Here is a 40739-nt window from a genome sequence, read left to right as displayed (position 1 = left end):
ACAGCGCCCACTCAACCACCCGGCACTGCTTCGTTCTGCGTCGCTGCATCAGCAGCAGAGAAGCGAGATTATGAAGAACTTCCGCCGCGCCGTCAACAGGTTTTTGCTACTGCCTGAACCTGCCGCCACCGCTGGAAGCCTTGCCGCTATTGGCTCTCCCGCTTCCCGTGCCCCGGCGTCCGGAGCACGAAAGAGCGAGATTCTAGCGAGCCGGCTGGCGCCTTGCAAGCGTTATTTTGACAAGCCTATTAACGGTGCTTGAAAACCGGTTTGCGCTTTTCCACAAACGCCGCCATGCCCTCTTTCTGATCCTCCGTTGCGAACAGCGAATGAAAGAGACGGCGCTCGAAATGCACGCCCTCCGCGAGCGTCGTTTCGTACGCCCGGTTGACGGACTCCTTCACCATCATGACTGCCGGCAACGGGAACTCAGCTATCGTCGCGGCGGCGGCAATCGCCTCGTCTATCAGGGAGCCCGCCGGAATCACACGCGACACCAACCCGGCCCGCTCCGCTTCCGCTGCATCCATGAAGCGGGCGGTAAGGCACAAGTCCATCGCTTTGGCCTTCGACACAGCGCGCGGGAGGCGCTGTGTGCCGCCAGCGCCCGGCATGATGCCGAGCTTGATTTCCGGTTGGCCGAACTTCGCCGTGTCCGCAGCGAAGATCATGTCGCACATCATCGCCAGTTCGCAGCCGCCGCCGAGCGCGAAGCCCGCCACCGCCGCGATGATCGGCTTGCGAATGGAACGCACCGTCTCCCAGTTACGCGTGATGTAGTCGCCCTTGTAGACGTCCATATAGGAATAGGTCGCCATCATGCCGATGTCGGCACCGGCCGCAAACGCTTTTTCGCTACCCGTCACCACGATTGCGCCGATGCCGTCGTCGGCGTCGAACTCGCGCAGCGCCGCGCCTAGCTCGTCCATCAAGGCATCGTTCAGCGCGTTCAGCGCCTTCGGACGATTCAAAGTGACCAGTCCGACCCGTCCCCGCGTTTCAACCAGAATGTTCTCGTAAACCATGCCGCCTCCTTGTGATTGACCGAGCGCGAAAAACGCTTCGCGCGCCCATCCTAATAATGCTAACATTCACCAACCAACCGGTCGGTCAATTATTAGACGGGCTTCCCCCAACGTACAGCCAAGCCTCTGCCATGACACATCCGTTATTCACCAAGCACGAAGACACGCTGCAAAAGGCGCTCGCCGCGGCCGAGACGCGCGGTTACTGGAGCCCGTTCGTCGAAATGCCCAGTCCGAAAGTGTACGGGGAAACCGCCAACGCGGACGGCGAAGCCGCCTTCAAAGCGCATCTGGACGCCGCCTTCGAACTCGACCAGCCCTCTACTGGAGAAACCGTTGGCGCGGAAGTGTCGCCATTTGGCTTCCCGCTCGCTATCCGTTATCCCAAATCCGATCCCGACGCACTGATCGCCGCCGCCGCGATCGCACAACCGGGCTGGCGCGCCGCGGGTCGCGAGGCCTGGGTTGGCGTATCGCTCGAAGTCCTGGCACGGCTTAATCGCGCGAGCTTCGAGATCGGTTACAGCGTAATGCACACGACCGGCCAGGCCTTCATGATGGCCTTCCAGGCAGGCGGGCCGCACGCGCAAGACCGGGCACTGGAAGCCGTCGTGTATGCGTGGGACCAGTTGCGCCGCATTCCCGCCGACGCTCACTGGGAAAAGCCGCAAGGCAAGAACCCGCCGCTCGCCATGCACAAGCGCTACACCATCGTGCCCCGCGGCACCGGCCTGGTACTCGGCTGCTGCACGTTTCCGACATGGAACGGCTATCCGGGCCTTTTCGCCGACCTCGCGACGGGCAACGCCGTGATCGTCAAGCCGCATCCGGGCGCGATCCTGCCGCTCGCCATAACCGTGCGAATTGCGCGCGACGTTCTACGCGAGGCCGGCTTCGACCCGAACGTCGTCACGCTGCTCGCCACTGAGCCGAACGACGGCGCGATTGTCCAAAGCCTCGCCGTGCGCCCTGAGATCAAGCTGATCGACTTCACAGGCAGCACGCAAAACGGCACCTGGCTCGAGCGCAACGCGCATCAGGCGCAGGTCTACACCGAAAAAGCCGGCGTGAACCAGATCGTGATCGATTCGGTTGACGACATGAAAGCCGCCGCCCGCAACATCGCGTTCTCGCTCGCGCTTTACTCGGGCCAGATGTGCACAGCGCCACAAAACATCTACGTGCCGCGCGGCGGCATCCGTACTGCAGAAGGTGCGCTCACGTTTGACGAAGTCGCCCAGGCAATCGCCGGCGCCGTGCAAAAACTCGTCGCGGACCCCGCTCGCGCAGTCGAACTCCTCGGCGCCATTCAAAACGAAGGCGTCACCCAACGCATCGACGAAGCGACGAAACTCGGCCGTGTTCTGGTCGAAAGCCAGGCGCTCGAGCATCCGGCCTTTCCGGTTGCCCGCGTGCGCACGCCGCTGGTCGTCCAACTCGACGCCGCAACCGACCGCGCGCAGTTCACGAGGGAATGGTTCGGTCCGATCTCGTTCGTGATCGCTACCGACTCGACTGCGCAGTCTCTTGAACTTGCTGGCGCCATCGCCGCCGAGCACGGTGCACTAACGCTGTCCGTCTACAGCACCGACGACGCCGTGCTCGACGACGCGCACGAGGCGTCGCTCCGCGGCGGCGTCGCTTTGTCGATCAACCTGACGGGCGGTGTGTTCGTGAATCAGTCGGCAGCGTTCTCCGACTTCCACGGCACGGGCGCTAACCCCGCAGCCAACGCGGCGCTCACCGACGCGGCCTTCGTCGCCAATCGCTTCCGCGTAGTCCAAAGCCGCGTTCATGTTGAACCGAAAGCGGCCCCAGCGGTAGCTGGCTGAAAGTCATAAGACGAAAGCACGTCGATTGTCCTATGCCTTTTGGCCGAATGGACCGCGCCGTGCGCGCCAACTAACATGACATCGGATCGGCATTGAACGCCGGTCCGCCTCAGCAGGAACGGATATGAACGACGCCTTTATCTGCGACGCGATTCGCACCCCCATCGGCCGTTACGGCGGCGCCCTGAAAGACGTGCGGGCCGACGACCTCGGCGCCGTGCCGATCAAGGCTTTAATCGAGCGTAATGCCGGCGTGGACTGGCGCGCCGTGGACGACGTGATCTACGGCTGCGCGAACCAGGCCGGCGAAGACAATCGCAACGTAGCGCGCATGTCGGCATTGCTCGCGGGACTGCCTACCGACGTCCCCGGTTCCACGATCAACCGTCTGTGCGGCTCGGGCATGGACGCCGTCGGAACAGCAGCGCGCGCCATCAAGGCAGGCGAAGCCCGGCTGATGATCGCTGGCGGCGTCGAAAGCATGACTCGCGCGCCGTTCGTGATGGGCAAGGCGGCGAGCGCGTTTGCTCGGCAAGCGGATATCTACGACACGACGATTGGCTGGCGCTTCGTCAATCCGCTAATGAAGCGACAGTACGGCGTCGATTCGATGCCGGAAACCGCGGAGAACGTGGCCGTCGAGTTCGGAATCAGCCGCGCCGATCAGGACGCGTTCGCGTTGGCGAGCCAGCAGAAGGCCGCGCGCGCGCAGCAGGACGGCACGCTGGCGCAGGAAATTGTCTGTGTGGAAATCGCGCAGAAAAAAGGCGATCCGATTCGCGTGACGCTTGACGAGCATCCGCGCGAGACGTCGCTCGAAAGCCTGGCGAGGCTCAAGGGTGTCGTTCGTCCGGACGGCAGTGTGACTGCCGGCAATGCATCGGGCGTGAACGACGGCGCCTGCGCCCTACTGCTCGCGAACCAGCAGGCGGCCGACCAGTACGGTCTGCGTCGCCGCGCGCGCGTGGTGGGCATGGCGACGGCGGGCGTCGAGCCGCGCATCATGGGTATCGGTCCCGCGCCCGCTACGCAAAAGCTGCTCAGGCAACTCGGCATGAAGCTCGAGCAGTTCGACGTGATCGAGCTGAACGAGGCGTTCGCGTCGCAAGGACTCGCGGTTTTGCGCACGCTCGGCCTGCGCGACGACGATCCGCGCGTCAATCCCAACGGCGGAGCGATCGCACTCGGACATCCGCTCGGCGCATCCGGTGCGCGCCTTATCACGACTGCGCTGTACCAACTGGAACGCTGCAACGGGCGCTTCGCGCTTTGCACGATGTGCATCGGCGTGGGCCAAGGCATCGCACTCGTCATCGAAAGGCTGTGAAATAAGCACTGCAGTTCCGCGAACGAGACTTTGAGGAGACACCCAATGTCGTATGAAGCGATCCGCCTCGACATCGACACATCGAGCCGCGTAGCCACCATTACGCTGAACCGTCCCGACAAGCTGAACAGCTTCACCCGCGCGATGCATGAGGAACTGGCGGCGGCGCTCGGCGAAGTAGAAAAGTCCGGCGCGCGCGCGCTTATTCTGACCGGCTCGGGCCGCGGCTTCTGTGCCGGACAGGACCTCGCCGATCTGGATTTCACGCCCGGCGCCATGACGGATCTCGGCGACCTGATCGACGCGCATTTCAATCCGCTGATTCGCCGCCTGCAAGCATTGCCGTTGCCGGTGATTGCGGCTGTCAACGGCACGGCTGCGGGCGCCGGCGCGAATCTCGCGCTCGCGTGCGACATCGTGCTCGCGGCGCGTTCCGCCAGCTTTATTCAGGCTTTCGTGAAGATCGGCCTCGTGCCGGATTCGGGCGGCACGTGGTTCTTGCCGCAGCGCGTCGGCATGGCGCGCGCGTTGGGACTTGCCATCACCGGCGACAAACTCAGCGCGGAGAAAGCCGAAAGCTGGGGCCTCATCTGGCAAGCGGTCGACGATCAGGAACTCGCGGCAGCCGCGGCCACCCTGGCGGCACAACTCGCGCAGCAACCCACGCGCGCGATCGCCGGGATCAAGCGCGCCATGCGTGCCGGCGCCACACAAACGCTCGATCAGCAACTCGACCTTGAACGCGACCTGCAACGCGAGCTGGGTGCGTCACACGACTATGCGGAAGGCGTTCGCGCCTTCGTCGAAAAGCGCGCGCCGCGCTTCGAGGGCCGCTGATATGTCGACGCAACCTCTCTACCCCGCGGAAATGACGCCCGACGAACTCGCCCGCGCAACCGCCGCCGCAATGTATGAAAACGATGCGTGCAGCCGCGCGCTCGGCCTCGAGATCGTGGAAGTGCGCGCCGGGTATGCGCGTCTGCGAATGGCTGTGCGCGAAGACTTTCTGAACGGCCATCAGATTTGTCACGGCGGCCTGATATTCACGCTCGCTGATTCGAGCTTTGCGTTTGCGTGTAACTCGCGCAACGTCAATACGGTGGCATCCGGCTGCTCGATCGAGTTCCTGCGTCCTGTGCATGGCGGCGATGTGCTCACCGCAGAAGCGGTCGAACAGACATTGAACGGCCGCACCGGCATCTACGATATTCGCGTGACCAATCGCGCCGGCGATACGGTGGCAATGTTTCGCGGCAAATCGGCGCAAATCAAGGGCAGCGTGATTCCGCAGGCACCATCGCACATGGGACCGGAGTAACGCGAAGCGCTACAGCATCCGCAGCGCAGAGCGAAAAGACCAGCCAAAACAAAAGGCACACGGCAAGCGCTCCACACGAGAGTCGCCAGTCCGTGACAGTCGTGAGCGGTGAGACCGGCCAGCAATTCACCGCAATGGCGGCCGTCCGCAGTTTCAGCGCCGTCGTCCGAAGTTTTACGCGCGAGCGCAATCTATAACAGACCCAGCATTGAGGCAGTAAGGAGACATTCGATGAGCCCCGCCCTTCCGCTCGATCCTATCGAGACCGCCAGCCGCGACGAACTTGCGGCGCTCCAGCTTGAACGGCTCAAGTGGTCGCTGAACCACGCTTACGAAAACTCGCCGGTCTATCGTCGCAAGTTCGACGAAGCGGGCATTCATCCGAACGACCTGACGACGCTTGCAGACCTTGCACGCTTCCCGTTCACGACCAAGAAGGACTTGCGCGACAACTACCCGTTCGGGATGTTCGCCGTGCCGCAGGAACGAATCTCGCGGATTCACGCTTCGTCGGGTACGACGGGCAAGCCGACTGTGGTGGGCTACACCGCTCGCGATATCGACACGTGGGCGAATCTCGTCGCGCGCTCGATCCGCGCGGCCGGCGCCAAGCCTGGCGACAAGGTGCATGTGAGCTATGGTTACGGCCTCTTCACTGGCGGTCTCGGCGCGCACTACGGCGCGGAGCGTGCGGGCCTCACCGTTATTCCGTTCGGCGGCGGCCAGACAGAAAAGCAGGTGCAATTGATCCAGGACTTCCGGCCCGACATCATCATGGTGACGCCGAGCTACATGCTGTCGATCGCCGACGAGTTGGAGCGCCAGGGCATCGACCCGGCCGGTTGCTCGCTGCGCATCGGCATCTTCGGCGCGGAGCCGTGGACCAACGACATGCGTCAGGCGATCGAAAAGCGCATGGGCATCGACGCGGTCGACATTTACGGTCTGTCGGAAGTGATGGGACCAGGCGTGGCGTCGGAATGCGTTGAAACGAAAGACGGTCCGACGATCTGGGAAGACCATTTCTACCCCGAGATCATCGACCCCGAAACGGGCGAAGTTCTTCCGGACGGAGAACTCGGCGAACTGGTCTTCACGTCGCTCACCAAGGAAGCGTTGCCGATCATTCGTTACCGCACGCGCGACCTCACGCGCCTGCTGCCAGGCAGCGCCCGCACGATGCGCCGCATGGAAAAAATCACCGGCCGCTCGGACGACATGATGATCGTGCGCGGCGTTAACGTGTTCCCGACGCAGATTGAGGAACTGCTGCTCAAGCAGCACACTCTCGCGCCTCACTATCAGATCGTGCTGACCAGGGAAGGTCCGCTCGACGTGTTGACGCTAAACGTCGAACCGTGTCCCGAAACCGCGCCCGACACTGCCGCGCTCAATCTCGCGAAGCAGGCGCTGGCCTATGACATCAAGGCGCTGATCGGCGTCAGCGCGGTGGTGAATGTGCTGGCGGTGAATGGAATCGAACGTTCGGTGGGCAAGGCGAGGCGCGTAGTCGACAAGCGCAAGTCGGGGTTGTAAGGCCGGAAGAAGTTGCAGGCGCCCTGCAAATGGGCGCGCGAAAATTTGGCGCTAACGCCGCTAACGCCGCTGGTGGCCTTAGTCGCTCCAGTGGCTCTCATGCCACTAATACCGCGCCGCCCAAGACGAACAGCCCCACAAACGCCGGCAGCGGTTTCAGCACCGGCGCTTGTGCGTGCGTCTGCGGTAGACCGGCCACAAGCGACACGCCACACCCAATGCCCCGCAGCGACACTCACGGCCGCCAGAAGCCCCAGACGCGCCCGCGACCACCCTCAAGAATTCGGCAACAGCACCCACATCCGACCGCCCTGCTTCATCTTGCCAGCGAGATCGCCCGCGTCATCGCCGAGACCCCAGAAGTAGTCGGCGCGCACACCGCCCTTGATCGCCGAGCCCGTGTCCTGCGCAAACACCAGACGGTTCATCGGCGAATTCGTCAGCGGCCTCGTGGTCTGCAAAAACACCGGCGTGCCGAGCGGAATCGAGGTGGGATCGACGGCGATCGAGCGCTCCGGCGTCAACGGCACGCCGAGCGCGCCGATCGGACCATCGGCGGTGCCCTTTGCCATGCTTTCCACCGACGGCATTTCGCGGAAAAACACGAAGCGCGGATTGGTGTCGAGCAGTGCATCCACACGATTCGGGTTCGCGCGCGCCCAGGCCTTGATGCCTTGCATGGTGGCTTGCGCAGGCGTGAGCTCGCCGCGATCCAGCAGCCACCGCCCAATGGATTTGTACGGCTGGTTGTTCGTGCCGCCGAAGCCGACGCGCATCACGCTGCCGTCTTCCATCACGATCCGGCCGGAGCCTTGCACTTGCAGGAAAAATGCTTCGATGGGGTCGTCGACCCAGACAAGCTCGTTGCCGTTCAGCACACCCGTCCGTTCGAGTTGCGCGCGCGGCGGCAACGCGACGCCAGGGCGATAACTCGACGGCCAACGATACAGCGCCGTCTGATAAACACCATGCCGCGTGCGCGAGCCGCGCAATAACGGCTCGTAGTAGCCGGTGACGAGACCGTCGAGCGTGCCGTCGTTGTTCGCGAGCTGGAAGGGCGTGAAATAGGCTTCAAAAAAAGCCCGGGCGCCGGTCACGTCGAGATCGTCAAGCTGCGCCGCTGCCGCACAGGCGCGTGCCCAGTTCGCCTGACGCGCGAGCCTCAGACAATTTTGCCGCAACGCGGCCGTCGCGCCGATCAGCGAATCGTCCTGCCAGCCCGGAACCTGCTGCCACGCTACCGCCGTAAGCCGCGTCGCGGCGATCTGGCCGGGGATGATCGCGGCCCCCGTGGGTGGCGAAGCGACTGGCCGCACCGCGCCGCCGCCACCGCAGGCGGCGAGTATGGCCGCCATCGAAAGCGCGCCGAGCCAGGCTCCGGCCGCGCCGACAAAACGCATACAATGTTCGTTCTTGATGGAAACCGCCATGTCTGATCTATTCGACGAATACCCAATGCTTGTCTTCGCGCTGGAATCGCTTCTCGCGCTGTTCCTGCTCGTGTTCATCGTCGTGTGGACGTCGTCCGGTAAAAAGAAAGCAGCGCGCGCCGACAGCCGGGAAACGAAGACGCCACAAAAACCGCACTGACGCGGCGCCGATTCACGCATTGCACCGCGCGCATCGATCGTTATCGAACCGCTTATCGCACCTGCTATATCGAACCGTTAAAGACCGCGCCAGACGCCCACGGTTCAATGCAACGTACGCGGCATGCGCAGAATGAACTCCGGCACGGGCGCGTCGAAACGCTCGCCGTCCTCGGCCACGCAGAAGTACTCGCCCCGCATCGTGCCGACCGGTGTGGCGATAACCGCCCAACTCGTATATTCGAACTGCTCGCCGGGTTTGAGCAGCGGCTGGTGTCCCACCACGCCGAGACCCTTCACTTCCTGCACGGTCTTTTCGCTGTCCGTGATCACCCAATGCCGCGCGATCAATTGCGCGGGCACCTGACCGGTGTTGCGGATGGTCAGCGTATAAGCGAACGCGTACTGGCGGCGCTCCGGGTCCGATTCTTCGGGCAGGAACTGCACCTGCGCCGACACGCTGAATTCATACTGGCTCATCCTGATTCCAATCTGCTGAAACGGGGGCGACAAGATCGCTGGAAGGCCCGAGCGCCAACGGCTTCACGGCCCATTGGCGACGCAGCGCCATGGTTTGGCATTCTGCGTCATGCGCGAGGCGCCCGCAACCGGACATATCTTCTGGACAAGCACGCTTAGGGCGCGAAGGGCGCAGGCACCGCACCCGTTTCGCGACTGGACGCCGAAAAAGCCCGACGACTGCCTGTTCCAAGGACCATGACGCGCACCGGCACACCAGAGCACCGGCGCAACGCCACGCCGCCGCCCAGCCGCTGGCCACGCGCACAAAACGGTAAAATGGCGCTTTCCCGCTTGCATCCGCCCGCCGCCATGACGCAATTCCGCATCGCTCCCAGCATTCTCTCCGCCGACTTCGCCCGCCTCGGCGAAGAAGTCCGCAATGTCGTCGCCGCCGGCGCCGACTGGATCCATTTCGACGTAATGGACAACCACTACGTGCCGAACCTGACCATCGGTCCGCTCGTGTGCGAAGCCATTCGTCCGCATGTCGGCGTGCCCATCGACGTGCATCTGATGGTGCGTCCGGTCGACCGCATCGTGCCGGACTTCGCGAAGGCGGGCGCGAATCTGATCAGCTTTCACCCGGAAGGCTCGGACCACATCGACCGCACGCTGTCGCTGATCCGCGATCACGGCTGCAAGGCCGGCCTCGTGTTCAACCCGGCCACCTCGCTGAATTATCTCGATCACGTGATGGACAAGCTCGATCTCGTGCTGATCATGTCGGTGAACCCGGGCTTCGGCGGCCAGTCGTTCATTCCCGAAGCGCTGAACAAGCTGCGCGAGGCGCGCAAGCGCATCGACGCGTACAAGGAGCGCACCGGCCGCGAGATTCATCTGGAAGTGGACGGCGGCGTGAAGGTCGACAACATCGCGGAAATCGCCGCGGCCGGCGCCGATACATTCGTCGCGGGCTCGGCGATCTTCGGCCAGCCGGACCACAAGGTCGTGATCGACAAGATGCGCGCCGCGCTCGCCAACATCCAGCACTGAAACCGCGCCCGATGACCGCCACGTTCCCCGCCCCGACCTTCACCGGCTCCCGCCTGCAAGCCGCGATCATCGACCTCGACGGCACGATGATCGACACCGCCGACGACTTCACCGCGGGCCTGAACGGCATGCTCGCGCAACTCGACGCGGAGGAGACCTCGCGCGAGGAAGTGGTCGGCTATGTCGGCAAGGGCTCCGAGCATCTGATCCGCAGCGTGCTCGCGCCGCGCTTCGAAGCGGAGCACGCGCAAGACCGTTTCGACGAAGCGCTCGCCATCTATCAGGCGGAGTACGCAAAAATCAACGGCTTGCACACGCGTCTTTATCCCGACGTCGAAGCCGGCCTCGCGGCCCTGCGCGACGCGGGCCTCAAGCTCGCCTGCGTCACCAACAAGCCGCATCGCTTCGCGGTCGAACTGCTGCAGCAATACGGGCTCGCGCAATATTTCAGCGTCGTGCTAGGCGGCGACAGCCTGCCGAAAAAGAAGCCGGACCCCCTGCCGATGCTCACGGCCGCCGCGCAGTTGGGCGTCGAACCGCGCGCCACGGTGGCCATCGGCGATTCGGAAAACGACGCGCTGGCGGGCCGCGCGGCGGGCATGTCGACGCTCACGGTGCCCTACGGCTACAACCACGGCCAAGCTATACAAACAATAAAATCCGATGGTATAGTTGCCTCGCTGCTGGACGCCGCCAAGGCGATCGCAGCGCACCATTCCACGACTTGAAAAGTCCTTCATCCTCATGTTTCTGAATAAAAAACGGAGTCTGATTAGCATCGACCGGGGAGCCTGGCCCTGGCGTCGCTGGTCGCGCTAACCTCGCCTGAGGTACGCTGAAGCTCGTCTTCGGCAACCGTTTTTTACTTCGCTGCGCTCACGCGTTTTTCCATCGTCTCGTTTCGCTGCATCGCCTGATTCGGCCCGCGTGTACTTGCAAGTACAACTGCGCGCCGGAACTCCGTGCTTGCGTCGATGGGAAAATCGCGCCGGTCGGTTCATCATCGTCAATGTCGAATGAACGGCTGACCGGCTGCGCATGCCCCGCTTTGTCCGACGCACGCTGCCGCCGGACCTACGAACAGGATCGGAACATGACCGAACTCGAATTTCAGTCCCTCGCCAACGAGGGCTTCAACCGCATTCCGCTGATCGCCGAGGCGCTCGCCGATCTCGAAACGCCGCTCTCGCTGTATCTGAAACTGGCGCAGACCGAGCGCAACGGCGCTAACTCGTTCCTGCTGGAATCCGTGGTGGGCGGCGAGCGCTTCGGACGCTATTCGTTCATCGGCCTGCCGGCGCGCACGTTGTTGCGCACTCGCAATGGCGTGTCGGAAGTCGTGCGCGACGGCAAGGTCGTCGAAACGCACGAAGGCGATCCGCTCGAGTTCATCCAGCAATTCCAGGGCCGTTTCAAGGTCGCGCAGCGTCCGGGTTTGCCGCGTTTTGCCGGTGGACTCGCCGGTTATTTCGGCTACGACGCGGTGCGTTACATCGAGAAAAAGCTCGCGCACACCGCACCGAAAGACGATCTGAATCTGCCGGACATTCAGTTGCTTCTGACAGAAGAAGTCGCTGTGATCGACAACCTCGCGGGCAAGCTGTACCTCGTAATCTATGCCGATCCGACGCAACCCGAGGCATACACGAAAGCAAAGCAACGGCTGCGCGAATTGCGCCAGCGCTTGCGCTCGACGGTCGAGCCGCCGGTCACGTCGGCGAGCGTGCGCACCGAGACGTATCGCGAGTTCGCTAAAGACGACTACCTCGCAGCCGTACGCAAGGCGAAGGAATACATTGCCGCAGGCGAACTGATGCAGGTGCAGGTCGGCCAGCGTCTGACGAAGCCGTATCGCGACAATCCGCTGTCGCTGTATCGCGCGCTGCGGTCGCTGAATCCGTCGCCGTACATGTACTACTACAACTTCGGCGAGTTTCATGTGGTCGGTGCATCGCCGGAAATTCTGGTGCGCCAGGAAAAGCGCGGCGAAGATCGTATCGTGACGATTCGGCCGCTCGCCGGCACGCGTCCGCGCGGCAACACGCCCGAACGCGACGCCGAACTCGCCACCGAACTGCTGAACGATCCGAAGGAAATTGCCGAACACGTGATGCTGATCGACCTCGCGCGCAACGACGTGGGCCGCATCGCGCAGATCGGCTCGGTGATCGTGACCGACAAGATGGTGATCGAAAAGTACTCGCATGTGCAGCACATCGTGAGTTCGGTGGAAGGCAAGCTCAAGCCCGGCACGACCAATTTCGACGTGCTGCGCGCGACGTTCCCGGCCGGCACGCTGTCGGGCGCGCCGAAAGTCCGCGCGATGGAACTGATCGACGAACTCGAACCCGTGAAGCGCGGCCTGTACGGCGGCGCCGTGGGCTACCTGTCGTTCACCGGCGAAATGGATCTCGCCATCACGATCCGCACCGGCGTGATCGCGAACGGCAATCTATATGTGCAGGCGGCAGCGGGTGTCGTCGCGGATTCGGTGCCCGAATCCGAATGGCAAGAGACCGAGAACAAGGCGCGCGCCGTGTTGCGCGCGGCCGAACAGGTTCAAGACGGCCTCGATAGCGACTTCTGACCGGAGACACACCATGCTGCTCATGATCGACAACTACGATTCGTTCACCTACAACCTGGTGCAGTACTTCGGCGAACTCGGCGAAGACGTTCGCACCTATCGGAACGACGAAATCACACTCGACGAAATCGCGAAGCTCAACCCCGAGCGCATCTGCCTGTCGCCCGGCCCGAGCAATCCGCAACACGCGGGCATCACGCTCGACGTGCTGCGCGAGTTCTCCGGCAAGACGCCGATTCTCGGCGTGTGCCTCGGCCATCAGGCAATCGGCGAAGCATTCGGCGGACGCGTGGTGCGCGCGCAAACCATCATGCACGGCAAGGTCAGCACGATCGAAACCGACTGCAAAGGCGTATTCGCCGACCTGCCGAAGCATTTCGTCGTGACGCGCTATCACTCGCTCGCGATCGAACGCGAGTCGCTGCCCGATTGCCTCGAAGTGTCCGCATGGACCGACGACGGCGAGATCATGGGCGTGCGTCACAAGGAGCTTGCCGTCGAAGGCGTGCAGTTCCATCCGGAATCGATCTTGTCGGAACACGGTCACGCATTGCTCGAAAACTTCGTGAAGCAGTCGAAAGCGAAGACGGCCCAACGCACCGCCTGATGAAGCGAGACAACATCATGACCATCACGCCGCAGGAAGCGCTGCAACGAACCATCGAGCACCGCGAGATTTTCCACGACGAAATGCTGCACCTGATGCGGCTCATCATGCGCGGCGAGCTGTCGCCTGTCATGTCCGCCGCGATCATCACCGGCTTGCGCGTCAAAAAAGAGACCATCGGCGAAATCACCGCAGCCGCCACGGTGATGCGTGAATTTGCCCGGCACGTCGAGGTGCAGGACAACTCGAACTTCGTCGATATCGTCGGCACCGGCGGCGACGGTTCGCACACCTTCAACATTTCCACGGCGACCATGTTCGTGTCGGCGGCGGCGGGCGCGAAAGTCGCGAAGCACGGCAATCGCGGCGTGTCGAGCAAATCGGGCAGCGCGGACGTGCTCGAAGCGCTCGGCGTGAATATCGACTTGCAGCCGGAACAAGTGGCCGCGTCGATTGCCGAAACCGGCATGGGCTTCATGTTCGCGCCGAATCATCACCCGGCGATGAAGAACATCGCGCCGGTGCGCCGCGAACTCGGCGTGCGGACCATCTTCAACATTCTCGGTCCGTTGACGAACCCGGCCAGCGCGCCGAATCAACTGATGGGCGTGTTCCATGCGGACCTCGTCGGCATTCAGGTTCGCGTGATGCAGCGCCTCGGCGCAAAGCACGTGCTCGTGGTGTACGGTATGGACGGCATGGACGAAGTCTCGCTCGGCGCAGCAACGCAAGTCGGCGAGTTGCGCGACGGCGAAGTGCACGAGTACGAGATTCATCCGGAAGACTTCGGCATGCAGATGGTGTCGAACCGCACGCTGAAAGTGGCGGATGCCGCTGAGTCGAAAGCGATGCTGCTCGAGGCGCTCGACAACAAGCCGGGCGTCGCGCGCGAGATCGTCACGCTGAACGCAGGCACGGCGCTGTATTCGGCGAACGTGGCGTCGTCGATTGCGGACGGCATTCAGCTTGCGCGCGAAGCCATTGCAAGCGGCAAGGCGCGTGCGAAGGTCGACGAACTGATTCGCTTCACGCAGCAATTCAAGCACTGAATTCAAGCACTGATCACGCAGCAACCAACGTAACGAGACACTTATGAGCGACATCCTCGACCGCATCATCGCGGTCAAACGCGAAGAAGTCCGCGCGGCCGAACAAAGCGCGCCGCTGGAAGAATTGCGCCTCGAAGCGTCGTCGCGCGATCTTCGCGATTTCGTCGGCGCATTGCGTGCGAAGCATGCGGCGGGTCTCGCCGCGGTGATCGCGGAAGTGAAGAAAGCGAGCCCGTCGAAAGGCGTGTTGCGCGAAGACTTCGTGCCCGCGCAGATTGCGCGTTCGTATGAGACGCATGGCGCGGCTTGCCTGTCCGTGTTGACCGACGTGCAGTTCTTCCAGGGCAGCGTCGCGTACCTCGAGCAGGCGCGCGCCGCCTGTCAGTTGCCGGTGCTGCGCAAGGATTTCATCGTCGATCCGTATCAGATCGTCGAGGCACGCGCGATGGGCGCCGACGCGATCCTGCTGATCGCCGCCGCGCTCGACACTTCGGAGATGCAGGATCTCGAAGCACTCGCGCAATCGCTCGGTCTTGCAGTGTTGGTCGAAGTACACGACGACAAAGAGTTGACGCAGGCGCTCACGCTGAAAACGCCGCTGATCGGCATCAACAATCGCAACTTGCGCACGTTCGAGACGTCGATCGAAACGACAATCGGCATGCTTGACGCGATTCCCGACGACCGCATCGTCGTCACCGAATCGGGCATTCTGTCGCGCGCCGATGTCGAGCGGCTACGCGCGGTGGACGTGAACACGTTCCTCGTCGGCGAGGCGTTCATGCGCGCCGCCGAACCGGGCGTGGAGCTTGCGCGCATGTTCTTTCCAGGCGCGGCGTGACGACAACGCGTCGCGTTTAACGGCATCTGGCGGAACATAGCGGAGCAGATCATGGGCATGGAACGCGAAATCAAGTTGCTGCTGCCGGTGGCGCAAGTCGAGGCGGCGTCGGCGTGGTTCGTCGCGCGCACCGGCGACGAAGGCCGCGCGATCAAGCTGTCGAATATTTATTTCGACACGCCGCAACTTGCGCTCGCAGCGTCGAAGAGCGCGCTGCGTTTGCGTCACACGCCCGACGGCTGGCTGCAAACCTTCAAGACGGTGGGCAACGCGAGCAATGGTTTGCATAGCCGTCACGAATGGGAAATGCCGGTCGCGGGCGAAGCGCTTGAAATCGATGCGCTGCTGCGTGAGTGCGACGAGCCGGCCGCTGCCGAAGCGTTGCGCGAAGCGGCGCCGCGGTTGATCGAACTGTTTCGCACGGATTTCACGCGCACGCTGTGGAATGTGAGCGTCGACGGTTCGCAAGTGGAAGCCGCGATCGATCAAGGCAACGTGCTCGCCGAAGTGAACAGCGAACTGCGCCGCGCGCCGATTTCGGAGATCGAGCTCGAACTGAAATCCGGCGACGAAGCCGCGCTGCATGCGCTTTCTGTCGAGCTCGGCAAGCAGGTCGCGGGGCTTGCGCCGGAAAATGTGAGCAAGGCGCAGCGCGGGTATCAGTTGCGGGCGGGGTGAGGGGTTGAATACGTCGCCGGCCAAGCGGGCCTTGACGTAGCCAACGCTGGCATCCGCCTCAACTTGAGTCACACCGCATTTGCTGCGACACTTCTGCGCCATGACTTCCTCATCACGTACCCGCTCGACGCCATCGCAGGCCTCGCTATTCGGCGACGCTGCCGCGCCCGCGAGCGACACATCCGGCGCAACCGAAACGCCATCGCCGTCGTCATCGCAGCAACACGCCCACGGCACGCTCACGCTCGAAGCACAATTCGCCGCGTTGCCGGCTGCCTGGCGTACGCACCTGAAGCCCTTCATCGAAAGCGATGCCTACGCGCCGCTTTGCCGTTTCGTCGACGGTGAGCGCGCCGCCGGTAAAACCGTCTATCCCACCGACGTCTTTCGCGCGTTGCGTCTCACGAGTCCCGACGATGTGAAGGTCGTCATCCTCGGCCAGGACCCGTATCACGGCGAAGATCGCGGCACGCCGCAAGCGCATGGGCTCGCGTTTTCAGTGGCGCCGAATGTGCGCACGCCGCCGTCGCTGCGCAACATCTTCAAGGAAATCGCGACGAGCCTCGGCCACGAGCCGCCGCGCCACGGTTGCCTCGACACCTGGGCGAAGCAAGGCGTGCTGCTGCTGAACACCGTGCTGACGGTGGAGCGTAATTCGGCGGCGAGCCACGCAAAACGCGGCTGGGAAAAATGCACCGATACGCTGATTCACGAACTGGCCATGCGCCACGAGCACCTCGTGTTCATGCTGTGGGGCGCGCACGCGCAAGCCAAGCGCGCGCTGCTCGGCGGCAAATCGCATTACGTGCTGGAGGCGCCGCATCCTTCGCCGTTGTCGGCGCATCGCGGTTTTCTCGGCTGCGGGCATTTCGCGAAGGCCAACGAGTATCTCGTGCAGCACGGCCGCACACCGATCGACTGGCGTTTGCCCGATCAGGCGCAGATGCTGGCGTAGGCGCGGCTTCGGGCTTCAGGCTTCAGGCTTCAGGCTTCGGCATTACCGTCGCTCTCACGCCCCACGCCGCCCGAAACAAAAACGCCACGCGGCTCACACCCCGTGGCGTTTCCAATTGCATCGAGAAACCAGGCGCCGCAGTCAAGCGGCGTCACCAGCCCCGACCAGTCGGCTCAAAGCCGACATCTCAACCTCAAGCAACAGCGATCGCTTCGCGCGCGGCGGCCAGCGCGGCGCTCGCTGCGTCCGGGCCCATGTTCAGGCCTTCGGCGTAGATGAAGTTCACGTCGGTCATGCCGAGGAAGCCGAGGAAGCTCTTCAGATACGGGGTCTGGCTGTCGTTCGGCGTGCCGACATACTTGCCGCCGCGAGCCGACACGACGTAGACCTTCTTGCCCGTCACCAGACCTTGCGGACCGTTCGCGGTATAGCTGAACGTGATGCCGGCGCGCGCGATGAAGTCGAAGTACGTCTTCAGTTGCGACGAGATGCCGAAGTTGTACATCGGCGCACCGATCACGACGATGTCGGCGGCTTGCAGTTCAGCGATCAGCGCTTCGCTGCGGGCGGCGATGGCGGCTTGCTCGGCGGTCCGCTGGTCGGCCGGCGTGAAGAACGCGCCGAGGACAGCGTCGTCCAGGTGCGGCAGCGGTTCGGCTTGCAGATTGCGGACGACGACTTGCGCGCCCGGATTCGACTGTTGCAGCTTTTCGGTCAGTTCGTTGACGAGCAACGTGGAATTCGCGCCTTGCGAGCGGGCTGCCGAGTTGATTTGCAGGATCGTGGTCATGGTGACTCCAGTAGTGGGCGCGCAGTTTTGCGCGAGTGGAGTCATTGTGTTTTTTTACCGACTGCGGAAAAAGCCATCCTGCGGCGACGGATTGTTGCACTGGTAGAACAATCCGCCGCTGAGCACGTCAATTAAACCCGGCGACAATTACAATCAGCTTGCGAGCCAGCGTTCGCGCGCCTTGCGGGCAGCGGGCCGCTTGTCGGTGGCGGCGAGCTTGTAGCGCGACACTTCCGGCCCGTCCAGCTTGAGTTGCGCGGTGCGCAGCTCGTCGCGGCGAAACGCGTGCACTTCGACCTTCGCGCCCGGCTGATAGCGCGCGAGCAGCGCGTCCAGATTCGTGCCCGTCACGCGCAGGCCGTCGAGCGCGATCAGCACGTCGCCGGCCGAGAGCCCGGCTTTCTGCGCGGCGCTGCCTTCGTGGACCGCGGCCAGCGTGCAATCGGCGCCGCCGCGCACGCGCGCGCCGAGCGACGGCTTGCCGTTCTTGTCAGGCTCCGGCGCGATCGTCACGCCGAACGGTTCGAGCAACGTCTCAAGCGGCAGATCGCGCGTGCCGTGCACGGCTTGTGCGAACAGTTCGCCCAGGTGCACACCGGTCGCCTCGGCGATGAGCGCCTCGACTTCGCCCTCCTCCACGCCAACCGGCTTGCCGCGATAGAAGTCGCGGCCAAAGCGCTGCCACAGCAGACGCATCACATCATCGAGCGACTTGCGATGACCGGTTTGCGCGCGAATCGCCAGGTCGAAGGAAAGCGCGACGAGCGAGCCCTTCGTGTAATAACTGACGATCGCGTTCGGCGCGTTCTCGTCCTGCCGATAGTATTTGACCCACGCGTCGAACGAGCTTTCGGCGACGGTCTGCTTCGTGCGCCCGCTGCCGCGCTGCACGCCGCCGATCACCTTGCCGAGCATGCCGAAGTAATCGTCGGCGGAAATCAGGCCGCTGCGCACGAGAATCAGGTCGTCGTAGTAAGAGGTGAAGCCTTCGAACAGCCACAGCAGCGACGTGTAGTTTTCGACGGAAAGGTCATACGGCGCGAACACCGCCGGCTTGATGCGCTTCACGTTCCACGTGTGGAAATATTCGTGGCTGCACAGGCCGAGGTAAGTCCGATAGCCTTCGGTGAGCGCATCGCGGCCCTGCACCGGCAGATCGCCGCGATTGCAGATGAGCGCCGTCGACGCGCGATGTTCGAGCCCGCCATAACCGTCGGTGACGGCTTGGGCCATGAACACGTAGCGATCCACCGGCGCTTTTTTCGACTTCGGCTCGAACAGCGCGATCTGCGCTTCGCAGATGCGCTTCAGGTCCGCGCAAAGCCGCGCCATGTCGAGCGCGATCACGCGCCCAGCGATCACGACGTCGTGCGGCACGCCGTGCGCGTTGAATGTCGCAAGCTCGAATTCGCCGAGCGTCACGGGATGGTCGATCAGCTCATCGTAATTCTGCGCGCGATATTCGCCGAAGCCATAGCGCTTGGTGCCGCGCGCTTCCGGCAGCGCGGTGGCGACGCGCCAGCCGCGATACGCCGCGCCCTGCGGCTTCTGAATGTCGACCACGCACTGCGCGTCCTCGTGACCGAGCGGCGCCAGGAACACGCTTGTGCCGTTGAAAAACCCCGTCGTGTCGTCCAGATGCGCGGCGCGCACCGACAGATCCCACGCATAGACCTCGTAGCGCAGCGTCAGCGCACCCTTCACCGGCGCGGCCTGCCACGTGTGCTTGTCGGTTTTCTCGACACGCACCTTGCGGCCCGCGTCGTTGAAAGCGCGCAGCGTGACGATGTTGCGCGCGAACTCGCGCACCATGTAGCTGCCGGGAATCCACACCGGCAGCATGAAACGCTGGCCGGCCGGATCGGGATCGGCGACGGTCACGGTGACTTCGAACAGATGGGCGGCGGGCTGCTTGGGAACGATGGTGTAGCGGATCGGCTTCATCGGCGGCGAGTGGATTTTTCTGTGTGATTGTTTGGGAGCTTGATGCGAAAGGAGGCGCCTCTCGCGCCTCCTTTGTCAGGTGTGAGCCGCGTGCTCAGTGCACCGCGGCCATTTCCTTGTCGAGCCGGTCGGCCGGCACGGCGCCGGGCAGGCGGCGGCCGTCGGCGAGGAACACGGTCGGCGTGCCTTCCACGTTCATCGCGTGGCCGAGCGCCAGGTTTTTGTCGATCGCGGCGGTGTCGCAGGTGCCGGCGGCGGTGGGCGCCTGATGGTTCTGCATCCACGATTCCCATGCCTTCGCGCGATCCGCCGAACACCAGATCGACTTCGACTTGGCGGTCGAATCCGGCGACAAAACCGGGTACAGGAAGGTGTAGACCGTCACGTTGTCGATCGACTTCAGCGTGGTTTCGAGCTGCTTGCAGTACGGGCAGTTCGGATCGGAGAACACGGCAATCTTGCGCGCGCCGTTGCCCTTCACCACTTTCACGGCGTTTGCAAACGGCAGGCTCGCGAAGTCGATGCGATTGGTCTCCGACAGACGCGCGTCCGTCAGATTCTTGCGCGTCTTCGTATCGACCATGTCGCCGAGCAGCACATAGTCGCCGTTGGCGTCGCTATAGACGATCTGGCTGCCGAGGTTCACTTCGTAAAGGCCGGCGATCGGCGACTTCGTCACGCTCTTGATCGTCACGTCGGCAAGACGCGTTTGCAGCGTGGCCTTGAGTTTGTCGGTGGTCTGGTCGGCCTGCGCGGAGCAGCCGATCGTGACGGCGGCGATCGCGAGCACGGCAGCCGCCATGCGGAAGGTTTTTTTCATGCTGAATTCCTGGTTCAATCGTGCGCATGGGGCACGAGTTGGCGTTTTGCGAGGTTGCCGGTTTGACGCGAACCGCCTCTGTGCGTTCATGATACCCGTGTCATCGGCCGCAAATGCCGCGCGGTATTTCAGCGGGCGTTTTCGCGGGCATTTTGAAGGGAGTTCGACGGCCGCTTCAGCCAAGCGCGGCCGACACCAGCCAGCGCTTGATGAACGGCTGCGCGCCGACGAAAGCCATCCCGCTATTGCGCACGATCTTCGCCAACGGTCCCGGCACCGAGAAGAGTTTTTGCAGGCCGTCGGTGGCGATCATCAGCGCGCGAATGTCTTCGCGGCGCGCGCGTTCGTAGCGCCGCAGCAGCACCATGTCGCCGAGATCGCGGAACGACTCCTTGTCTGCGACCGTATCGGCCAGCGCCGCGACGTCGCGCAGACCGAGGTTCATGCCCTGCCCCGCGAGCGGATGGATCAGATGCGCGGCGTCGCCGACCAGCGCCACGCGCGGCGCGACGAGGCGGTCCACGGTCTGCAGCGCGAGCGGAAAACCCTGCGCGGGCGTCACGCAATCGAGTCCGCCGAGCTGGCCGCCCGTCACGCGCTCCACTTCGGCGGCGAGTTGCGCAGGATCGAGCGCAATCAGTTGCTCGGCGTGCTCGGTGCGCGCCGACCAGACGAGCGACACGTGGCCGTCCGGCATAGGCAGCAGCGCAATGATTTCGCCGTCCCTGAACCATTGGAACGCGGTTTCGCCGTGCGGCTTTTCCGCCTTGAAATTGGCGACGACGCCCGTCTGCCGATAGTCGCGCCGGTTCATCTTCGAGCCGATCTGCGCGCGCACCCACGAATGCGCGCCGTCCGCGCCGACGACGAGATCCGCCACCAGCACGTTGCCGTTAGCGAGACCGACGCTCGCGCTTTCGGCGGTGAAATCGAGCGCCTGGGCGCGGCTGTCGATCCACGTGAGATTCGGCTGAAAGCGCAACGCCGCGTCGAGCGCGCGCTCGATCACCGACGACTCCACGATCCACGCCAGTTGCGGCACCGACGCCTGAAACGCGGAGAAATGCAGCTCCGCGTGAGCATCGCCATAGACCCGCATGTCGTAGACGGGGCCAAGCCGCGACAGATCGAGCGCCTGCCACACGCGCAAACGCTCGAGCAGCGCCTGCGAACTGGACGACAACGCGTACCCCCGCGAGTCGAACGAAGCGCCGGCGGCCAGCGGCGCGCAGGCTTGCGCGAGCAGCGCGATGCGCAGTCCGCCTTGCGTGAGCGCGAGCGCGGCGGTCTTGCCGACCAGCCCGCCGCCGATCACCGCGGCATCGAAAGTCTGATGGTGTGCGTTCATCCGCGCATTATAGCCGTGGGGGTTGTGGGGGACGGACCGGGCGCGCAGCTTCCTGAAGCCACGTCAAGGAGCCGGTGGGACGGGCTACAAGACGGGTTACAATTACGCTTTCCGTGACAAAACCGCCCAGAACCGTCGAGCCAACGCCCGCTCTGGTGTCGTGTCCCGCTCCGCTGCGTTTTTCTTGCCGGCCTAAGCCGAAGGCTCACGAATCCTGCAATACGGCGTCGAGCGCATCACGCAATTTACTGAATCACTGAAGGATTTCCATGAGCCTCAAATGCGGCATCGTCGGCTTGCCTAACGTCGGCAAGTCCACTCTGTTCAATGCGCTGACCAAGGCGGGCATCGCCGCCGAAAACTATCCGTTCTGCACGATCGAGCCGAACGTCGGCATTGTGGAAGTGCCGGACGCGCGCCTGAAAGCGCTCGCGGAAATCGTCAAGCCCGAGCGCATCCTGCCGGCGGTCGTGGAATTCGTCGACATCGCCGGTCTGGTGGCGGGCGCAAGCAAGGGCGAAGGTCTCGGCAACCAGTTCCTCGCCAACATCCGCGAAACGGACGCGATCACGCACGTCGTGCGCTGCTTCGAAGACGAGAACGTGATTCACGTCGCGAACAAGATCGATCCGCTGTCGGACATCGAAGTCATCAACACCGAACTCGCGCTGGCCGACCTGGCAACGGTTGAAAAAGCGCTCGCGCGTTATTCGAAGGCCGCCAAGTCGGGCAACGACAAGGAAGCCATCAAGAACGCCGCCGTGCTGGAAAAGGTGCGCGCTCAACTGGATCAGGCCAAGCCCGTGCGCGCGCTCGATCTGTCGGACGAAGAGAAGGCGACGCTTAAGCCGTTCTGCCTGATCACCGCGAAACCGACCATGTATGTGGCGAACGTCAAGGAAGACGGCTTCCAGAATAATCCGCATCTGGACGCGGTCGCGAAGTTCGCGGCGTCGGAAAATGCGCCGGTCGTCGCGGTGTGCGCAGCAATCGAAGCGGAAATCGCCGACCTCGACGAAGCCGACATGGAAGTGTTCCTCGCCGACATGGGCATGGAAGAGCCGGGCCTGAACCGCGTGATTCGCGCGGGCTTCAAGCTACTCGGCCTGCAAACCTACTTCACCGCAGGCGTGAAGGAAGTGCGCGCGTGGACCATTCATGTCGGCGATACCGCGCCGCAAGCCGCGGGCGCGATTCACACCGACTTCGAGCGCGGCTTTATTCGCGCGCAGACCATTTCGTTTAACGACTACATCACCTATAAGGGCGAGCAAGGCGCGAAAGAAGCCGGCAAGATGCGCGCGGAAGGCAAGGAATATGTGGTGCACGACGGGGATGTGATGAACTTCCTGTTCAACGTGTAAAGGCCTTTAAAGCCGCAATATTCGCAGCACCGCCTGGCGGCTCACGCCGGCGTTTTGAAAAGCCCGCCTCGCGCGGGCTTTTTGCATTAGAGAACCCAGCTATTCCAGTTTCCTCACAGCCGATGTTAAATTGCGGCATCCGCCGGCCGACGCCGGACTGTCATCGAACACAAATAGAATCGCGCGATTCGCATTCGCGCACCTTCCGATGAGGAGACAAATCGATGAGTTTCAAGCCGCTGTTCCGTTCGCTTTCCGTCGCCGCTGCACTGAGTGTGGGCACCGTCGGCATGAGCCAGACGGCCCAGGCCGCCACTGAAATCCAGTTCTGGCACGCCATGGAAGCCGCGTTGGGCGAACGTCTGAACGACATCGCCAACGCGTTCAACGCGTCGCAGTCGGACTACAAGATCGTGCCGGTGTTCAAGGGCACTTACGACCAGACGCTCGCGGCCGGCATCGCCGCTTATCGCAGCGGCAACGCGCCGTCCATCCTGCAAGTGTACGAAGTCGGCACCGCGACGATGATGCAGGCTAAAAAAGCCGTCGTGCCCGTCTCGGACGTGTTCAAGCAAGCCGGCGTGCCGCTCGACGAAAAGGCGTTCGTGCCGACCATCGCAAGCTATTACAGCGACGCGAAAACGGGTCATCTGATTTCGATGCCCTTCAACAGCTCGACGCCCGTCCTCTATTACAACAAGGACGCGTTCAAGAAAGCCGGTCTCGATCCGAACCAGCCGCCGAAAACCTGGGCCGAACTCCAGGCCGACGCGCAGAAGCTGAAAGCGTCGGGCATGGCGTGCGGCTATTCGTCGGGCTGGCAAAGCTGGATTCAGTTGGAGAACTACAGCGCGTGGCACGGCGCGCCGTTCGCATCGAAGAACAACGGTTTCGACGGCGCCGACGCGCAACTCGAATTCAACAAGCCGCTGCAGGTCGCGCACATCCAGTTCCTGCAGAGCATGCAGAAAGACGGCACGTTCACGTACGTTGGCCGCAAGGACGAACCGATCTCGAAGTTCTATAGCGGCGACTGCGGCATCATCACGAACTCGTCGGGCTCGCTTGCCACGATCAAGAAGTACGCGAAGTTCAACTTCGGCACGGGCATGATGCCTTACGACGCGAACGTGAAGGGCGCGCCGCAGAACGCGATTATCGGCGGAGCGAGCTTGTGGGTGCTGGCGGGCAAGGACCCGGCCGTCTACAAGGGCGTGGCGAAATTCCTGTCGTATCTGAGCTCGCCCGAAGTCGCCGCGAAGTGGCATCAGGACACCGGCTATTTGCCGGTCACGACCGCCGCGTATCAGTTGACGCAGCAACAGGGCTTCTACGAGAAGAACCCCGGCAGCGATACGGCGATCAAGCAGATGCTCAACAAGCCGCCGCTGCCGTACACGAAGGGCTTGCGCCTTGGCAATATGCCGCAGATCCGCACGATCATCGACGAAGAGCTCGAGCAGGTGTGGGGTGAAAAGAAGACGCCGCAACAGGCGCTCGACTCGGCGGTCTCGCGCGGCGACGAACTGCTGCGGCGTTTCGAGAAAGCGGGCAGTTAATTCCCGCGTCGGCATCGTCGGTTCCGGCGCACTCGCGCCGGAACCCGCTTGCAGCAAAACTCTTGAGATTCCTCGATGGAAAAGCGCTCCCGCTTCGGCACCAGCCTGCTGCCCTATCTGCTCGTCGCGCCGCAACTCGCGATCACGGCGCTCTTCTTTCTGTGGCCCGCCGGCGAAGCGCTGTGGCAATCCACGCAAAGTCAGGACGCGTTCGGCACGTCGAGCGAATTTGTCGGGCTCGCGAACTTCAAGCAGCTCTTCGCCGATCCGCTGTATCTGTCGTCGTTCAACACGACGATTATTTTCTGCGCGCTCGTCACCGTATCGGGCCTCGTGATTTCGCTGCTGCTCGCGGTCTGCGCGGACCGCGTGACGCGCGGCGCAAAGGCGTATCAGACGCTGCTGATCTGGCCGTATGCGGTCGCGCCGGCCATCGCCGCCGTGCTGTGGTCGTTTCTGTTCAACCCGAGCATCGGCCTCGTAACGTTCGCGCTCGCGAAGCAAGGCATTGTGTGGAATCACGCTTTGAACGCGGGACAAGCGATGTTTCTTGTCGTGCTTGCGTCGGTGTGGAAGCAGGTCAGCTATAACTTCCTGTTCTTCTACGCGGGCTTGCAGGCGATTCCGCGCTCGCTGATCGAAGCCGCGGCCATCGACGGCGCCGGTCCCGTGCGACGCTTCTTCGGCATCGCGCTGCCGCTGCTGTCGCCGACGAGCTTCTTCCTGCTCGTCATCAACATCACCTACGCGTTCTTCGACACCTTTCCGGTGATCGACGCAGCGACGGGTGGCGGCCCCGCTCAATCGACGCGCACGCTGATCTACAAGATTTTCGCCGAAGGTTTCCAGGGACTCGACATCGGCAGCTCGGGCGCGCAATCCGTCGTGCTGATGGTGATCGTCGTCGCGTTGACGGTCGTGCAATTCCGCTTCATCGAACGCAGGGTTCAATACTCATGATCGAGAACCGCCGCGGTTTCGACCTCTTCTGCCACGCGGTGCTGATACTCGGCGTCGTGCTGGTCGTGTTTCCGGTGTACGTCGCGTTCTGCGCGGCGACCATGAACGAACAGCAGATCTTCACCGTGCCGCTGTCGCTGGTGCCGAGCTCGCATCTGTTCGACAACATCGCGACCGTGTGGGCGCACGGCAGCGGCAACGCGGCAGCGCCGTTCGGCCGCATGCTGTTCAACAGCCTCGTGATGGCGCTCGCCATTTCGATCGGCAAGATCGCCGTGTCGATGATCTCCGCGTATGCGATCGTGTTCTTCCGCTTTCCGTTTCGCAACCTGTCGTTCTGGCTGATCTTCATCACGCTGATGCTGCCGGTCGAAGTGCGTATCTTCCCGACCGTGCAAGTCGTGTCGTCGATGAATCTGAGCAATACGTATAGCGGTTTGACATTGCCGCTGATTGCGTCCGCAACGGCCACGTTCCTGTTTCGCCAGTTCTTCATGACGCTGCCCGACGAGTTGATGGAAGCGGCGCGCATCGACGGCGCGGGTGCGATGCGTTTCTTCTGGGACGTCGTGTTGCCGCTGTCGAAAACGAACATGGCGGCGCTCTTCGTCATCACGTTTATTTACGGCTGGAACCAGTATTTGTGGCCGATTCTGATCACGAGCCAGCAGTCGCTGACAACCGCCGTCGTCGGTATCAAGAGCATGATCGCTTCGGGCGACACGGCCACCGAATGGCATCTCGTGATGACGGCCACGCTGCTCGCGATGCTGCCGCCGCTCGCCGTCGTGCTGACCATGCAGCGCTGGTTCGTGCGCGGTCTCGTGGATGCCGAGAAATGATCCGCGCGGCGCAAACCGCGCTTGAGGCAAGCACGCACGAATGACAAAAGACACGCAAACGAAGGGCTAAAACCGCATGGCTGCATTGACACTGCAAGGCGTTAAAAAAACCTACGACGGCAAACAGTTCGTGTTGCACGGCATCGACGTCGATGTGAACGACGGCGAATTCGTCGTGATGGTCGGGCCGTCCGGTTGCGGCAAATCGACGTTGCTGCGGATGGTGGCAGGACTCGAGCGCATCTCCGAGGGCAGCATTTCGATCGCCGGCAAAGTGGTGAACGAACTGGAGCCGAAGGACCGCAACATCGCGATGGTGTTTCAGAACTATGCGCTCTATCCGCATATGAGCGTGGCTGAAAACATGGGCTATGCGCTGAAGATCGCGGGCGTCGAGCGGGCGCAGATCGCGCAGCGCGTGAACGCGGCCGCGCAGATTCTCGAACTCGAAGCGCTGTTGCAGCGCAAGCCGCGCGAACTGTCGGGCGGGCAGCGTCAACGCGTCGCGATGGGCCGCGCGATCGTGCGCGAACCGGCCGTGTTTCTCTTCGACGAACCGTTGTCGAATCTCGACGCGCGTCTGCGCGTGCAAATGCGGCTCGAGATTCAGCGTCTGCATGCGCGGCTCTCTACGACGAGCCTGTACGTCACGCACGATCAGATCGAAGCGATGACGCTCGCGCAACGCGTGATCGTGATGAACAAGGGCCACGCCGAGCAGATCGGCGCACCGACCGAGGTCTATGAACGGCCGGCGACGGTGTTCGTCGCGGGCTTCATCGGCTCGCCGGGAATGAATCTGCTGCAAGGCCGCGTGTCGGACGACGGCTCCACGTTCGACATAGCCGGCAACGGGCCGCAACTGCCGCTCGCGGGCGTGGCGTCGATTGGCGGCGAAATCGCCAAGGGGCGCGAATACACGCTAGGTATTCGTCCGGAGCATATGAGTCCGGGGCAAGCGGATGCGCCGCACGCAATGCTCACCGTCGATTCATGCGAGTTGCTCGGTGCCGACAATCTCGCGCACGGACGATGGGGCAAGCATGACGTGACCGTGCGTTTGCCGCACGCGCATCGGCCCGCGGCTGGCGAGGCATTGCAGGTCGCGTTGCCCGCGCGTCATCTGCATTTCTTCGATTCGACGAGTGGCCGGCGGGTGAACTAAGTTGAGCGCCTCATAACAATACTCACAACTACAAGAACAATCTCTAACGCCATGCAAGGTATTGGTCTTAGAACCGCCCGTGGCGCATCGGTTGCGCTTTTGCTGACGCTGTCGCTTAACATCTCGCCCGCATTCGCGTACGTCGCGCCCGGCACAACGCCCGACGAAGCCGATCTCAGCAATCACAACACCTACACCAATCGCGACGGCAACACGGTACACGCGCCGGCCCGCTCACTGTCGGGCAAGGCGCCCGACGGCGCGACCGCCCGTTGCCGCGACGGCACCTACAGTTTCAGCCGGCACCACGGCGGAACCTGTTCACGGCACGGCGGCGTAGCAAGCTGGCTGTGATTTCACCGGGACCGCGCGCGAACTGACCCAAGCCGCAAGCCGCGCTACCGCCCGCACTCCCCTGCCGAAGTACAATGCGATTTGCACCCGGGGTGCTCGCGTCGTTGCGCTGACAGCGTGTTCGACGCCGCCCCGGCACACACCGATTACCGATCCACCCACGGCTGCCCGCCCGAATGCGGCCGGCGTCGTCAACGTCTATCAAGCACACAAGCAAATGGCCCAATACGTCTTCACCATGAACCGGGTTGGCAAGATCGTGCCGCCCAAGCGTCAAATCCTGAAAGACATCTCACTGTCGTTTTTCCCCGGCGCGAAGATCGGCCTGCTCGGCCTGAACGGCTCGGGCAAGTCGACGCTGATCCGCATCATGGCCGGTGTGGACAAGGACATCGAAGGCGAAGCGACGCCGATGCCGAATCTGAACATCGGCTATCTGCCGCAAGAACCGCAGCTCGATCCGAACAAGACGGTGCGCGAAACCGTCGAAGAAGGTCTCGGCGACGTGTTCAACGCGCAGAAGAAGCTCGATGAAATTTACGCGGCCTACGCGGAACCGGACGCGGACTTCGACGCGCTCGCCGCCGAGCAGGCGAAGTACGAAGCGATTCTCGCGACCACCGACGGCGGCAGCGCCGAACAGCAGATCGAGATCGCCGCCGACGCGCTGCGTCTGCCGGCCTGGGACGCGAAAATCGAACATCTGTCGGGCGGCGAAAAGCGCCGCGTCGCGCTGTGCAAGCTGCTGCTCGAAAAGCCCGACATGCTGCTGCTCGACGAACCGACCAACCACCTCGACGCGGAATCGGTCGACTGGCTCGAACAGTTCCTCACGCGCTTTCCGGGCACGGTCGTCGCGGTCACGCACGATCGCTACTTCCTCGATAACGCGGCCGAGTGGATTCTCGAACTCGACCGTGGCCACGGCATTCCGTGGAAGGGCAACTACAGCAGTTGGCTCGATCAGAAGGAAGAGCGCCTGAAGCAGGAAGAAGCGTCGGAATCCGCGCGTCAGAAGGCGATCAAGAAAGAACTGGAATGGGTGCGCCAGAATCCGAAGGGCCGTCAGGCGAAGTCGAAGGCGCGTATTGCGCGCTTCGAGGAACTGAACAGCCAGGATTATCAGAAGCGCAATGAAACGCAGGAAATCTTCATTCCGGTCGGCGACCGCCTCGGCAATGAAGTGATCGAGTTCAAGAACGTCAGCAAGTCGTATGGCGACCGGCTGCTGCTCGACAACGTGAGCTTCAAGGTTCCGGCGGGCGCGATTGTCGGCATCATCGGTCCGAACGGCGCGGGTAAGTCCACGCTGTTCCGCATGCTGACTGGCCGCGAACAGCCGGATTCGGGCGAGATCGTCATGGGACCGACGGTGAAGCTCGCTTACGTCGACCAGAGCCGCGACGCGCTCGATTCGACGAAGACTGTGTTCGAAGAAATTTCCGGCGGCGCCGACGTGCTGACGGTCGGCAAGTACGAGACGCCGTCGCGTGCGTACATTGGCCGCTTCAACTTCAAGGGCGGCGATCAGCAGAAGACGGTCGGCAATCTGTCGGGCGGCGAGCGCGGCCGTCTGCATCTCGCGAAGACGTTGATTGCCGGCGGCAATGTGCTGCTGCTCGACGAACCGTCGAACGATCTCGACGTCGAAACGCTGCGCGCGCTCGAAGACGCATTGCTCGAATTCGCCGGCTCGGTGATGGTGATTTCGCACGACCGCTGGTTCCTCGACCGGATCGCGACGCACATTCTCGCGTTCGAAGGCGATTCGCAAATCACGTTCTTCGACGGTAATTACCAGGAGTATGAAGCGGACAAGCGCGCACGCCTGGGTGAAGAAGCGGCGCGTCCGAAGCGTCTGCGGTATAAGCCGATCACGCGTTAAGGTTCACGCGGCGTTAAAGGTACACGGCGTTAAAGGTTCACCGCGTCAGAAGCTGCGCGAAAAGCGGCCTGCTTGTCGGAAGACGAGCAGGCCGCACTTGGCGCAGTTATCCCCTCAGCTTTGCAAACGGTCAGCGTGCGTGCGCCGCACGCTCAGCCGTTCTTCGCAGCAACTCCCTACCCTCCTTCGATACCCTTCACCTACGCCAGACATCGGCGACATGCGACACGGCACACGCATTGCTCCGTTGCGCGTGCTATATGTCGTCCGCGCGACTTGTATTGGACGGCGCGCATTCATCTTGATCACACTGCACGCACGTTGCGATGACGAGGGAACAAGCATGGCAATGTCGAAGAGCCAACGCTGGATCGCTGCCGCGAGCAGCGTGCTGGTCGTGCTCGTCGTTATTGCATTCGGCCTGCTGCAATACGCGCAGCGCGAAGTGAAAGCGCGAGTAATAGCCGCACTCGGTCCGCTCGGCAGCGCGCAAAGCATCGACGTCGGCGTGACCTCGGTGCATCTCAGCAACGTTCTGTTGAAGCCGCCGCCTGGCTGGCCCGCCGGCGATCCGTTGAGAGCGGACGAGATCATCCTGACGCCGGACATCCGCGATCTACTCCAGCGCCGCATGCATATCCGCAGCGTGACGGTGCGCGGTTTCGACATGGCGGTGCTGCGCACGCAAAACGGCACGATCCGTCTGCTGCCGAATCTGCGTCAATCGGTCAACAGCACTAACGACGACGCAGGCGGCGCGTCAACGAGTTCGATGCCGCGCGACAAGCAGGTCGATCACATCAGTTTCGAGCAGGGCCGCTTTCATTTCTACGACATGACGGTCGGGTCGCCGGCCTACAAGGTGACGGTGGGCGACGCGAACGCGACCGTCGACAACATTCGTCTGCCCGCGCTCACGGAGCCGACCAACGTCAATGTCAGAGGCTCGATCAAAGGGCCGTCGCACACCGGCACGGTGACGTTCAGCGGCTGGATCAAAATCGCCAGCAAGGATTCGCAGACGACCAGCACACTGCGCGGCGTCGACGTCGTCATGCTCGATCCGTATCTCGTGAAGAAAGCCGGCGCGAAGGCGCAAGTGACAAGCGGCACGATCGACATGAGCATCGAGTCGTCGGTGCACAATTATCAGTTGCACGCGCCCGGCACGATCACGGTTCATCAGTTGCAACTTGCGGACACGGGCAATCCGCTCGACACGTTCATGTCCATTCCGACGAAGGCTGCGGTTGCCGCTTTGAAGGCGCACAACGGCGACATCACGCTGCACTTCGTGCTCGACGGCAATTTACGCGACCCGAAATTCTCGGTGCAGGAAGGGCTGACGACGCGCATCGCCGCCGGCTTCGCGAAAGCGCTGGGCGTCAGCGTGGAAGGCGTGGCGAAAGGCGCGGGCGAAACGGTAAAAGGCCTGGGAAATGCGTTGAAGAATTTGCTGGGGCAGTGAGCGGATCAAACCGCGTGGCGAACACGGCGCGCGAGCGGATGCGCCCAAGCGGTCTGCGTTCGCCAAGCGCGTCTGGTCAAACCGGCAACCCAGCTCGCGCAGCCTCGCTTCGGTCTGCGCGGCGCTGATGTGATGCACGCCGTACCAGCCGAGCGCCGTAGCGGCTGCGGCGTTCTTCGGGTTGTCGTCGATAAAGACGAGTTCGGACGGCTCGATGCCCGGCATTTGCGCGTGGATTCGCTCGAGCATCGCCGCGAAAATGGCCGGATCGGGCTTCACCAGACCCACCCGCCCCGACACGATGATGTCGCGAAAGCGCCGCAGCACCGGGTAGTTTTCCCACGCATAAGGAAAGGTCTCGGCCGACCAGTTCGTCAGGCCGAAGAGCGGCACCTCGGCGGCCTCGAGCTTTTCCATGATCGCGACGCCGTCGTCGAGCACGCCGGCCACCATTTCATGCCAGCGCTCGTAAAACGCGCGGATCAGCGCTTCGTGGTCGGGGAACCGCGCGATGAGTTCGGCCGTTGCCTCGGCGATCGGCTGGCCGCCGTCCTGGCGAACCACCCAATCCATCGAGCACACATGAGTCAGAAACCAGCGGCGCTCGGCTTCGTCTGGAATCAGTTGCCGATACAGGTACTCGGGATTCCAGTCGATCAGCACGCCGCCGAAATCGAACACCACTGCCTTGATGGCCATGCGCTCTCCGTGGCGATGTTTCGTTAAACGTCGTTATACGGCTGCTCAGACAGGCTGCGTGCGCAGTTCGAGCCACGTCTTCGCGTCGCCGGAAACATGCGGCGCGAGGCGCGTGCGCACCGTCTCGTGATAGCTGTTGAGCCACGCGCGTTCGTCGTCGCGCAGCAGTGACAAGTCGAGGCAACGCGTGTCGATCGGGCACAGCGTGAGCGTCTCGAACTCGAGGAAGTCACCGAATTCCGTCTGGCCGGCAGGCACGTTCAGCACCAGATTCTCGATCCGGACGCCCCACTTGCCTGGCCGGTAGACGCCCGGTTCGATCGACGTGATCATGCCTTCTTCCATCGCCGTCCACGGTTCGGCCGGCGCGTAGTGCGCGATTACTTGCGGGCCTTCGTGAACGTTCAGGAAATAGCCGACACCGTGGCCCGTGCCGTGACCGTAGTCGGCACCGGCTTCCCAGATCGGCGCGCGCGCGATGGCGTCGAGCATCGGCGAGCGGATGCCGCGCGGGAACTTCGCGCGCGACAGCGCCATGGTGCCCTTCAGCACGATCGTGAAATCGCGCCGCTGTGCGTCGCTGATCGTGCCGATCGGCACCACGCGCGTGATGTCGGTCGTTCCGCTCAGATATTGCGCGCCGGAGTCGATCAGCAACAGGCCGTTGCCCTCGATCACCGAATGCGATTCCCGAGTCGCGCGATAGTGCGGCATCGCGCCGTTCGCGTTGAAGCCCGCAATGGTCGCAAAGCTCAACGACACGAAACCCGGCCGACGCGCGCGCGCGGCCGTCAGACGTTCGTCGATTGTGAGTTCGGTGATCGTCTCGCGGCCGAGCGCGCTTTCGAACCACGCGAAAAATTCGGCGAGCGCCGCGCCGTCCTGCTTCATCGTCTCGCGCACGTGCTTCGCCTCGGCTTCGGTCTTGCGCGACTTGAAGAAGGTGGACGGATTGACCGCCTCGACCACCTTCACCGTCGACGGCACCGATTGCAGCGAGCCGTACGTGATGCGGCGCGGGTCGATCAACAAGGTGCTGCCGGCGGGCAGCGCGGCGAGCGCATCGGCCGCTTTGGCGTAGGGCTCGACATTGACGCCGTCGCGCGCGAGCGCTTCGGCGAGCGCGGGCGGCACCTTGCCGTCGGAGACGAAAAGCGACGCGCCGTGTTCGCCGATCAACGCGTGCGCGACGAAAACCGGGTTGAAGCTGACGTCGGCGCCGCGCAGATTGAAGAGCCACGCAAGGTCGTCGAGCGTGGAAATGAAGTGCCACTGCGCGCCCTTTTCCGCCATCGCGCGACGGACCTGCGCGAGCTTTTCCGGACGCGTGACGCTTGCATGCGGCGCGGCGTGTTCGAACACCGCCGCATCGGGCAGCGACGGGCGCTGCGGCCAGATGCCGTCGAACAGATCGACGTCGGTGCGCAGCTTCACGCCGCGCGCCGTGAGCGCTTGAGTCAAAGCCCGCGCCGCCGCCACGCCGAGCACGGCGCCGTCCACGCCGACGGTGCCGCCCGGCCCCACGTTTTCAGCGAGCCACTCGAAATGCGGCGCGGTCTGCTGACCACCGGTCATCTTCATGAGCTGAACGCCGCTGCCGGCCAGTTGCGCATTGGCCTGCTCCCAATAGCGGCTATCGGTCCAGACGCCCGCGAAGTCGGCGGTGACGATCAGCGTGCCCGCCGAGCCGGTGAAGCCGGACAGCCATTCGCGGCCCTGCCAACGCCCCGGCAGATATTCGGACAAATGCGGGTCCGCGGACGGCACGAGGTAAGCAGCGACGCCTTCGCGCGCCATCGCGCTGCGCAAGCCGGCGAGCCGTTCGGGAATGGAAGAAGTTTGGGGAAGTCGGGCATTCATGGAGGTCACCTGCAAGTATTCATCGACGGGAAAGCAAGCCGACCGTCACGGCGACGGCGATCATGGCGACGGCCGTGCACACAGGCCATTCCAGTATCTCGCCGTCATGGAAAAGACCGGTCACATTGCCGGCCATGCGCGCGACGATCGCGCCCAGCACGCCGGCCAGCAGCGCCACCCATAGGCGGGCGCCTTTCGAGCCGCCGGAGCGGCCGGCGTTGTTCAAGCGGCGCAGCGGATGCAACCACCAACCCGCGAAGCCGATTGCGGCTCCGAGTACGACGATTCCAGCCCAGCCCATCAGCGGATGGACTCGCGCAGTTTCGGATTTGTCTCATGGGCGCGAGGCACAACGACAGCTAGCATTTTTGTCTCTTCTCAAAAAATCAGCACGGCGCTTTCCGCACAGCGGTTGAGTTTAGGGGTCGGGGTGATGTTAGGCAAGCTGGAGGCCTTACGGAAAAGCCTGGTTCCTGGCCGTCGTCAAGTGGATTGCGCGCATGCGAATCGCCCTTATCGAGCCGGACCCGCGGCACGCCCAGTTGGTCACCCGGCTCATGTTCGCCGGCGGCCACGTGTGTCAGCACTTCGCCACGAGCGCCCCGTTCCTCGCGCAAGCCGCGGACCAATTCTTCGATCTGCTGATTACCGAAAACTGGACCGGCGACCATTCCGCCGAAGACGTGATCGCGCGTGCCCGAGCCGTTCTGCCGAGCCTGCCGGTCATCGTGATGATGACGGAGCCGCGCGAAAGCCAGATCGTCGCCGTGCTGCACGCGGGCGCCGACGACTGCCTCGCCAAACCGGTACGCGGCCCCGAAACGCTCGCACGCGTCGACGCGCTGCTGCGGCGCGCAGGCTTGCGCCGGCCGCCCAATCGACGGCACGACGTGATTCGCGGCTATACGTTCGACGCCGCCAACTTCGCCGTCACGTTCCGCAACCGCGTGGTCACGCTGACGCCGAAGGAGTTCCGCTTCGCGCTGCTGCTGTTCACCAATCTGTCGCGGCCCGTGTCGCGCGCGCACATCATGGAAACCGTGTGGGCACGGCGCCGCGACGTAAAGTCGCGCACCGTCGACACGCACGCGTCGCGCGTGCGGTCCAAGCTCGAATTGCGCCCGGAGCATGGCTATTCGCTTGCGCCGCTGTACGGCTACGGCTATCAGCTCGACGCATTTTCCGTGGAAGGCGCTGCCGCACCGGCCTGATGGCTGGCATAAGCGGCGCGGGTGCGAGGCGCAGCGAGTAAGAATCGCGAAAACGCTATAATATGGGGCTAAACCATAGCTCCCCAGCATGCAGCTCTTAACGATCGGAATCAATCACCACACAGCGCCTGTCGCCTTGCGCGAACGCGTGGCGTTTCCGCTCGAACAGATCAAGCCTGCACTGGACACCTTCAAGAGCGTCTGGCTCGGCGGCACGGCCCGCTCGGCGCCTGAAGCGGCGATTCTCTCTACCTGCAATCGCACCGAACTCTATTGCGCGACCGACGACCAGGCCGCGCGCGAAGCCGCGATCCAATGGCTGTCGCGGTATCACAACCTGCCCATCGAGGAACTCGCGCCGCACGTCTACGCGCTGCCGCAGTCGGAAGCCGTGCGCCACGCGTTCCGCGTCGCCTCGGGCCTCGATTCGATGGTGCTCGGCGAAACGCAAATCGTCGGACAAATGAAGGACGCCGTGCGCACCGCGTCCGAAGCAGGCGCGCTCGGCACTTATCTGAACCAGTTGTTCCAGCGCACGTTCGCCGTCGCAAAAGAAGTGCGCAGCACGACTGAGATCGGCGCGCAGTCGGTTTCGATGGCAGCCGCTGCCGTGCGGCTCGCGCAGCGCATTTTCGACAAGGTGTCGAACCAGCGCGTGCTGTTCATCGGCGCGGGCGAAATGATCGAACTATGCGCGACGCACTTCGCCGCGCAGCAGCCCCGTGAACTCGTGGTCGCGAACCGCACGGCCGAGCGCGGCACGCGGCTCGCGGAGCGCTTCAACGGCCGGGCCATTCCGCTGTCGGACTTGCCGACGCGCATGCACGAGTTCGACATCATCGTGTCGTGCACGGCTTCCACGTTGCCGATCATCGGCCTGGGCGCGGTCGAGCGCGCGGTCAAGGCGCGCCGCCATCGGCCGATCTTCATGGTCGATCTGGCGGTTCCGCGCGACATCGAACCGGAAGTCGGCAAGCTGGAAGACGTGTTCCTGTACACCGTCGACGATCTCGGCGCGATCGTCCGCGAAGGCAACGCGTCGCGCCAGGCCGCGGTTGCACAGGCCGAAGCGATCATCGAAACGCGTGTGCAGAATTTCATGCAGTGGCTCGAGGCGCGCAGCATCGTGCCGGTGATCCGTCATATGCATACGCAAGCCGACGTGCTGCGCCGGGCCGAAGTCGAACGCGCGCAGAAAATGCTCGCGCGCGGCGACGATCCTGCCGCGGTGATCGAGGCGCTGTCGCAAGCGCTCACCAACAAGCTGATTCACGGCCCCACTCATGCGCTTAACCGCGCTAGTGGCGAAAACCGCGACACGCTCATCGAATTGATGGGCGGCTTCTACAAACACTCCGGTTCTTCGGAACGTTAGCGGCGCGCACCGCCTCGTCCGCGCCACCCGCCGGTGGCCTCGCAGTGGCCCGCCACATGCTTCTGTCCCGGGCATCCGCCCATTTTCCTGGTTGCTGTCCTTCCGGAGCCCGCTCCGATACCCGCCCGATGAAAACGAGCATGCAACGCAAGCTCGACCAGCTGACGACACGGCTGGCCGAACTGAACGATCTGTTAAGCCGCGAGGACATCACCTCGAACCTCGATCAATATCGCAAGCTCACGCGCGAACACGCCGAGCTTGGGCCCGTCGTCGAGCAATACGCGCTGTGGCGCCAGGCCATGCACGACGCCGCCACCGCGCAGGAACTGCTGACGGACATCTCCATGCGCGAATTCGCCGAAGAGGAAATTCGCGCGGCGCGTGAGCGCATGGAACAGCTCGGAGGCGAACTGCAGAAGATGCTGTTGCCGAAAGATCCGAACGACGACCGCAACATCTTCCTCGAAATTCGCGCCGGCACCGGCGGCGACGAGTCCGCGCTTTTTGCAGGCGACCTGTTGCGCATGTATTTGCGCTACGCCGAGCGCAACCGCTGGCAGGTCGAGATGATGTCGGCGAGCGAATCCGATCTGGGCGGCTATAAGGAAGTGATCGTGCGGATCGCGGGCGAAGCCGCGTATTCGAAGCTGAAGTTCGAGTCCGGCGGCCATCGCGTGCAGCGCGTGCCGGCAACCGAAACGCAGGGCCGCATTCACACGTCCGCGTGCACGGTGGCGGTCATGCCGGAAGCCGACGAGATCGGCGAAGTCGAAATCAATCCGGCCGATCTGCGCATCGACACGTTCCGGGCGTCGGGCGCGGGCGGTCAGCACATCAACAAGACGGATTCGGCCGTGCGCGTCACGCACTTGCCGACGGGCATCGTCGTCGAATGTCAGGACGACCGCTCGCAGCACAAGAACAAGGACCGCGCGCTGAAGGTGCTCGCGGCGCGCATCAAGGACAAGCAGTCGCACGAGCAGCAGGCGAAAGAAGCGGCGACGCGCAAGAGTCTGATCGGCTCGGGCGATCGCTCGGAGCGGATTCGCACCTACAACTTCCCGCAAGGGCGTCTGACAGATCATCGGATCAATCTGACGCTGTATCGCCTCGATGCAATCATGGACGGCGATCTTGACGAACTGATCAGCGCGCTCGTCAGCGAACATCAGGCGGAGCTGCTTGCTTCGCTCGGCGACGCGGATTAAGCGCCGATGACCGCGAACGCGCCGCCCAATCGCGACCAGGCGGCCACGCCCGCGGCGTTGTTGCGCGCCTCGCCGCTGCCGCCGCTCGAAGCGCGCATTTTGCTCACGCATGTGCTCGGCTGGCGCCATACGCAGTTGATCACGCGCGCGGACGAAGCGCTCGACAGCGAGTGCGTCGAGCGTTATCTCGCGTTGCAGGCGCGGCGCGTGGCCGGCGAGCCGATTGCGCAAATTGTCGGCGTCCGCGAGTTCTTCGGGCTTGAATTCGAGGTGACGCCGCATGTGCTGATTCCGCGTCCGGAGACCGAATTGCTGGTCGAAACGGCGCTCACGGCGATGGGAAATCTTCCGCGCCCGCGCGTGCTCGATCTCGGCACCGGCACGGGCGCCATTGCAGTGGCGATCGCGTCGATGCGCCCGGACGCGCAAGTGACCGCGCTCGACCGTTCACCGGAAGCGCTCGCGGTCGCGGCGCGCAACGCCGCGCGTCTGCTGGATGCGAAACGGCCAGGCGGCGCCGTAACGTTCGCGCAAAGCGACTGGTACGGCTCGCTGGATACGGCGCTGCGCTTTGACGTGATCGTGAGCAACCCGCCGTATATCGCGAGCGGTGACCCGCATCTGGAGCAAGGCGACTTGCGCTATGAGCCGCGCGGCGCGCTCACCGACGAAGCCGACGGCCTCAGCGCGATCCGCGCGATCGTCGCCGGCGCGCCCGCGCGTCTTGCCGCGCGCGGCGTTCTGTGGATGGAGCACGGCTACGATCAGGCCGAAGCCGTCCGCGAACTTCTGACAGCGCAAGGCTTCGTGGATGTCAGATCGGAGCGCGACCTTGCGGGCATCGAGCGAATCAGCGGCGGGCGGCTTGCCGGCTGAGCACGCTGACATGCTGATACGTCAGCACGCTAGCTGACGCAAGCCGCCGCAATAGCCGCAACGCGCGGATGGACAAAGCGGCCGTCGGCCGGTGCGGGCGAAATCCGCTATCATTTCAGCCTATTCCCTACACATACTCGGAACCGCAAGGTCAGTCATGGATACGCAACAACGCATCAAGCAAATCGTCGACGAAAACAACGTCGTGCTCTTCATGAAGGGCAGCGCCCAGTTCCCGATGTGCGGCTTTTCCGGCCGCGCCATCCAGATCCTCAAGGCGTGCAATGTCAACGAGTTCAAGACGGTCAACGTCCTCGAAGACGACGAAGTTCGCCAGGGCATCAAGCAGTTCTCGAACTGGCCGACCATTCCGCAGCTCTATGTGAAGGGCGAATTCGTCGGCGGCTCGGACATCATGATGGAAATGTACGAATCGGGCGAATTGCAGCAACTGTTCGCCGCGGCCTGATCGTCCAGTCCGAAGCTGTTCCTACAAGGCGCCGCCAGTCATGGAAACACGCGCTGCGGCGCCACGCCGGCTGATCGTCGCCATCACCGGCGCGACCGGCGCCATTTACGGCATCCGCTTGCTTCAGACGTTGCGCAAGCTCGGCGGCGTCGAAAGTCATCTGCTGATTTCGAGCGCCGGCTGGCTCAATATCCGCCACGAATTGCAGTTGTCGAAGGAAGACGTGCATCCGCTCGCGGACGTCGTCCATTCGGTGCGCGACGTGGGCGCGAGCATCGCGTCCGGTTCGTTTGCGACGGACGGCATGGTCGTCGCGCCGTGTTCGATGAAAACGCTCGCGAGCGTCGCGCATGGTTTCTCCGACAACCTGATCACCCGCGCCGCCGACGTCACCCTCAAGGAGCGCCGCCGGCTCGTGCTGCTGGTGCGCGAGACGCCGTTCAATCTCGCGCATCTGCGCAATATGGCGGCGGTGACGGAGATGGGTGGCGTGATCTTTCCGCCCTTGCCTGCGTTTTACAACCAACCGGCGACGATTGACGACATGGTCGATCACACGGTTGCCCGCGTGCTGGATCTGTTTGCGTTGGGGCCGGCGCTATCGCCGGCGTGGGCCGGATTACGAGGCGGTGACCAGGAGTGATCGTCCGTCCGTCCGCCGAGATTACCAACCACCGCAAGACAATCAATTCCGCTTTCACCCGTTTATCAAACGACGGTGCGGCTCTATATTGACAGCAACCGAACTTCGTCCGCGCCTCGCAGCGCGTCGCTGCCATGAACCGCTTGCCTTCGCTTTTTCTTTCCCACGGCGCGCCGACGCTGCCGATCGATCCGTCGCTGCCGTCCGCCGAGTTTGCGACGCTGAGCGCGCAATTGCCGCGTCCCGAGTCCGTGTTGATGCTATCCGCGCATTGGGGCACCGCGCAGCCTGTCGCGAGCACCGCCACAAAGCCGGAAACCATCCACGATTTCTACGGGTTTCCGCGCCAGTTATATGAGATCCAGTATCCGGCGCCCGGCGCGGCCGATCTCGCGCGACGCGCCGCCGCGCTGCTTCGCGACAGCGGCATGCACGCCGGCGAAGAGCCGCACGGGCTCGACCACGGCGCATGGGTGCCGATGCTGCTGATGTTTCCGGATGCGGACGTGCCCGTCGCGCAGTTGTCGATCCAACCGCGCCTCGACGCCGCGCATCACTTTCGCGTCGGCCGCGCGCTGCGCGCGTTGAGGGACGACGGCGTGATGGTGATCGGCTCGGGCCAGATCACGCACAATCTGCGCGCCGCCGATTTTTCCGCGCGGCCGGAAGATGCCGACCCGCGCGTCGCCGAATTCACCAACTGGTTCGAAGCACGGCTCGCCGCGCGCGACATCGACGCGTTGCTGGACTATCGCCACAAAGCGCCGCATGCGGTGCTGATGCACCCGACCGACGAGCATCTGCTGCCGGTCTTCGCAGCACTCGGCGCCGCCGACGACGATTACTCGCTGGCAATTCAATCGCTCGGCACCTATCAGCGCTCGCTCGCCATGACGAACTACGTGTTCGGCACGGCCTGAGCGCCGGGCTCGACAAAGAACGACTCGCGGCGTCCGCGGCAATCGGCATAGGGGACGGCCATGAGGCCGTACCCCTGCCACACCACCCGGCATGCGGGTCCGCACCGGGCGGTTCGG

38 protein-coding genes and 1 pseudogene are annotated in these 40739 nt (G+C 63.4%); 29 read left to right on the top strand and 10 right to left on the bottom strand.

What is annotated here, in order from left to right:
* Positions 1-248: 248 nt before the first annotated feature.
* Positions 249-1025: an enoyl-CoA hydratase gene (locus AB6809_RS34230; protein WP_107710967.1), complete on the bottom strand. Its 777-nt coding sequence runs from the start codon at positions 1023-1025 to the stop codon at positions 249-251.
* A gap of 131 nt (positions 1026-1156) precedes the next feature.
* Between AB6809_RS34230 and paaN the strand changes: the two genes are divergently transcribed.
* The 5 genes from paaN to paaK all read left to right on the top strand — a co-directional run bounded on the left by paaN (position 1157) and on the right by paaK (position 7038).
* Positions 1157-2857 (top strand): phenylacetic acid degradation protein PaaN, encoded by a 1701-nt coding sequence (gene paaN, locus AB6809_RS34225; RefSeq protein WP_371028303.1) that lies wholly within the window; start codon positions 1157-1159, stop codon positions 2855-2857.
* A 124-nt stretch (positions 2858-2981) separates the two neighbouring features.
* Entirely contained in the window at positions 2982-4184 is a 1203-nt protein-coding gene (gene pcaF / locus AB6809_RS34220) for a 3-oxoadipyl-CoA thiolase (protein WP_371028302.1), read from the top strand.
* Positions 4185-4229: 45 nt separating this feature from the next.
* Complete coding sequence (paaG, locus tag AB6809_RS34215; protein ID WP_114156509.1) at positions 4230-5021, top strand: 2-(1,2-epoxy-1,2-dihydrophenyl)acetyl-CoA isomerase PaaG; 792 nt, start codon at positions 4230-4232, stop codon at positions 5019-5021.
* A 1-nt stretch (position 5022) separates the two neighbouring features.
* Complete coding sequence (paaI, locus tag AB6809_RS34210) at positions 5023-5502, top strand: hydroxyphenylacetyl-CoA thioesterase PaaI (protein ID WP_371028301.1); 480 nt, start codon at positions 5023-5025, stop codon at positions 5500-5502.
* 231 nt (positions 5503-5733) lie between these two features.
* On the top strand, positions 5734-7038 hold the full coding sequence (gene paaK, locus AB6809_RS34205) for a phenylacetate--CoA ligase PaaK (RefSeq protein ID WP_006052788.1): 1305 nt from the start codon (positions 5734-5736) through the stop codon (positions 7036-7038).
* A 275-nt stretch (positions 7039-7313) separates the two neighbouring features.
* Here the strand turns inward: paaK and AB6809_RS34200 are convergent, their stop codons facing one another.
* Positions 7314-8438, bottom strand: coding sequence for a murein transglycosylase A (locus AB6809_RS34200; RefSeq protein WP_107710965.1), 1125 nt, complete (start codon positions 8436-8438; stop codon positions 7314-7316).
* Between AB6809_RS34200 and AB6809_RS34195 the strand changes: the two genes are divergently transcribed.
* Complete coding sequence (locus tag AB6809_RS34195; protein ID WP_165919889.1) at positions 8383-8628, top strand: hypothetical protein; 246 nt, start codon at positions 8383-8385, stop codon at positions 8626-8628. The genes AB6809_RS34200 and AB6809_RS34195 overlap by 56 nt on opposite strands.
* A 104-nt stretch (positions 8629-8732) precedes the next feature.
* On the opposite strand, the gene apaG is transcribed toward AB6809_RS34195, so the two are convergent.
* Complete coding sequence (gene apaG / locus AB6809_RS34190) at positions 8733-9107, bottom strand: Co2+/Mg2+ efflux protein ApaG (RefSeq protein WP_006052785.1); 375 nt, start codon at positions 9105-9107, stop codon at positions 8733-8735.
* A 351-nt stretch (positions 9108-9458) separates the two neighbouring features.
* Here apaG and rpe point away from each other — a divergent pair, with 351 nt between their 5' ends.
* The 8 genes from rpe to AB6809_RS34150 all read left to right on the top strand — a co-directional run bounded on the left by rpe (position 9459) and on the right by AB6809_RS34150 (position 16859).
* Positions 9459-10142 carry a ribulose-phosphate 3-epimerase gene (gene rpe / locus AB6809_RS34185; RefSeq protein WP_053859094.1) on the top strand — a complete coding sequence of 228 codons (684 nt, stop codon included), beginning with the start codon at positions 9459-9461 and terminating at the stop codon, positions 10140-10142.
* 11 nt (positions 10143-10153) lie between these two features.
* Complete coding sequence (locus AB6809_RS34180) at positions 10154-10870, top strand: phosphoglycolate phosphatase (protein ID WP_371028300.1); 717 nt, start codon at positions 10154-10156, stop codon at positions 10868-10870.
* A 365-nt stretch (positions 10871-11235) separates the two neighbouring features.
* A complete protein-coding gene (gene trpE / locus AB6809_RS34175) occupies positions 11236-12729 on the top strand; it encodes an anthranilate synthase component I (protein ID WP_006052782.1) in 1494 nt (497 codons plus the stop codon).
* A 13-nt stretch (positions 12730-12742) separates the two neighbouring features.
* Complete coding sequence (locus tag AB6809_RS34170; RefSeq protein ID WP_006052781.1) at positions 12743-13336, top strand: aminodeoxychorismate/anthranilate synthase component II; 594 nt, start codon at positions 12743-12745, stop codon at positions 13334-13336.
* Positions 13337-13353: 17 nt separating this feature from the next.
* A complete protein-coding gene (gene trpD, locus AB6809_RS34165; RefSeq protein WP_044022011.1) occupies positions 13354-14385 on the top strand; it encodes an anthranilate phosphoribosyltransferase in 1032 nt (343 codons plus the stop codon).
* Positions 14386-14428: 43 nt separating this feature from the next.
* Positions 14429-15226, top strand: a complete 798-nt coding sequence (gene trpC / locus AB6809_RS34160) for an indole-3-glycerol phosphate synthase TrpC (RefSeq protein WP_107710963.1) — start codon at positions 14429-14431, stop codon at positions 15224-15226.
* A gap of 51 nt (positions 15227-15277) precedes the next feature.
* A complete protein-coding gene (locus tag AB6809_RS34155; protein ID WP_029971309.1) occupies positions 15278-15904 on the top strand; it encodes a CYTH domain-containing protein in 627 nt (208 codons plus the stop codon).
* 100 nt (positions 15905-16004) lie between these two features.
* Entirely contained in the window at positions 16005-16859 is an 855-nt protein-coding gene (locus AB6809_RS34150) for a uracil-DNA glycosylase (protein WP_371028299.1), read from the top strand.
* A 193-nt stretch (positions 16860-17052) separates the two neighbouring features.
* On the opposite strand, the gene AB6809_RS34145 is transcribed toward AB6809_RS34150, so the two are convergent.
* The 4 genes from AB6809_RS34145 to AB6809_RS34130 all read right to left on the bottom strand — a co-directional run bounded on the left by AB6809_RS34145 (position 17053) and on the right by AB6809_RS34130 (position 21761).
* On the bottom strand, positions 17053-17649 hold the full coding sequence (locus AB6809_RS34145; RefSeq protein WP_006052776.1) for an FMN-dependent NADH-azoreductase: 597 nt from the start codon (positions 17647-17649) through the stop codon (positions 17053-17055).
* A 153-nt stretch (positions 17650-17802) separates the two neighbouring features.
* Positions 17803-19593, bottom strand: coding sequence for a M61 family metallopeptidase (locus AB6809_RS34140; protein WP_371028298.1), 1791 nt, complete (start codon positions 19591-19593; stop codon positions 17803-17805).
* A 94-nt stretch (positions 19594-19687) separates the two neighbouring features.
* The gene (locus tag AB6809_RS34135; RefSeq protein ID WP_006052774.1) at positions 19688-20413 is read right to left on the bottom strand and encodes a DsbC family protein; all 726 of its coding nucleotides are present in this window, start codon (positions 20411-20413) and stop codon (positions 19688-19690) included.
* Positions 20414-20588: 175 nt separating this feature from the next.
* Positions 20589-21761, bottom strand: a complete 1173-nt coding sequence (locus AB6809_RS34130) for a UbiH/UbiF family hydroxylase (protein WP_371028297.1) — start codon at positions 21759-21761, stop codon at positions 20589-20591.
* Between the two features lie 269 nt (positions 21762-22030).
* On the opposite strand from AB6809_RS34130, the gene ychF reads away from it, so the two are divergent.
* The 8 genes from ychF to AB6809_RS34090 all read left to right on the top strand — a co-directional run bounded on the left by ychF (position 22031) and on the right by AB6809_RS34090 (position 31358).
* Positions 22031-23125, top strand: coding sequence for a redox-regulated ATPase YchF (gene ychF / locus AB6809_RS34125; RefSeq protein WP_006052772.1), 1095 nt, complete (start codon positions 22031-22033; stop codon positions 23123-23125).
* A gap of 224 nt (positions 23126-23349) precedes the next feature.
* On the top strand, positions 23350-24684 hold the full coding sequence (gene ugpB, locus AB6809_RS34120) for a sn-glycerol-3-phosphate ABC transporter substrate-binding protein UgpB (protein WP_371028296.1): 1335 nt from the start codon (positions 23350-23352) through the stop codon (positions 24682-24684).
* 75 nt (positions 24685-24759) lie between these two features.
* Positions 24760-25644: a sn-glycerol-3-phosphate ABC transporter permease UgpA gene (gene ugpA / locus AB6809_RS34115; RefSeq protein WP_006052770.1), complete on the top strand. Its 885-nt coding sequence runs from the start codon at positions 24760-24762 to the stop codon at positions 25642-25644.
* Entirely contained in the window at positions 25641-26486 is an 846-nt protein-coding gene (gene ugpE, locus AB6809_RS34110; protein WP_029971302.1) for a sn-glycerol-3-phosphate ABC transporter permease UgpE, read from the top strand. The genes ugpA and ugpE overlap by 4 nt, the downstream gene beginning before the upstream one ends.
* Positions 26487-26562: 76 nt before the next feature.
* The gene (locus AB6809_RS34105; protein WP_371028295.1) at positions 26563-27651 is read left to right on the top strand and encodes a sn-glycerol-3-phosphate import ATP-binding protein UgpC; all 1089 of its coding nucleotides are present in this window, start codon (positions 26563-26565) and stop codon (positions 27649-27651) included.
* Positions 27652-27702: 51 nt separating this feature from the next.
* Entirely contained in the window at positions 27703-28005 is a 303-nt protein-coding gene (locus AB6809_RS34100; protein ID WP_371028294.1) for a DUF3761 domain-containing protein, read from the top strand.
* Positions 28006-28222: 217 nt separating this feature from the next.
* Entirely contained in the window at positions 28223-29890 is a 1668-nt protein-coding gene (gene ettA / locus AB6809_RS34095) for an energy-dependent translational throttle protein EttA (RefSeq protein ID WP_006052766.1), read from the top strand.
* Positions 29891-30233: 343 nt separating this feature from the next.
* Positions 30234-31358 carry a DUF748 domain-containing protein gene (locus tag AB6809_RS34090; RefSeq protein ID WP_371028293.1) on the top strand — a complete coding sequence of 375 codons (1125 nt, stop codon included), beginning with the start codon at positions 30234-30236 and terminating at the stop codon, positions 31356-31358.
* A gap of 87 nt (positions 31359-31445) precedes the next feature.
* On the opposite strand, the pseudogene AB6809_RS34085 reads toward AB6809_RS34090, so the two are convergent.
* The 3 genes and pseudogenes from AB6809_RS34085 to AB6809_RS34075 form a co-directional block, all read right to left on the bottom strand.
* Positions 31446-32057: pseudogene (locus AB6809_RS34085) on the bottom strand (HAD family hydrolase); the annotation flags it as partial.
* Between the two features lie 45 nt (positions 32058-32102).
* A complete protein-coding gene (locus AB6809_RS34080) occupies positions 32103-33917 on the bottom strand; it encodes an aminopeptidase P family protein (RefSeq protein ID WP_371028292.1) in 1815 nt (604 codons plus the stop codon).
* A gap of 19 nt (positions 33918-33936) precedes the next feature.
* The gene (locus AB6809_RS34075) at positions 33937-34218 is read right to left on the bottom strand and encodes a hypothetical protein (RefSeq protein WP_029971298.1); all 282 of its coding nucleotides are present in this window, start codon (positions 34216-34218) and stop codon (positions 33937-33939) included.
* A gap of 199 nt (positions 34219-34417) precedes the next feature.
* Here AB6809_RS34075 and AB6809_RS34070 point away from each other — a divergent pair, with 199 nt between their 5' ends.
* The 7 genes from AB6809_RS34070 to AB6809_RS34040 all read left to right on the top strand — a co-directional run bounded on the left by AB6809_RS34070 (position 34418) and on the right by AB6809_RS34040 (position 40622).
* On the top strand, positions 34418-35128 hold the full coding sequence (locus AB6809_RS34070; protein WP_371028291.1) for a response regulator transcription factor: 711 nt from the start codon (positions 34418-34420) through the stop codon (positions 35126-35128).
* A gap of 88 nt (positions 35129-35216) precedes the next feature.
* Positions 35217-36503 carry a glutamyl-tRNA reductase gene (hemA, locus tag AB6809_RS34065; protein ID WP_006052760.1) on the top strand — a complete coding sequence of 429 codons (1287 nt, stop codon included), beginning with the start codon at positions 35217-35219 and terminating at the stop codon, positions 36501-36503.
* A gap of 128 nt (positions 36504-36631) precedes the next feature.
* A complete protein-coding gene (gene prfA, locus AB6809_RS34060; RefSeq protein WP_006052759.1) occupies positions 36632-37714 on the top strand; it encodes a peptide chain release factor 1 in 1083 nt (360 codons plus the stop codon).
* A 6-nt stretch (positions 37715-37720) separates the two neighbouring features.
* On the top strand, positions 37721-38590 hold the full coding sequence (prmC, locus tag AB6809_RS34055; RefSeq protein ID WP_371028290.1) for a peptide chain release factor N(5)-glutamine methyltransferase: 870 nt from the start codon (positions 37721-37723) through the stop codon (positions 38588-38590).
* A 157-nt stretch (positions 38591-38747) separates the two neighbouring features.
* Positions 38748-39059 (top strand): Grx4 family monothiol glutaredoxin, encoded by a 312-nt coding sequence (gene grxD / locus AB6809_RS34050; protein ID WP_006052757.1) that lies wholly within the window; start codon positions 38748-38750, stop codon positions 39057-39059.
* A 40-nt stretch (positions 39060-39099) separates the two neighbouring features.
* Positions 39100-39702: a UbiX family flavin prenyltransferase gene (locus AB6809_RS34045; RefSeq protein WP_371028289.1), complete on the top strand. Its 603-nt coding sequence runs from the start codon at positions 39100-39102 to the stop codon at positions 39700-39702.
* Between the two features lie 134 nt (positions 39703-39836).
* A complete protein-coding gene (locus AB6809_RS34040; protein ID WP_371028288.1) occupies positions 39837-40622 on the top strand; it encodes a class III extradiol ring-cleavage dioxygenase in 786 nt (261 codons plus the stop codon).
* Positions 40623-40739 lie beyond the last annotated feature (117 nt).

The sequence above is a fragment of the Paraburkholderia sp. RCC_158 genome (assembly GCF_041355255.1).
Classification (GTDB): Bacteria; Pseudomonadota; Gammaproteobacteria; order Burkholderiales; family Burkholderiaceae; genus Paraburkholderia; species Paraburkholderia graminis.
The sequence above is the reverse complement of the archived record's forward strand: the minus strand, read 5'-3'. Positions and strand labels throughout refer to the sequence as shown.

Excerpts from the sequence above, each read along its gene's own strand:
- AB6809_RS34230 (WP_107710967.1), bottom strand. The coding sequence starts at position 1,025 with ATGGTTTACGAGAACATTCTGGTTGAAACGCGGGGACGGGTCGGACTG.
- paaN (WP_371028303.1), top strand. The coding sequence starts at position 1,157 with ATGACACATCCGTTATTCACCAAGCACGAAGACACGCTGCAAAAGGCG.
- pcaF (WP_371028302.1), top strand. The coding sequence starts at position 2,982 with ATGAACGACGCCTTTATCTGCGACGCGATTCGCACCCCCATCGGCCGT.
- paaG (WP_114156509.1), top strand. The coding sequence starts at position 4,230 with ATGTCGTATGAAGCGATCCGCCTCGACATCGACACATCGAGCCGCGTA.
- paaI (WP_371028301.1), top strand. The coding sequence starts at position 5,023 with ATGTCGACGCAACCTCTCTACCCCGCGGAAATGACGCCCGACGAACTC.
- paaK (WP_006052788.1), top strand. The coding sequence starts at position 5,734 with ATGAGCCCCGCCCTTCCGCTCGATCCTATCGAGACCGCCAGCCGCGAC.
- AB6809_RS34195 (WP_165919889.1), top strand. The coding sequence starts at position 8,383 with ATGGCCGCCATCGAAAGCGCGCCGAGCCAGGCTCCGGCCGCGCCGACA.
- AB6809_RS34200 (WP_107710965.1), bottom strand. The coding sequence starts at position 8,438 with ATGCGTTTTGTCGGCGCGGCCGGAGCCTGGCTCGGCGCGCTTTCGATG.
- apaG (WP_006052785.1), bottom strand. The coding sequence starts at position 9,107 with ATGAGCCAGTATGAATTCAGCGTGTCGGCGCAGGTGCAGTTCCTGCCC.
- rpe (WP_053859094.1), top strand. The coding sequence starts at position 9,459 with ATGACGCAATTCCGCATCGCTCCCAGCATTCTCTCCGCCGACTTCGCC.
- AB6809_RS34180 (WP_371028300.1), top strand. The coding sequence starts at position 10,154 with ATGACCGCCACGTTCCCCGCCCCGACCTTCACCGGCTCCCGCCTGCAA.
- trpE (WP_006052782.1), top strand. The coding sequence starts at position 11,236 with ATGACCGAACTCGAATTTCAGTCCCTCGCCAACGAGGGCTTCAACCGC.
- AB6809_RS34170 (WP_006052781.1), top strand. The coding sequence starts at position 12,743 with ATGCTGCTCATGATCGACAACTACGATTCGTTCACCTACAACCTGGTG.
- trpD (WP_044022011.1), top strand. The coding sequence starts at position 13,354 with ATGACCATCACGCCGCAGGAAGCGCTGCAACGAACCATCGAGCACCGC.
- trpC (WP_107710963.1), top strand. The coding sequence starts at position 14,429 with ATGAGCGACATCCTCGACCGCATCATCGCGGTCAAACGCGAAGAAGTC.
- AB6809_RS34155 (WP_029971309.1), top strand. The coding sequence starts at position 15,278 with ATGGGCATGGAACGCGAAATCAAGTTGCTGCTGCCGGTGGCGCAAGTC.
- AB6809_RS34150 (WP_371028299.1), top strand. The coding sequence starts at position 16,005 with ATGACTTCCTCATCACGTACCCGCTCGACGCCATCGCAGGCCTCGCTA.
- AB6809_RS34145 (WP_006052776.1), bottom strand. The coding sequence starts at position 17,649 with ATGACCACGATCCTGCAAATCAACTCGGCAGCCCGCTCGCAAGGCGCG.
- AB6809_RS34140 (WP_371028298.1), bottom strand. The coding sequence starts at position 19,593 with ATGAAGCCGATCCGCTACACCATCGTTCCCAAGCAGCCCGCCGCCCAT.
- AB6809_RS34135 (WP_006052774.1), bottom strand. The coding sequence starts at position 20,413 with ATGAAAAAAACCTTCCGCATGGCGGCTGCCGTGCTCGCGATCGCCGCC.
- AB6809_RS34130 (WP_371028297.1), bottom strand. The coding sequence starts at position 21,761 with ATGAACGCACACCATCAGACTTTCGATGCCGCGGTGATCGGCGGCGGG.
- ychF (WP_006052772.1), top strand. The coding sequence starts at position 22,031 with ATGAGCCTCAAATGCGGCATCGTCGGCTTGCCTAACGTCGGCAAGTCC.
- ugpB (WP_371028296.1), top strand. The coding sequence starts at position 23,350 with ATGAGTTTCAAGCCGCTGTTCCGTTCGCTTTCCGTCGCCGCTGCACTG.
- ugpA (WP_006052770.1), top strand. The coding sequence starts at position 24,760 with ATGGAAAAGCGCTCCCGCTTCGGCACCAGCCTGCTGCCCTATCTGCTC.
- ugpE (WP_029971302.1), top strand. The coding sequence starts at position 25,641 with ATGATCGAGAACCGCCGCGGTTTCGACCTCTTCTGCCACGCGGTGCTG.
- AB6809_RS34105 (WP_371028295.1), top strand. The coding sequence starts at position 26,563 with ATGGCTGCATTGACACTGCAAGGCGTTAAAAAAACCTACGACGGCAAA.
- AB6809_RS34100 (WP_371028294.1), top strand. The coding sequence starts at position 27,703 with ATGCAAGGTATTGGTCTTAGAACCGCCCGTGGCGCATCGGTTGCGCTT.
- ettA (WP_006052766.1), top strand. The coding sequence starts at position 28,223 with ATGGCCCAATACGTCTTCACCATGAACCGGGTTGGCAAGATCGTGCCG.
- AB6809_RS34090 (WP_371028293.1), top strand. The coding sequence starts at position 30,234 with ATGGCAATGTCGAAGAGCCAACGCTGGATCGCTGCCGCGAGCAGCGTG.
- AB6809_RS34080 (WP_371028292.1), bottom strand. The coding sequence starts at position 33,917 with ATGAATGCCCGACTTCCCCAAACTTCTTCCATTCCCGAACGGCTCGCC.
- AB6809_RS34075 (WP_029971298.1), bottom strand. The coding sequence starts at position 34,218 with ATGGGCTGGGCTGGAATCGTCGTACTCGGAGCCGCAATCGGCTTCGCG.
- AB6809_RS34070 (WP_371028291.1), top strand. The coding sequence starts at position 34,418 with ATGCGAATCGCCCTTATCGAGCCGGACCCGCGGCACGCCCAGTTGGTC.
- hemA (WP_006052760.1), top strand. The coding sequence starts at position 35,217 with ATGCAGCTCTTAACGATCGGAATCAATCACCACACAGCGCCTGTCGCC.
- prfA (WP_006052759.1), top strand. The coding sequence starts at position 36,632 with ATGAAAACGAGCATGCAACGCAAGCTCGACCAGCTGACGACACGGCTG.
- prmC (WP_371028290.1), top strand. The coding sequence starts at position 37,721 with ATGACCGCGAACGCGCCGCCCAATCGCGACCAGGCGGCCACGCCCGCG.
- grxD (WP_006052757.1), top strand. The coding sequence starts at position 38,748 with ATGGATACGCAACAACGCATCAAGCAAATCGTCGACGAAAACAACGTC.
- AB6809_RS34045 (WP_371028289.1), top strand. The coding sequence starts at position 39,100 with ATGGAAACACGCGCTGCGGCGCCACGCCGGCTGATCGTCGCCATCACC.
- AB6809_RS34040 (WP_371028288.1), top strand. The coding sequence starts at position 39,837 with ATGAACCGCTTGCCTTCGCTTTTTCTTTCCCACGGCGCGCCGACGCTG.